Origin of the sequence: Bradyrhizobium sp. (genome assembly GCF_035570375.1) — a bacterium.
Classification (GTDB): Bacteria; Pseudomonadota; Alphaproteobacteria; order Rhizobiales; family Xanthobacteraceae; genus Bradyrhizobium.
In genome coordinates this window covers 1-42628 of sequence record NZ_DATMLW010000037.1, presented here as the reverse complement: position 1 = coordinate 42628, position 42628 = coordinate 1, and the positions used below count along the sequence as shown (strand labels likewise).

The 42628-nt window shown below is 63.4% G+C and carries 32 protein-coding genes, 1 other RNA gene and 1 pseudogene; 8 read left to right on the top strand and 26 right to left on the bottom strand.

Going from position 1 to position 42628, the window contains the following annotated elements; all coding sequences use genetic code 11:
• Positions 1-1209, bottom strand: a pseudogene (locus VNX23_RS04635) (class I SAM-dependent methyltransferase); the annotation flags it as partial.
• A gap of 423 nt (positions 1210-1632) precedes the next feature.
• Between VNX23_RS04635 and VNX23_RS04630 the strand changes: the two are divergent.
• Positions 1633-3234, top strand: a complete 1602-nt coding sequence (locus VNX23_RS04630) for an NAD(P)/FAD-dependent oxidoreductase (RefSeq protein WP_325628006.1) — start codon at positions 1633-1635, stop codon at positions 3232-3234.
• A gap of 249 nt (positions 3235-3483) precedes the next feature.
• Here VNX23_RS04630 and VNX23_RS04625 read toward each other — a convergent pair whose 3' ends face one another.
• Positions 3484-3831: a GrlR family regulatory protein gene (locus VNX23_RS04625; protein WP_325628005.1), complete on the bottom strand. Its 348-nt coding sequence runs from the start codon at positions 3829-3831 to the stop codon at positions 3484-3486.
• An 827-nt stretch (positions 3832-4658) separates the two neighbouring features.
• On the opposite strand from VNX23_RS04625, the gene VNX23_RS04620 reads away from it, so the two are divergent.
• Positions 4659-5555 (top strand): 50S ribosomal protein L11 methyltransferase, encoded by an 897-nt coding sequence (locus VNX23_RS04620; protein ID WP_325628004.1) that lies wholly within the window; start codon positions 4659-4661, stop codon positions 5553-5555.
• Positions 5556-5609: 54 nt separating this feature from the next.
• Here VNX23_RS04620 and VNX23_RS04615 read toward each other — a convergent pair whose 3' ends face one another.
• Positions 5610-5789: a hypothetical protein gene (locus VNX23_RS04615; protein ID WP_325628003.1), complete on the bottom strand. Its 180-nt coding sequence runs from the start codon at positions 5787-5789 to the stop codon at positions 5610-5612.
• Between the two features lie 206 nt (positions 5790-5995).
• Between VNX23_RS04615 and VNX23_RS04610 the strand changes: the two genes are divergently transcribed.
• On the top strand, positions 5996-7825 hold the full coding sequence (locus VNX23_RS04610) for an aminopeptidase P family protein (RefSeq protein ID WP_325628002.1): 1830 nt from the start codon (positions 5996-5998) through the stop codon (positions 7823-7825).
• 246 nt (positions 7826-8071) lie between these two features.
• Here VNX23_RS04610 and ligA read toward each other — a convergent pair whose 3' ends face one another.
• The 19 genes from ligA to rsmH form a co-directional block, all read right to left on the bottom strand.
• Positions 8072-10222: an NAD-dependent DNA ligase LigA gene (gene ligA / locus VNX23_RS04605; RefSeq protein WP_325628001.1), complete on the bottom strand. Its 2151-nt coding sequence runs from the start codon at positions 10220-10222 to the stop codon at positions 8072-8074.
• A gap of 164 nt (positions 10223-10386) precedes the next feature.
• On the bottom strand, positions 10387-12075 hold the full coding sequence (recN, locus tag VNX23_RS04600) for a DNA repair protein RecN (RefSeq protein WP_325628000.1): 1689 nt from the start codon (positions 12073-12075) through the stop codon (positions 10387-10389).
• Positions 12076-12422: 347 nt separating this feature from the next.
• Positions 12423-13355, bottom strand: coding sequence for an outer membrane protein assembly factor BamD (locus VNX23_RS04595; RefSeq protein WP_325627999.1), 933 nt, complete (start codon positions 13353-13355; stop codon positions 12423-12425).
• A 269-nt stretch (positions 13356-13624) separates the two neighbouring features.
• Complete coding sequence (lpxC, locus tag VNX23_RS04590; protein ID WP_325627998.1) at positions 13625-14584, bottom strand: UDP-3-O-acyl-N-acetylglucosamine deacetylase; 960 nt, start codon at positions 14582-14584, stop codon at positions 13625-13627.
• A gap of 349 nt (positions 14585-14933) precedes the next feature.
• Positions 14934-16700, bottom strand: a complete 1767-nt coding sequence (ftsZ, locus tag VNX23_RS04585) for a cell division protein FtsZ (RefSeq protein ID WP_325627997.1) — start codon at positions 16698-16700, stop codon at positions 14934-14936.
• An 88-nt stretch (positions 16701-16788) separates the two neighbouring features.
• Positions 16789-18111: a cell division protein FtsA gene (gene ftsA / locus VNX23_RS04580; protein ID WP_325627996.1), complete on the bottom strand. Its 1323-nt coding sequence runs from the start codon at positions 18109-18111 to the stop codon at positions 16789-16791.
• A complete protein-coding gene (locus VNX23_RS04575) occupies positions 18108-19097 on the bottom strand; it encodes a cell division protein FtsQ/DivIB (RefSeq protein ID WP_325627995.1) in 990 nt (329 codons plus the stop codon). The genes ftsA and VNX23_RS04575 overlap by 4 nt, the downstream gene beginning before the upstream one ends.
• A gap of 217 nt (positions 19098-19314) precedes the next feature.
• Entirely contained in the window at positions 19315-20304 is a 990-nt protein-coding gene (locus VNX23_RS04570) for a D-alanine--D-alanine ligase family protein (protein WP_325627994.1), read from the bottom strand.
• A 196-nt stretch (positions 20305-20500) separates the two neighbouring features.
• Complete coding sequence (gene murB, locus VNX23_RS04565) at positions 20501-21424, bottom strand: UDP-N-acetylmuramate dehydrogenase (protein WP_325627993.1); 924 nt, start codon at positions 21422-21424, stop codon at positions 20501-20503.
• A 181-nt stretch (positions 21425-21605) separates the two neighbouring features.
• Positions 21606-23009 carry a UDP-N-acetylmuramate--L-alanine ligase gene (murC, locus tag VNX23_RS04560; protein ID WP_325627992.1) on the bottom strand — a complete coding sequence of 468 codons (1404 nt, stop codon included), beginning with the start codon at positions 23007-23009 and terminating at the stop codon, positions 21606-21608.
• Positions 23010-23333: 324 nt separating this feature from the next.
• Positions 23334-24434, bottom strand: a complete 1101-nt coding sequence (gene murG / locus VNX23_RS04555; protein ID WP_325628007.1) for an undecaprenyldiphospho-muramoylpentapeptide beta-N-acetylglucosaminyltransferase — start codon at positions 24432-24434, stop codon at positions 23334-23336.
• Between the two features lie 143 nt (positions 24435-24577).
• Positions 24578-25726, bottom strand: coding sequence for a putative lipid II flippase FtsW (gene ftsW / locus VNX23_RS04550; protein WP_325627991.1), 1149 nt, complete (start codon positions 25724-25726; stop codon positions 24578-24580).
• 118 nt (positions 25727-25844) lie between these two features.
• A complete protein-coding gene (murD, locus tag VNX23_RS04545; RefSeq protein ID WP_325627990.1) occupies positions 25845-27242 on the bottom strand; it encodes a UDP-N-acetylmuramoyl-L-alanine--D-glutamate ligase in 1398 nt (465 codons plus the stop codon).
• A gap of 247 nt (positions 27243-27489) precedes the next feature.
• On the bottom strand, positions 27490-28596 hold the full coding sequence (gene mraY / locus VNX23_RS04540; RefSeq protein ID WP_325627989.1) for a phospho-N-acetylmuramoyl-pentapeptide-transferase: 1107 nt from the start codon (positions 28594-28596) through the stop codon (positions 27490-27492).
• Positions 28597-28606: 10 nt separating this feature from the next.
• Positions 28607-30061: a UDP-N-acetylmuramoylalanyl-D-glutamyl-2,6-diaminopimelate--D-alanyl-D-alanine ligase gene (locus tag VNX23_RS04535; protein ID WP_325627988.1), complete on the bottom strand. Its 1455-nt coding sequence runs from the start codon at positions 30059-30061 to the stop codon at positions 28607-28609.
• Entirely contained in the window at positions 30058-31518 is a 1461-nt protein-coding gene (locus VNX23_RS04530; protein ID WP_325627987.1) for a UDP-N-acetylmuramoyl-L-alanyl-D-glutamate--2,6-diaminopimelate ligase, read from the bottom strand. The genes VNX23_RS04535 and VNX23_RS04530 overlap by 4 nt, the downstream gene beginning before the upstream one ends.
• A 264-nt stretch (positions 31519-31782) precedes the next feature.
• Positions 31783-33528 (bottom strand): penicillin-binding protein 2, encoded by a 1746-nt coding sequence (locus VNX23_RS04525; protein WP_325627986.1) that lies wholly within the window; start codon positions 33526-33528, stop codon positions 31783-31785.
• Positions 33525-33923 carry a cell division protein FtsL gene (gene ftsL / locus VNX23_RS04520; protein WP_325627985.1) on the bottom strand — a complete coding sequence of 133 codons (399 nt, stop codon included), beginning with the start codon at positions 33921-33923 and terminating at the stop codon, positions 33525-33527. Before ftsL ends, VNX23_RS04525 begins: the two co-directional genes overlap by 4 nt.
• Positions 33924-33925: 2 nt before the next feature.
• Positions 33926-34936 carry a 16S rRNA (cytosine(1402)-N(4))-methyltransferase RsmH gene (rsmH, locus tag VNX23_RS04515; protein ID WP_325627984.1) on the bottom strand — a complete coding sequence of 337 codons (1011 nt, stop codon included), beginning with the start codon at positions 34934-34936 and terminating at the stop codon, positions 33926-33928.
• A 626-nt stretch (positions 34937-35562) separates the two neighbouring features.
• Here rsmH and VNX23_RS04510 point away from each other — a divergent pair.
• The gene (locus tag VNX23_RS04510) at positions 35563-36345 is read left to right on the top strand and encodes an N-acetylmuramoyl-L-alanine amidase (protein ID WP_325627983.1); all 783 of its coding nucleotides are present in this window, start codon (positions 35563-35565) and stop codon (positions 36343-36345) included.
• A 32-nt stretch (positions 36346-36377) separates the two neighbouring features.
• Here VNX23_RS04510 and VNX23_RS04505 read toward each other — a convergent pair whose 3' ends face one another.
• Together VNX23_RS04505 and VNX23_RS04500 are read right to left on the bottom strand one after the other, a co-directional pair.
• Positions 36378-37289 (bottom strand): NAD(P)H-binding protein, encoded by a 912-nt coding sequence (locus VNX23_RS04505; RefSeq protein WP_325627982.1) that lies wholly within the window; start codon positions 37287-37289, stop codon positions 36378-36380.
• A 314-nt stretch (positions 37290-37603) separates the two neighbouring features.
• Entirely contained in the window at positions 37604-38572 is a 969-nt protein-coding gene (locus VNX23_RS04500; protein ID WP_325627981.1) for a LysR substrate-binding domain-containing protein, read from the bottom strand.
• 134 nt (positions 38573-38706) lie between these two features.
• On the opposite strand from VNX23_RS04500, the gene VNX23_RS04495 reads away from it, so the two are divergent.
• Genes VNX23_RS04495 through VNX23_RS04485 form a run of 3 tightly spaced genes read left to right on the top strand, consistent with a single transcriptional unit; the run spans position 38707 to position 40261 of the window.
• The gene (locus VNX23_RS04495; protein WP_325627980.1) at positions 38707-39285 is read left to right on the top strand and encodes a cytochrome b; all 579 of its coding nucleotides are present in this window, start codon (positions 38707-38709) and stop codon (positions 39283-39285) included.
• On the top strand, positions 39282-39833 hold the full coding sequence (locus tag VNX23_RS04490; RefSeq protein WP_325627979.1) for a hypothetical protein: 552 nt from the start codon (positions 39282-39284) through the stop codon (positions 39831-39833). The genes VNX23_RS04495 and VNX23_RS04490 overlap by 4 nt, the downstream gene beginning before the upstream one ends.
• Positions 39834-39835: 2 nt before the next feature.
• Entirely contained in the window at positions 39836-40261 is a 426-nt protein-coding gene (locus VNX23_RS04485; protein ID WP_325627978.1) for a DUF4345 family protein, read from the top strand.
• On the opposite strand, the gene VNX23_RS04480 is transcribed toward VNX23_RS04485, so the two are convergent.
• On the bottom strand, positions 40210-41466 hold the full coding sequence (locus VNX23_RS04480; RefSeq protein ID WP_325627977.1) for an RNA polymerase sigma factor: 1257 nt from the start codon (positions 41464-41466) through the stop codon (positions 40210-40212). The two genes, VNX23_RS04485 and VNX23_RS04480, sit on opposite strands and share 52 nt — an antisense overlap.
• 70 nt (positions 41467-41536) lie before the next feature.
• Positions 41537-41890: a YciI family protein gene (locus VNX23_RS04475; protein WP_325627976.1), complete on the bottom strand. Its 354-nt coding sequence runs from the start codon at positions 41888-41890 to the stop codon at positions 41537-41539.
• Positions 41891-42038: 148 nt separating this feature from the next.
• Between VNX23_RS04475 and rnpB the strand changes: the two genes are divergently transcribed.
• Positions 42039-42472, top strand: an RNA gene (gene rnpB / locus VNX23_RS04470) — RNase P RNA component class A.
• Positions 42473-42628: the final 156 nt, after the last annotated feature.

The following is a 42628-nucleotide window of genomic DNA, read 5'->3' as shown; positions in this document are numbered from 1 at the left end:
CAGGCGCGGCCAGCGCTCGCTGGCGGGCGGGCGGCAGAGCGCGGCGAGCACCACCAGGATCGGATACTCCGCCACCCAGGAAAACACATTCGGCGCGATCAGCCCGGCAAAGAGTCCGCCGATCATGCCGCCGAACGACAGCGCCACGTAGAAGCCGGTGAGATATTTCGCAGGCGGCCGCGTCCGCGCGAGTTCGCCGTGGCACGCCATCGCAATGACGAAGAAGCAGAGTTGATGGCCGCCCAGGGTCAGTAGCAGGTTTTGTTCGCCGCCAACCGCCAGCAACACAATGACGCCCGCGATCGCGGCCGGCTGTGCCCACAGCACCCATTTGTGCGGCAGCAGCGGGCGCGACTGGAACACCAGCACCCAGGTCAGGAGATAAAGCGACAGCGGCAGAACCCAGAGCAGCGGCGCCGCGGCGACGTCGGCGGAAATATGCGCGGTCACCGCGATCAACAGCCCCGAGGGCACCGCGGCAAGCAGGATCCAGCGTGCGCGCAAGGCCCACACTGGTGGGCGGGCATCGCTGTCTGCGGCCAGCGTATCGACCGCGGCTGAGGCCGGCGCGCGCAACAGCAGGAGGCCGCAAGCGGCGATGAGCACGACCAGGAGTCCATAGCCGCCGGTCCAGATCAGGTTCTGCGTCCGCAACGTGAACATCGGCTCAAGCAGCACCGGATAGGACAAAAGCGCCAGGAAGCTGCCGATATTGGAAGAGGCATAGAGAAAATACGGATCGCCGCCCGAGGGGTGGCCGGTTCGGACGAACCAGGCCTGGAGCAGCGGGTTGTTCGCCGCGAGCGCGAAGAACGGCAGGCCGATCGAGGCCGCAAACAGGCCAAGCAGCCAGAGCGCGTAGCCGCTGGTCGGCGGGTCGCCCCAGGAGGCGGCGATCGACAAAGGCAGCGTGAATAGCGCGACCAGCAACAACACGAGGTGCGCCGTGACCGCGATCCGGCGGTTATTAAGCCGCATCAGGTAATGCGCGTAGGCGTAACCTGCGAGCAGGAGCGACTGAAAGAACACCATCGCCACCGACCACACGGCCGGCGATCCGCCGAGCCGCGGCAGGACCATTTTCGTAAACAGCGGCTGCACCGAGAACAGGAGTAGGGCGCTAACGAAAATGGCGGCGGTATAGACCAGAAGAACCAGCCGGTTTCGGCTCGCGGCTCCGTGAGCCGCGCTCGGTTCGGGATGCGTCATAAAAGCTCCGGCGAAGCGTTTTCCGGCGAGAACGCGAGACAAAGTCAGCCGGCGGGCGCCGGGGGCGGCAATGGAGCACAGGGCCGCAGCGCGGGCAATGCGCCTCGGGGCTGTGCCAATCTTCACATCTTCGCTAGACACGATCGGAAATCCGAGGGATCGCCGTTGCAGCGATATGAACATCAAGTCCGAAAACCCGCCAGTGTGGCGGTTCAGAAGTCCGTATCGTTGCATCTCGCGAGTTCGTCATACGGACTTCTGAACCAAAAGCCGCACTGGCCATAGATTTGCTAGTGTCCCTTCGATTCCGAAGTTCGTTAAACGAGTACGCCGCACAATGATACGAACTTCGGAATCGGGACACTAGGCGGGTCCGGCGAGTACAGGCGATCACGATCTGACAAGAGCGATCCTGAAGCAGGCATGAACGAGACGGATGTTGTCATTATCGGGGCCGGCCATAACGGCCTCACTTGCGCCGCATATCTGGCAGGTGCCGGCTTGCGCGTAGAAGTCGTTGAACGTCGCGACGTCGTGGGCGGCGCGGCGGTGACGGAGGAGTTTTATCCCGGTTTTTCCAATTCGGTCGCGGCCTACACGGTCAGCCTGCTCAATCCGAAAGTGATGGCGGACCTCAAGCTCGCCGAGCACGGATTGCGGATCGTCGAGCGGCGCGCGCAGAATTTTTTGCCTGCCCCTGACGGCAGCTGTCTTTTGACCGGCGAAGGCCGCACCCGGGCCTCGCTGGAAAGGCTGAGCCGGCGCGACGCCGCGAGCCTGCAAGGCTTCAACCGCCGGCTCGAAGAAATCGCCGACGTGTTGCGCGCGCTGGTGTTGCGCGCACCGCCCAACCTCGCGCAAGGTTTTGGCGCCAACGCGATCCGCGAAAGTTTCAATGCGGTTGGCACCGCCAACATCCTGCGAAAACTCTCGCTTGAACAGCAGCGCTCGCTGCTCGACCTGTTCACGCGCTCCGCCGGCGAGATGCTGGACGAGGTGTTCGAGAGCGATCTGGTGAAGGCGCTGTTCGGCTTCGATGCCATCGTCGGCAATTATGCAAGCCCTTATTCCGCAGGCTCCGCCTACGTGATGCTGCATCACGCGTTCGGGGAAGTGAACGGAAAGAAGGGCGTCTGGGGCCATGCCATCGGCGGGATGGGTGCGATCACGCAAGCCATGGCCCGCGCCGCGCGCGCGGCCGGCGCCGAGATCAGGCTCGATGCCGGCGTCCGCGAGGTGATCGTGGAGCGCGACCGCGCCGTCGGCGTGATCCTCGATGATGGCGACACCATCCGCGCCCGATACGTCGCCTCGAATGTCAATCCGAAGCTGCTCTATACGAGGCTCGTGCCTTCAGAGGCGCTGCCGGATGACTTCCTCGCGCGGATCAGGCATTGGCGGAACGCCTCCGGCACCTTCCGCATGAACGTCGCGCTGAGCGCCCTTCCCTCGTTCACCGCACTTCCCGGCGACGGCGATCATCTGACCGCCGGCATCATCATCGCGCCGAGCCTCGCCTACATGGATCGCGCCTGGCAGGACGCGCGCGATCACGGCTGGAGCCGCGAACCGGTGATGGAATTGCTGATCCCCTCCACGCTCGACGACACGCTTTGCCCGAAGGGGGCGCATGTCGCGAGCCTGTTTTGCCAGCATGTGGCGCCGCAGCTTCCCGAAGGACGGTCGTGGGACGATCATCGCGAGGAAGTCGCCGATCTCATGATCGCAACCGTCGACGGATACGCCCCCGGCTTTGCGGCAAGCGTGCTGGGGCGGCAGATTCTCTCCCCGCTCGACCTGGAGCGGCAGTTCGGACTGCTCGGCGGCGACATCTTTCATGGCGCGCTGACACTCAATCAGCTCTTCTCGGCCCGCCCGATGCTCGGCCACGCCGACTATCGCGGCCCCGTGAAGCGGCTTTACCATTGCGGCAGCGGCGCCCATCCCGGCGGTGGCGTCACCGGCGCGCCCGGCCACAACGCGGCGCGGGTAATCCTGGCCGATCACCGCGCGCTGTTCGGGTGAATAGCGCATGATCCGGAAAAGTGTGCAGCGGTTTTCCGAAAAGATCATGCGCAAACGATAAGCTAAAGCGCGATGGAGATTCGACGTAATGCCATCGCGCTTTAAGGACAGGTTTGGCGAGCGGCCCGCTCACAAGGCAAGCGGTCTCTTGCTTTCGGGCGTGCAGAGATCTGTGGATAAGCTGTGGAAAACCAGTGAGTGAGACGTGGAGAAGCCGGAGCAAGACTTTGTGGAGCGATCGCTCGCGCCTCACTCGTCCGCCAGAAACTTCAGCGTCGCGCGAAAGCTCATACTCTGTTTGCCCACCAGCGTGGTGCCGAACACCTCCGCCTCGTCGCCGGTAAAAGTCCCTGAAAAGCCGCTGGTGACTTCGTGGCCGCCGAACAGCGGACGGACGAGGGGATCGGGAAAGGGCGTGTGCTGGTTGGTGGTGATCTCCCCCTTCCAGGTCCCCTTGCCCACGGTGTAGGTGCCGATCGACCAGAAATAGGGACCGCCGCCGGCAAGTTTGCCGTCACGCAGGATGATCACCCCGCTGTCGCGGCCCCTGACGCCGTCGAGCATGTGAATATGGATGGAATAAAGCCCGTTTCGCATTGGACTTAGGCCCCCAGCAACCAACGATACAGAAAGCAGCGATGGGCGTCGAGAACCGGGAATCCCCACTACCTGTGCAAACGGGCGCTTAAAAACCGTCAAACTGGCACGGTATTCCCGGTGGACAAGCCTGTGAATGGCCGGTGGTGTCTCAGTTTGAAACTTCCGGCTGAACGGGAGCCGTTGGCACCAGGCTGGAGATGCCCACGCCCCCTCCAGCTGAAGCGAGAAAACGAAACGGCCCCGGGGCACGGGCGATCCGGGGCCGTCACGAGGCGTATCCGGGCGAAGGACACCGGATACGACGATCCAAATTGGTCAGTTTCAAGTCGCGGGCTGCTACCTTTAGCCGAGCAGCAGCAAGATGATCGCGGCGAGCATTACCAGAAAACCGGTTGCCGCAGTTGCGATCAAAGAGCGTTCAACTCCATCCATGTCCCCAGCCTCCATCCACCAGCTACATCTTAAGCGCGTGAACGAAGGCGCGCATTAGTGCATGTGAATCGGAAGCGATCTGGATGTCGCTGATGCGACGGCTGTGGACGGCCAAGCAAAGCCGTTCGGCCTTGCGCGACCATGCCGGAGTGGCGAGAGGCTCCGGTGCGATCCGGTTCCAGATTCAATCCGCTGCTTGATCTTCGTCATCAGGTTTGAAAGCCGCTGCCATGCCCTTGCGTCACATTTTGTTTTCCGCGATGTCTGGCGCACCGACTGACGACCAGCCCCTGTCGCGGGGCAGCGTGATCGCTTCAACCTGACGAAGGCAGGTTAGAGAAATCTCAGCGACGACCGCCCAAGTCCCACACCTTACGCATCCGAAGTTTTCGATGACCACGACGCTTACGCCCAGCACGCACCGCGCTACCTTCGCGATCGGCGACGAGCAAACGGCCAAACGTGTCGCCGATCTCCTGACCGAGAATTTTTTCGAAGGCGAGGCGGCAATTGCCGCATTCGAAGGGCCCGCCGGGTGTTGGGATATCACCCTGCACTTTGCGCAAGCGCCCGACGAGAATGCGATCCGCGAGCTCGTCACCGCGGCTGCCGGCGAGGAGGTGGCGCGCTCGATCAGCTTCGAGACCGTGGAAGCCAGAGACTGGGTCAAGGCGACGCTCGACGAGCTGATCCCGGTTCATGCGGGGCGGTTCGTCGTGCATGGCCGACATGACCGTGCCAAAGTGCCGCCCAACAAGGCCGGGATCGAGATCGAGGCGGCGCTCGCCTTCGGGACCGGCCACCACGGCACCACCCGCGGCTGCCTGTTGCTGCTGGACGAGGTCTTGAAGGCGAATCGGCCGAGGCGCGTGCTCGACCTCGGTACCGGAACCGGGGTGCTGGCGATCGCAGCAGCAAAGGCGCTGCGGGCCAGGATATTGGCCAGCGACATCGACCCGCTCTCGCTGCGCCTCGCGGCGGAGAACGCGCGCCTCAATGGCGTGGGGGAATTGGTGGAAACGGTCAGGGCAAGCGGTTTCTCAGCACCGCAATTTGAGCTGCGCGCGCCCTTTGACCTCGTGCTCGCAAATATTCTGGCCAATCCGCTGCGGCAAATGGCAACGCCGATGTCCCGCCATCTGGCGTCCGGCGCGCACGTCATCCTGTCCGGACTGTTGACTCCGCAGACAACCGCCGTCATCGCCTCCTATCGAGCGCGCGGACTGGTTCTGAAGCGGCATATCCGGATCGAGGGCTGGAGCAGCCTTTTGCTGGTCAGGGCGGGTTGAGGGGCTTGGTCATCCATCCCGGACGCGGGCGTAATGAGCGAATCCGGGATGACGTTATTCTGGGGATTTCTTCTGGCGCGCGTCCGCGCCCTCTTCGTCGGGCCTGCGCTTGAGGCGCGTCTCGACCAGGCGGTCGAGAATGCGAACCACGACGCCGCGCTGCGCCTTGGCGATCGGCGGAACCGGCCCGTCCGGAGCCGGCGGTTCGATCTTCTCAAACGTGAACGCCGGCATTTTGCGTCACCTCGTCCGTGAGTTGGAACACTCAGGGTTCAGAAGTTGCATTACGCCGCCGCGACATGCGGACTTCTGAACCGAGGCGGCAGAAAGGCATGAAAACCGCTTTACGCAGGTGCAGCAATTCAATCACAATAAAGCGCGAATCGAAAGCGATTTGCGTCGATTGCGGAGTTCTCCTCCTAATCCTAAAGTCGCGGCCCATGTTCGAAGCCCTCTTCCAGACCTTCGAAGAACCCGAAACCGGCGTGGCGCTGACGGCGCGACTATCCGCGTTTCGCGAGGAACTGGCGCGGCGCAACCTCACGGGGTTTGTTGTCCCGCGCGCCGATCAGCAGCAAAACGAATACGTGCCGCCATCGGAAGAACGCCTGGCCTGGTTGAGTGGTTTCACCGGTTCGGCGGGGATGGCGATCGTTCTTGCCACCGAGGCTGCCCTGTTCGTCGATGGCCGCTACACGCTGCAGGCGGGCAAGCAGGTCGACGTCAAGGCCTGGCGCATCGAACCCCTGGTGGATCCGCCGCCCGAGACTTGGCTCGCCAAGCATCTTTCAGCCGGCGACCGGCTCGGATTTGATCCGTGGTTGCATACCACCGCAGCCGCTGAGCGGCTCGCGGCCGCCTGCGCCAGGGCCGGCGCGCAGCTGATCGCGGTCGACAGCAATCCGCTAGATACGGTGTGGACCGAGCGCCCCGCCCCGCCACTGGCCCCGGTCACCCTTCATGGCCAGCAATTTTCGGGCGAGGCGGAAAGCGAGAAGCTGAAACGGATCGGCCTTGAGATCGAAAAACTCGGCGTCGACGCGCTGGTGCTGTCGGATTCGCACGCGGTGGCCTGGACCTTCAACATCCGCGGCGGCGACGTTTCGCACACGCCCCTGCCGTTGTCCTATGCGCTGGTGCCGAAAAGCGGCCGCCCGACCCTGTTCATCGATCACCGCAAGCTGTCCAACAGCGTCCGCGACCATCTCGAACGGACGGCCGAGGTCGCCGAACCGGCGATGTTGACGCCAAGGCTGACTGAACTCGCCAAGGGCGGCGCTTCGATCGCGCTCGACATCGCCACGGCAGCCGACGCCTTCAGCCGCCTGATAATGGCAGCCGGCGGCAAGCCGGTGCGCGGCAGCGATCCGGTCAGCCTGCTCAAGGCGGTGAAGAACCCAACCGAGATCGCGGGCGCAAGCGCCGCGCATCGCCGCGACGCGGTGGCGCTGACGCGCTTTCTGGCCTGGCTTGACCGCGAAGCACCTGCCGGCGCGCTGACGGAGATCGACGCGGTGGAAGCGCTCGAAACCTTCCGCCGCGACACCGGCGCGTTGAAGGATATTTCGTTTCCCACGATTTCCGGCACCGGGGCGAACGGCGCGATCGTGCATTACCGCGTCACCCGCAAGAGCAACCGCCGCATCGCGCCCGGCGATCTCTTGCTGGTCGATTCCGGCGCCCAATATGAGGACGGCACCACCGACGTCACCCGCACGATCGCGATCGGAGAGCCGACGGCGGAAATGGGTGACCGCTTTACCCGCGTCCTGCGCGGCCATATCGCGATCGCGCGCGCGCTGTTTCCCGACGGCACCACCGGCGCGCAGATCGACACGCTGGCGCGGCAATATCTGTGGCAGGGTGGCGTCGATTTCGAACACGGCACCGGCCACGGGGTCGGCAGCTATCTTTCCGTGCACGAGGGGCCGGCGCGAATTTCCAAACTCGGCACCACGCCGCTGAAGCGCGGCATGATCCTGTCCAACGAGCCGGGCTACTACAAGACCGATGCGTTCGGGATCAGGATCGAGAATCTGGTGCTGGTGGTCGGCGCGGACGTCCACGGCGCCGAAAAGCCGGTCAACACGTTCGAGACGCTGACACTGGCGCCGATCGACCGGCGCCTGATCGATCTCAACATGCTGAGCGGCGACGAACTGAGCTGGATCAACGAATACCACGAGCGCGTTCGCCTCGCGGTGCGTCCCCACGTCGATGAAGCCACCAAATTGTGGCTCGACGCCGCCACCGCGCCGCTGTCGCTTTAGGACGCAAAATTCTCATTCGTCATTGCGAGGAGTGAAACGACGAAGCAATCCAGCTTGCCGCCACACGACAACCGTCATGCCCGCGCAAAAGCGCGAAGCGCGTCTTCGCGCTCGAAGTCGCGGGCATCCACGTCTGGAATAGCGCAAACAAGAAAGCCGTGGATGGCCGGGTCATAGGCAAGCGGAAGCGACGCCGTTCTTCGAACGGCTATGCCCGGCCATGACGACAAGAGAGAGCGGACATCCTCACTCCCCGACCAGCCTCAGCCACTCATCCTCGGTCAAAACCGCAACGCCGTGCTTCTTGGCCTCAGCCAGTTTCGAGCCGGCGCCCGGACCCGCAACCACGTAATCGGTTTTCTTCGATACCGAGCCGGCGGCCTTCGCCCCCAGCCGTTCGGCCATCGCCTTGGCCTCGTCACGCGTCATCTTTTCCAGCGAGCCGGTGAAAACCACCGTCTTGCCGGCGATCGCCGAATTGCTCTTCGGCCTCTCGGCATTGAGGATCGTGACCTCCTTGGTCAGCCGCTCGACGATGCCGCGATTGTGGCTCTCGCCGAAATAGGCCTTGATGCTCATGATCACGCTGTCGCCGATCTGGTCGAGCGCATCCATCTCGGCGATTGCCTCCTCGTCGCCACAGGCGACCTCGAGACAGGCGTCGTGGAAGGCCTCCCACGAACCGTAGCCGCGGGCAAGCGCCAGCGCCGTGGTCTCGCCGACATGGCGCATGCCAAGTGCGTAGATGAAACGATCCAGCGAAATCCGCCGCCGCTGCTCGATCGCTCCGAAGAGATTGCGCACGGAAGTCTCACCGTAGCCTTCGATCTCTTCCAGCTTGATCTTCATGTTGCGTTTGGGCAGCGTGAAGATGTCGCCGGGCTCCTTCACCCAGCCCTGCTCGAAAAAATATTCGATCTGCTTCTCGCCCAGGCCCTCGATGTCGAAGGCACGGCGAGAGGCGAACAGTTTCAGGTGCTCGATCTTCTGGTACGGACAGGCGAACTCGCCGGTGCAGCGGGCGCGCGAACCCTCCTCGCCGGTCGCGGTCTCCTCGCGCACCACGTCAGTGTGCAGCGGGCACGGGCATTTCTTCGGAAAGTGATACGGCTTTGCCTCCTTCGGCCGCTTGTCGATCACGACGTCGACGACCTGCGGGATCACGTCGCCGGCGCGCTGGACCACGACGGTGTCGCCGATCCTGATATCTCGCCCCTCGCGCAGCTCCTCGCCCTTGTTGCCGATACCGGCGATGTAATCCTCGTTGTGCAGGGTGACGTTCTGCACGATGACCCCGCCGACGCCGACCGGCTCGAGCTTGCCGACCGGCGTAAACGAGCCGGTGCGTCCGACCTGGATTTCTATATCGCGGAGCACGGTCATTGCGCGCTCGGCGGGGAATTTGTGCGCGATTGCCCAGCGCGGCGTGCGCGAGACGAACCCGAGGCGCTCCTCCCAATCGATGCGATCGACCTTGTAGACGACGCCGTCGATATCGTAGTCGAGCTTGGCGCGCTGCTCCTCGATCTTGCGATGAAACGCGATCAACTCCTCGACCGAGTGGCAGATCCTGGTCAGCGGATTGGTCTTAAATCCGCAATGCTCGAACCAGGCGATCATGCCGGATTGCGTATCCGCCGGCATCGCGCTCATCTGCCCCCAGGCATAGGCAAAGAAGCCGAGCGGGCGCGAGGCGGTGATCGAGGGGTCTTTCTGGCGCAGCGAGCCCGCCGCCGAATTGCGCGGATTGGCGAAGATGGTGCCGCCTTCGGCCTTCTGCCGCTCGTTGAGCGCAAGAAAGGCCTTTTTTGTCATGTAGACTTCGCCGCGCACCTCGCAGATTTCAGGCACATGGCGGCCCTTGAGTTGCTTCGGCACATCCTCCAGCGTGCGGATATTGGCGGTGACGTCCTCGCCTTCCGCACCATCGCCGCGGGTAGCCGCCGTGACGAGCTCGCCGCCTTCGTAGCGCAGCGACATCGACAACCCGTCGATCTTCGGCTCGGCGGAAAAATCGATTCGGTCGTCCTCACCGAGTTTCAGGAAACGGCGGATGCGGCCGACGAAGTCGGTCACGTCTTCCTCGGCGAAGGCGTTGTCGAGCGAGAGCATCGGCACCGCATGCCGGACTTTTTTGAATTTGCCTGATGGCGCCGCGCCGACCCTCTGCGACGGCGATTGGCCGGTAACGAATTCCGGAAAGCGCGCCTCGAGGGCATTGAAGCGGCCGCGTAGCGCGTCGTATTCGGCGTCCGAAATCCTCGGCGCGTCTTCCTGATAATAGGCCTGGTCGTGGCGCTCGATCTCGAGCGCGAGCCGCTTGTGCTCGACCCTGGCCTGGGCCCTGGTAAGGACGGCGATGTCGGGCAGCGCGCTCTTCTTTGATGACTTAGCCATGATCGTTGAATACAGCGAAGATGGTTTGATGAAAAGCGATCCCAAGCGTGCCCTGGATGCTGCGCGCCACGCAAGTGATGCTGCTGATCCGGGGTCCAAAAAGTTGATTGGATCCCGGGTCCGCGGAGCAGCGCGAGCGCGCTGCGCCGCGCCCGGGACAAAAACTACGCCGTCGCTGACTTCAACAGCCGCTCGGCGGCCGCCCTCGCTTCCGCGGTGATCTCGGCGCCGGCGAGCATGCGGGCGATCTCCTCGCGGCGGTGATCGGAATGAAGCGCATTGACGCGGGTAGCGACGCGCTTGCCTTTGTCGAGCGCGTCCTTGGAAATCAAAAGATGCTGATCAGCGCGTGCCGCGACCTGCGGCGCATGTGTCACCGCCATGACCTGGACCTTGCCCGCAAGCCGTGCCAGCCGCGCACCGATCGCATCAGCCACCGCGCCGCCGACGCCGGTGTCGATTTCGTCGAACACGAGTGTCGGCGCCGAGCCCTTGTCGGACAGCACGACCTTCAAGGCCAAAAGGAATCGCGACAACTCGCCGCCGGAAGCGACTTTCATCAGCGGGCCGGGCCTGGTGCCGGGATTGGTCTGGACCCAGAACTCGACGCGGTCGTGGCCCTGTGGCCCCGGCGATGTCGCATCGGAATCGATTTGCGTGGAAAACTTCGCGCGTTCGAGTTTCAAGGGCGCAAGTTCGGCATTGACCGCTTTGTCGAGCTTTTCGGCGGATTTGACCCGCGCGGCGGAGAGTTTTGCCGCGGCCGCGCTGTAGCGCTTGTCGGCGTCACTGGCTAGTTCCTCGAGTTTCCTGAGCTGATCGGCACCGGCGTCGATCAGGGCCACATCGGCGGCGTATTTTGTGGCAAGCGCCGCGAGGCCATCCACCGGCGTCGAATATTTGCGCGAGGCACCGCGCAGCGCAAACAGCCGCTCCTCGATGCGTTCAAGCTCCGTGGGGTCGAAATCGGCCGCACGCAGCGCGGCATTGAGATGTTGATCGGCCTCTTCCAGCGCGTTGATCGCCGCGTCGATCGCCCTTACCGCGGGCTCGACCAGGGCCTGCAGATTAGCCGCCCGCCGCTCCAGCCGGCGCACCGCCGCCGAAAGTGCCGGCACCGGCGAATGATCGCCGCTGACGGCCTCCTGGGCCTCGCGCAGATCAGCCGCGATCTTCTCGCCCTGCATCATGGTCGCGCGGCGTTCGGCGAGCGCGGTTTCTTCGCCGTCCTTCGGCGCGAGCTTCTTCAATTCGTCGGAAGCATGCCTCAGATAGTCCGCTTCGCGCGCGGCGCGCTCCATGCCGGCGCGGTGCTCCTCGAGCACTTGATTGGCCGCACGTCTTGCGTTCCAAAGCTGTTCGAGCGCGGTGACTTCCTTCTCAAGGCCTGCAAAGGCATCGAGCAGGCGGCGGTGGGTCGAGGCGTCGACCAGCGCGCGTTCGTCGTGCTGGCCGTGGATTTCGACCAGCGCCGAGCCGACCGCTTTCAGGGTCTGTACGCTGATCGCCTGATCGTTGATGAAGGCGCGGGTGCGGCCGTCGGCCAGTTGCACGCGGCGCAGGATCATTTCGCCCGATTCCTGCAAGCTTGCGTCGTCGAGCCCGTTGTCGGAAAGGATCACCGAAGCCGGATGATCCTTGCGAACATCGAACACCGCGGTCACCTGGCCCTGCTCCGCGCCGTGCCGGACAAGAGTAGCATCGCCGCGGCCGCCGAGCGTAAGCGCGAAGGCATCGAGCAGGATCGATTTGCCCGCGCCGGTCTCGCCGGTCAGCACCGCGAGCCCTCGGGAAAACTCGATATCGAGCCGTTCGATCAGGACGATGTCACGGATCGACAGACGCGCCAGCATGCGAAGAAGATTCCTGGTGTCCCGATTGCGAAGTTCGTAACAAGTTGCGGCCCTTCGCTTACGAACTTCGCAATCGAAAGGACACTAGCAAATTTTATTGACCTAGTGGTCCGATTCTAACATTCGCTTCCCGCCTCAGCAGCCACTCTTGCCAATGTTGGAATCAAAGGACCCTAGCAAGTAAATGTTTCTAGTGCAGCCTTGGATTTGCCATTCGCATTGCGCGTTTGTGGCCGGGTGGGTAGCGAATGTCAAATCCGCTCCACCAAGTGTGGCTTTGATCCAGAAGTCCGCATGACGAACGTGCGGCGGCAATTGTGGCGGACCTCTGGACCGCCACATTAGTCCTAGCCGAGACCCAGCTTCTTGAAGGCCTTGGAGATATAAGAGCCCTGATTCTCACTCGGCTCCAGCCCGCCGGATTTTACTAGATTATAGGCGTCCTTGTACCAGGGGCTGTCGGGGAAATTATGCCCGAGCACAGCGGCGGCGGTTTGCGCCTCGCTGACGATGCCGATCGCCATGTAGGCCTCGGTCAACCGCGCCAGCGCCTCCTCGACATGCCGCGTGGTCTGGTACTGGGTGACAACCGTCTTGAAGCGGTTGATGGCGCCGGTGAAGTTGCGCTTCTGCATGTTATAGCGGCCGACATTCATCTCGCGCCCCGCCAGTTGGTCGCGCGCGGCCTCCAGCTTCTGCTTGGCGCTCACCGCATATTCCGAGGTCGGGTACTTGCGGACCACTTCCTCAAGCGCGGCGATCGCCTTTTCGGTGCGGGTCTGGTCGCGGGTGATGTCGGGAATCTGGTCGTAATGCGAAGCCGCGATCAGGAACTGCGCATAGGCCGCGTCCTGGCTTCCCGGATGCAGGGTCACGTAACGGGTCGCGGCACCGATGCAGCTGTCGTAGTCATTGGCCTTGTAGAAAGCATAGGCCGACATCAACAGCGATTTGCGCGCCAGGTCGGAATACGGATGCTGGCGATCCACCTCCTCGAACTTCTTCGAGGCGCCCTTCGGGTCGCTCTTCTCGTTCATCAGGAACAAGCCCTGATTGTAGAGCTTTTCCGCAGGCTCTTCGACGAAGGTGTCGTCCTTGGAAAAAACCTTGCTGATCGATTCCTTGGTCGAATCCCACGTTTCGGTAGCGGTGCTGCATCCGCTCAAGGTAACGGCGAGAAGCATGAGCCCGAAAGCCAGGCGGAACGGCTGTGCCCGCCGACCAAAGGCCGACCCGCCGGAAGGCTGATGTGATGCGAGCGTCATGCGCTTTGTCGCCATAAATCTAAGAACCTGACGCCTGTCGTCGTGGGATGCCCGCGCGATCGAGGCTGGCGGCCCGCCTCCCGGCGCCGGATCCAGCCCTGCTTATCCAAAATAAGTCGCTCAACCAACCGAATAGGGAGGCATTTCGCCCGGATTAAGGCGGGTCAAGCGGTGGCCCGCCGAGACAGATACCTCTTGCACAGGCGCGAATTGTGCGCCCGAAAAGACCAAAATTTGCACCCGAGAGCAGCGCCGGCATTCAGGGAGCGGAAAACCGGTCTGTTTCAGGAGATTTCGGGGCCGTAGGCGGGAGCAACCAGACCACCCAGGATGCCACTGCCGACCTCGGCGTGGGTCCGCGGACGGCGGACGGTTTCGGCCTCGACCACGCGATAGGCGCTGCGGTCGGCCATCAGGGCCGTCAGCACGGCATGGTTGAGCTTGTGGCCACCGCGGATCGAGCGGAAAGCTCCCAGCAGCGGCAGCCCGGCGAGTGCGAGATCACCGATCACGTCCAGTACCTTGTGGCGGGCAGGTTCGTCGCTGTAGCGAAGGCCCTCGGTGTTGAGCAGGCTTTCCTCATCAAACACTATCGAATTCTCAAAGGAGGCGCCGAGCGCAAAACCCGCGATCCATAGCCGGGCTACCTCATTCATGAATCCAAAGGTCCGCGCACGGCAAATATCGCGGCGGAATCTCTCGGGGCTGAGATCGAGTGCGTATTTCTGGCGACCGATCACGGGGTTCGTGAAGTCGATCTCGATCTCGGCGCGGAACCCCGCCGCGTAGGGCCGCAGCTCGCCGAACGAATCGCCGATTGCGACCGGTACCGGCTTCACCACCTGGATGAAACGGCGCGCGGCCGATTGCGCGACAATCCCGGCCTGATCGATCGCGGCGACAAAGGATGCGGCGCTGCCATCCATGATCGGAACTTCCGGGCCATCGATCTCGATCGTGGCATTGTCGACGCCCATGCCGCGGAGCGCTGCCAGCACATGTTCCGCAGTTGAAACCAGCGGGCCATGGCGGTCGCCCAGAACAGTTGCGAATTCGGTGGCGATCACTGATTCGGCGGTGGCCTGAACCTCGCGGTCGCAGCTATCGAGGCCCGTGCGCACAAAAATAAAACCCGCATCGACAGATGCAGGTCCTATGGTCAGATTGACGGGTAAACCGGAATGCACGCCCACGCCCATGACGGTGGCTTGCGACCGAAGCGTTGTCTGCCGGCTAAATTTCATTCGAGACTGCCCACACCGACTTACCAAGAGATTGCATCGACACGTTTTTTGTGCCGACTCACCTCAAAGGTTCCCCAAGTCGCGGATGACAATAGCACCGCCCCAAAACGCGCCAACTCACGCTTTTTTACCGATTGTTACCCTATCTCCGCCGTATTCGCGCCAGCGGCCAACCAAATTCGCCCCTGGAAAAGCCGGTCCGCCTAAAAACCACCGAATCTCCAAATAAATGGTTAATCGTTTAAAATCAGTTACTTGAGAAGAGATCCCTGGCTCGGGCGGGGCGAAAAAGGAAAGGTCCCGGCTGGCGGAGCCGGGACCTTTTCGCGGGTCAGCCTTGTAACAAAAGTCAGTTCACCTGCCGGCGCAGGAAAGCGGGGATATCAAGATGGTCGTCTCCCTGTGGCGCCGGCGCAACAGGCGCCGGGCGGCCGTGAGCGTCGAGTCCCTGCGGCGCGGGGCGTGGAGCATATTCAGATACCGGCGGCTGATGCGTCCGCTGCGGCTTGCGCTCCGGCAGCGGCGGCATGGCCGGGCCTGAGGAGCGCGCCGCAACCGGCGGTTCGCTCTCCTCGTCGCGACGGCCCAGGCCGACATTGGCCAGACGCTGCAACAGTGACATCCGGTTCTTCTGTGGATGATCCTCCTCGACTTCCCCGCGGGCCTGCCGGATCTCGTTCTGGGCGGGCATCGGCAGATCCTCGAATTTCGGCATCCGCGGCGCACGCGCGGGCGCGCGCTCGGCCGCTTGCGGAATGAAGGTTTCGGGCGGCGGTTCGTGGATCGGGGCGGGTTTGGCCTCAGGGTCCGGGAACAGCGACGGCTTCTGCGCGATCGGACGAACGGTAACGTCGCCATACGAGGCGGGATGGATCGCCGCCTGTGCCGGTGCCGTTTTCGGCGTATCCGGGGCAACCGCTGCGGCAATCGCCGCAAGTGCTGCTCGTTCCACGCTGTTGGAGGCGCGCGGCGCCGGCGCCGGCTTTGCCGCAGTTGTGCTCTCCATTTTCTGGGCACGCTCGGCAAGCCGCGCATTGTCGGCGCGCAGCCGCGCGGTGAGTTCGGCGAGACGGGAGTCCGGCGCCGGGCTCGCCGTCGCGGCAGGGGTCGCCGTGGCTGCCGGCGCGCCGGAAACGCTGCGGGCAATCTGCGCCTGCTCGATGCCGGTGGCGACCACGGAGACGCGAATCAGACCGTCGAGCGCTTCGTCGAACGTGGCGCCGACGATGATGTTGGCGTCCTGGTCGACTTCCTCGCGAATCCTGGTGGCGGCCTCGTCGACCTCGAACAGCGTCAGGTCCTTGCCGCCGGTGATCGAGATCAGAAGGCCGCGCGCGCCCTTCATCGAGGAATCGTCGATCAAGGGATTGGCGATCGCGGCCTCCGCTGCGGTCAATGCGCGCTTGTCGCCGGAAGCCTCGCCGGTGCCCATCATCGCCTTGCCCATTTCGCGCATCACGGCGCGGACGTCGGCGAAGTCGAGGTTGATCAGGCCTTCCTTGACCATCAGGTCGGTGATGCAGGCAACGCCGGAATAGAGCACCTGGTCCGCCATCGCGAAGGCGTCGGCAAAGGTGGTCTTCTCGTTGGCGACCCGGAACAGGTTCTGGTTCGGAATGATCAGCAGCGTATCGACCACCTTGTGGAGCTCGTTGATTCCGGCTTCCGCCGTGCGCATGCGGCGCTGGCCCTCGAAGTGGAACGGCTTGGTGACGACGCCGACCGTAAGGATACCCATCTCGCGTGCGGTCTTGGCAATCACGGGTGCTGCGCCAGTGCCGGTGCCGCCGCCCATGCCGGCGGTGACGAACACCATGTTGGCGCCGGAAAGATGGTCGCGGATCTCGTCGATGACCTCCTGCGCCGCGGCGGCGCCGACGTCGGGCTGGGAACCTGCGCCGAGCCCCTGGGTGACCTGGGTGCCCATCTGGATGATGCGCTGCGCCTTCGACATCGTCAGCGCCTGCGCGTCCGTGTTGGCGACGACGAAATCGACGCCCTGCAGTCCGGCGGTGATCATGTTGTTGACGGCGTTGCCGCCGGCCCCGCCTACGCCGAATACCGTGATCCGCGGCCTCAGCTCGCGAATGTCAGGGACATTGAGATTGATAGTCATGGTTGCCTCTCGATTGCGCGAGCGTTGGTTCGCCGGGGCCGATCGGCCGCGGGAGTTTGTGAAAGTCGAATGGGCCGGAAAAGATTCATCAGAAGCCCTCACGCAGCCATCGTCCGACTTTTCCGAAATAGCCGTCGGTCCCTGTCATCAGCTGCCGCGTATGCCGCGGTTCGACATGTTCGAGGTGCGCGTATTGCGGATAGACGAGCAGGCCAGAGGGAACCGCAAACGATGCGCTCTTCGCCTCGTTGGGGAGCCGCGAGAATCCGAGCGGCCGGCCGACCCGCACCGGCCGGTTGAGGACCCGCGTCGCAAGCTCGAGGGTGCCGGTGAGCTGGGATGCACCGCCGCTTAACACAACTCGCGCCTTCGGTTCTGCCGCAAAGGGAGAATCCGCGAGCCGGTCCCTGACCATTTCAAAAATCTCCTCGGCCCGGTGCCGGACGATGTTGGCGATCGTGGCCCGTGACACGATCTGCGGAACGTCCAGCCCGTCGTCGCCGGCAGACGGCACCGACATCAACTCGCGCGTGTCGGACCCGCCGGTCAGCACCGTGCCATATAACGTCTTGATTCGCTCGGCATCTGCAATGCATGCGCTCAGGCCCCGGGCGAGATCCATGGTGATGTGGTGTCCGCCGAGCGCAAATCCGGTGGCATGGACGAAGCGGCCGCCGGAATAGGTCGCGATCGTGGTGGTGCCGGCCCCCATCTCCACCACCGCCGCGCCCAGGTCGGCCTCGTCGTCGGTGAGGACCGAAAGGCCAGCGACGTAGGGGCTGGCCGCCATCGCCTCGACATTGAGGTGGCAGCGCTCGACCACCAGCATCAGGTTCTTGGCAACAGTGGCGTCCGCCGTGACGACGTTCATGTCGACGCCGAATTGCCGCGCGACCATGCCCTTCGGATCGCGAATGCCCTTGACGCCGTCGATCGAATAGCCGACCGGCAGCGCGTGCAGCACGGTGCGGCCCTCGCCCGTGGCGTGGTGCATGCCGGCGGAGGTGATGCGCGCGACGTCGCTGGGTGCAACCGTAGCGCCCCTGATGTCGGCCGCGGCCTCGACCAACTGACCCTGCAACCGCCCGGCTGAGACCGACAGCAGGACCGACTCGACCCGCACCCGGGCCATTTCCTCGGCGAGCGCAACGGCCTGGCGCACCTGCTGTTCGCATCCGGCAAGATCGACCACGGCGCCGGCCTTGACGCCGCGCGACTGAATCTGGCTGTAGCCGATCAGCTCGACGGCATGGCTGCGGCCGCGCAGGGCTTCGCTCGGCGGGCAAGGTTTTAGCCGCGCGATCATGCACGCGATCTTGCTGGTGCCGATGTCGAGGCAGGCCACCAGCGCGGTGCGCTTTTGCGGCATCGGGCGCGTCTTCGGCGTCTGTTTGCGATCGAAGCCGCTCATGCGTCGCCGACCTTCTTCTTCGGCTTCTTTTCCTTGAACGATTCTTCGCGCGCCTTGGCCGCGTCTTCCGACAATTGCACGATCAAGCGGTCCGGCAGGCGCATGTCGACCGCGACGATGTCGCGGGAGAACAGGCGGTCTTCCTTGTCGAGCGTGCTCAAGGTCGCAAGCGCCTCGCCGACGTCGTTTTCCGGAAGGCGGATGTCGAGACCATCCTTCAGTCTCAGGTTCCATCGCCGTTCGCCGACGAAGATCGCCGCCTTGGTCACCGAATGAACGCGCGGATAACGCGCAAGCAGTGCCAGAAAATCGCGCGCACGAGTCTCGGCGCCCTTGCCCACCACCAGCGGCAACGAGATGAAGCGGTACGACACATAGGGCTCGAGCACCGCACCGTCATCGGATATCACCGAGAGGCGGCCGTGGCGCTGCCAGAGCGCAAACGCCGAACGTTCGACGATGTCGATCTTAAGCTGATCCGGATAAAGCTTCAGCACGGTCGCTTCGCTGATCCAGGGATTGGCCTTGAGCTTTTCGCGGACCGAGGCCGCGTCGAGAAACAACAGCGACGAGCGGCCACTGACGCCGCCGATCGCGAGCACCTCGTCCTGGGAGAGCTGCTTGCGGCCGCCGATCGCAACCGTGGTGATCCGGAAGCCGGCCGAGTTTGCCAGCGCATTGCGCGCCTCGCCAAGGCTCGTGAAAAACTTCTCGACGTGGCCGCCCTTCACGATCCCAAGGCCGGCGGCGGAAACGAACAGCGCCAGTGTCGCCATCATGCCGGCCCGGCGCGGAAGGTGTCGCTCGAGAAACGAGACCAGACGCGGCGGCTGTTCCGTTCGCTCGATACGCCGCGCGCTCGAAGTGACGCGCTTGCCGGCCAGCCATTCGCGCAGCAGAACGCCCGCACCAATGGCGGCCGCTTTCAGATCAGTCCGGGGCCCCGGCGATCTGTTCGACCGAACGAGACGTCCTCCACGATCCATGAGTACGAGCCTGTCCAAGTGTTGTGCCCGCAAAAGCCTGCGAGAGCTGCGCAAGTGCGACGCTTTCCGGGCAGCCAAGCGCTGCTGGCACCGCTGGCGTTAACCTTCGGACTTCCTGGTAAACAAAGGGTAAATTCGGCCCGATCAGGAGCCGTTTTGGCGTGCGGTTTTAAGGCTTTGACCGGTAACGTTAGTATTTCGGTAACACTTGATAGCCCTACTTCCGGCTGCGCCTTTCAGCGATCACAATCTGGTCTTTCAGGAAATCGACAAAATCGATTCCTTGCGCCTTCAGCGCCTTCGGATAAAGCGAAGCCTTTGTCAGTCCCGGCAGGGTGTTGGTTTCAAGAAAAATCGGCCCATGCTCGGACACGATGAAGTCGGTCCGCGAATAACCGGAGCATGACAGCGCCCGGTGGGCGCGCAGCGCCAGGTCCATGAGCTTTGCGGTCACCTCAGGCGAAAAGCGTCCCGGACAAATCTCCTGGGTCGATTTGAGCAGGTATTTGGCCGTGTAGTCGAAGCTTCCCTCTGCCGGGATGATCTCGATCGGCGGCAGCGAAAAAACCTTGCCGTCCGGCTGCTCCAGCACGCCACAGGTCGCTTCCACGCCAGCAATGAACGGCTCGATGAGATATTCCTCCAATTTCGCCGCGTTGCGTACGGCGACAATGTCCTGCTTGGAATTGACGAAAATCAGGCCGTAGCTCGAGCCGTCGCGCGCGGGTTTTGCGACCAGCCGGCCATATCGGGCGAACGCCGGCTCGATGTCATCCAGGCCTACGCCCGATGGCGCCTTCACGCCTGCAATTTCCACGAAGCGCTTTGCCGCGACCTTGTCGAAGGCAAGGTTCGAGGACGCCGAGCCGGAACCGGTGAACGGTACGCGGCGCACTTCACACATCACTTGAAGTTCGCCGTTCTCGGCCGAGCCGCCATGCAAGGCCAGCACCAGAAGACGTTTCCCGGCGCTCGCTTTGTCGAGCGCCTGTTCGATCCGCCCAAGGCTTGGGGTGCCCGGCTTGAACTCCTTTTCGAACGGACGTGAATGTTTCAGCAGAATTTCCGACCGCGTTTCATGCACGGTGTCGTCGACATCCCAGAACCACAGGTCGGCCTCGGGCAATGCCGAACACAGCGCCTGGGCGGAGGCCACCGACACCAGGCGCTCCTTGTTCGTGCCTCCGAAGAGAATGGTGACCCGCATTAGATGATCCGCTGATGCTGTCATTCCGGGGCGATGCGATAGCATCGAATCCGGAATCTCGAGATTGATCTAGTTTATCCGTCATTCCGGGATGGCGCGGAGCGCCAGACCCGGAATCCATCGCTCAACAACTTCGAGATTCTCCGATGTGCAAGTGCACATCGTAGTTCGCAGCTCACGCTGCGTCCCGGAATGACTACGGTGTCAAAACCCCGATCCGCTTGATTTCCCAGTGTAGCTCGATTCCGCTGTTTTCCTTCACCCTCGCGCGAACGGTTTCACCAATAGTTTCGATATCGTGGCCGGACGCCTCGCCCGTGTTGATCAGGAAATTGCAGTGCATTTCCGACACCTGCGCCCCGCCGACGCGCAAGCCACGGCATCCGGCGGCATCGATCAGCTTCCAGGCGCTTTGGCCCGGCGGGTTCTTGAAGGTCGATCCCCCGGTCTTTTCACGGATCGGCTGCGCGGTCTCGCGATGGCTCTGCACCTCGTTCATCCGCCTCCGGATCGCCTCTGGCGCGGCGATTTTGCCGCGAAAGCGCGCCGAGGTGAAAATCACGGAGGGATCGACGCCGCAATTGCGGTAGACGAAATTCATATCGGCATTGGTGAAGGCGAGTTTGCTTCCGTCGCGGGAAAGGCCCGCGGCCTCAACCAGGACATCCCTGGTCTCGGCGCCGTTGGCGCCGGCATTCATGCGCAACGCCCCGCCAATGGTGCCGGGTATGCCAAAGAAGAATTCGAGCCCGCTGACATTGGCGGCTGCCGCCGTCTCGGCCACGCGTTTGTCGAGCGCAGCCGCACCGGCAGAGACGATTTCGCCTTGCACGCTCGTCTCGCCGAAGCCGCGCGGCGATAGCCTGATCACAACGCCGGGCATGCCGCCGTCGCGTACGATCAGGTTGGAGCCGACGCCGACGACGTAAAGCGGAAGGTCGGCCGGCAAGTGTTTGAGGAAATAGGCGAGATCGCCTTCGTCCGCGGGCGTGAACAGCACCTGCGCGGGGCCGCCGGCGCGAAACCAGGTCAGCGGCGCGAGGCTTTCATTGGCAAGCAAGCGCCCACGCAATTTTGGCATCGCGGCTTTGAGGTCGAGCGTGATATCGGGAAAGCTCATGTGATGATGGGCAACGGCGAGGCCGCAAGGCGCGGTCGGCCCTCTCCCCCCCTGCGGGGGAGAGTTGGAGAGGGGGGTACAACGAACTCCGGCGTCTGCGGCTTACCCCCCACCCTGACCCTCCCCCGCAAGGGGGGAGGGAATCGCAAAAGCGCTTGTGGAGCACTCGGCATCATCGCCTTCACCCCAGCGCCTTCAATTCGTCCGGCAGCGCGTAGGCCCATTGCGTGATGTTGCCGGCACCGAGACAAACGACGAGGTCGCCGCGGCCGGCGAGGCCGTGAATCACCTTCGCGAGTTCGCCAGAATTTTGCAGCGGGATGACCTCGCGATGGCCGTGCGCGCGAAGACCGAGAACGAAATGATCGCGATCGATGCCCTCAATCGGCGCCTCCCCGGCCGGATAAACCTCGGCCACGACGACAGTGTCGGCGTCGTTGAAGCAGGTGCAGAATTCCTCGAACAGCGACTGCAGGCGGGTATAACGATGCGGCTGCACCACCGCGATGATCTTTCCGTTAGTGGACTCGCGCGCTGCTCTGAGCACCGCTGCAATTTCGACGGGGTGATGGCCGTAGTCGTCGATGATGGTGACGCCGTTCCACTCGCCGGTCCTGGTGAAACGCCGCTTGACGCCGCCGAAGCCCGCGATCGCCTTGCGGATGGCCTCGTCGGAGAGCTTGAGCTGATGCGCAACCGCGATCGCCGCCGTGGCGTTGAGCGCATTGTGCCGGCCCGGCATCGGCAGGCGAATGTCCCTGATCTCGTGCAATGCGTCCGTCTTGCGGTCGCGGAATGCGACGGTGAATTGCGAGCCGCCGCCCGATGAAGCGAGATCGACAAGCCGCGCATCGGCCTGCGGGTTTTCGCCGTAGGTGATGATGCGGCGATCCTCGATCTTGCCGACAAGGCTCTGCACGACCGGGTGGTCGATGCACATCACCGCGAAACCGTAGAACGGCACGTTCTCGACGAAATTGCGGAACGCCTCCTGCACCGCATCGAAGGTCTTGAAATGATCGAGATGCTCGGGGTCCACATTGGTGACGATGGCGATGTCGGCCGGCAGCTTGAGGAAGGTGCCGTCGCTTTCGTCCGCTTCCACCACCATCCACTCGCCCGCCCCCAGCCGCGCATTGGTGCCGTAGGCGTTGATGATGCCGCCATTGATCACGGTCGGATCGAGATCGCCGGCGTCGAGCAAGGCTGCAACCATCGAGGTCGTCGTGGTCTTGCCATGGGTGCCCGCAATCGCCACGCAGCTTTTCAGCCGCATCAGTTCGGCGAGCATCTCGGCGCGGCGCACCACCGGGATGCGCTGGGCGCGCGCGGCCGTCAGTTCGGGATTGTCGCGCTTGATCGCGGTCGAGACCACGACGACGTCGGCACCATTGACGTTTTCGGCCTTGTGGCCGATCGCGATCTTGATGCCCTTGTCGCGCAGGCGCGCGACATTGGCGCTCTCGGAGGCGTCCGACCCCTGCACGATATAGCCGAGATTGCACAACACCTCGGCGATGCCGCTCATGCCGATACCGCCGATCCCGACGAAGTGAATGGGTCCGATTTCCCGCGGAAGTCTCATTGTGGTCTTACCTTCGTCATGCCCGCGCAAAAAGCGCAAAGCGCGTCTTCGAACTGGTCGTCCGCGGGCATCCACGTCTTTGTTCAGCAATTTAGGAAAGACGTCATGGCCGGGACAAGCCCGGCCATGACATCAGAATTTCATTAATTCACTGCTTTCGTCTAGTGGAGTGGATTTGACATTCGCTACCCATCTAGCTGCGGACTCGCAACGCGAATGTCAAATCCAAAACTCCACTAGAAACTAATATTTGCTAGTGGTCCTTGATTCTAACATTGGCAAAAGTGCCTGCCAAAACGAGATGCGAATGTTAGAATCGGACCACTAAATTCCCGCCACTTTCATCACCAGATCGGCCATCCGCTGGGCGGCGTCCAACCGGCCGACGCTGCGCGCGGCTTTCGCCATCGCGGTCAATTTCTTGGGCTCGGCGGCAAGCGCGGAGATTTCCGACGCCAAGCGGTCGGAACTGAGTTCGCTTTGCGGAATCCGTAAAGCGCCCCCCACCTGCGCCAGAACGCCGGCATTGGCGAACTGATCCTGGTCGATCGAGCCCGGCAGCGGCACCAGGATCGACGGGCGGCCGATGGCGGAGAGTTCGGCTACGGTGCCGGCGCCGGAGCGCGAAACCACCAGATGGTGGGATGCGAGCTTCGCCGGCAGATCGGTGAAGAACGGCGCCAGCTCGCATTTGATCTTGAGCCGGTCGTAGTGCCCGCGCACGCGCATCATGTCTTCCTCGCGAACCTGTTGCGTGAGGACCAGCCTGTTCCACAGCGAAGGTTCCAGCCGTTCGATCGCGCCGGGCACGATGTCGGCCATCACCCGCGCGCCCTGGCTGCCGCCGATCACCAGCAAGCGAAACGGCCCGCCGGAATCGGGAGCGACATATTCGACGGCCGCCGCGGCAAGTATCGCAGGCCGCATCGGCGTGCCGACGGTGGTGGTCTTCGGAGAGAGCCCGGGATCGCGGTCGAGAACGCCGGGGAGCGAGGTTGCGATCGCGTCGACCCGGCTCGAGAGGAAGCGGTTGGCGCGGCCGAGCACCGCGTTGGCGTCGTGAATGACGCGGGGAATGCGAAGCAGGCGCGCCGCCAGAAGCGGCGGCAAGGTCGGATAGCCGCCGAAACCCACGACGGCCGCCGGCTCAAGCCTGCGCAACAGGTTGAGCGCCACTACAAAGCCAGCGCCCAGCGTCAGGGAGGTCAAGGCGAGCGACCATGGCGCGCGGCTGCGCACGGTCTCGCTCGGTACCACGTCGATCATGTCCTTGGAGAACAGGCCCGAGTAACGCAGCGCTCGGGAATCGGTCGCAAGGCGCACGCGCAAGCCGCGCTTCATCAGTTCGACGCCGAGCGCTTCCGCCGGAAAAAGATGCCCGCCGGTGCCGCCCGCGGCGAGCAGGATGAGAGGATCTTGTTTCATGATCAGATAGTCGCAAATTTCGACCGTCATTGCGAGCCACCGGGTCGCGCGAATGCGCGCCCGATAACGAAGCAATCCAGCCGCACCACGGACGGATTCCGGATTGCTTTGTCGCTTGCCTCCTCGCAATGACAGGGAAAAATCTAGGCGTAGCTCGGCGCGGCGCTCGCGTTCAGCGATTCCAGTTCGGTGCGCGGCCGCTGCCGCGTCAAGGCCAGCATCATGCCGACGCCATAGGCGAGGGAGACCATCGACGAACCGCCATAGGAGATGAACGGTAAGGTCATGCCTTTGGCCGGGATCAGTTGCAGATTGACCGACATGTTGATCGCGGCCTGCACGCCGAACAGAATCGCAAGGCCGGAAGCCGCAAAACGCGCGAATATGTCCTCGGTGGCATAAGCGCGCGAAAGCGCGCGGATCACCACGAAGGCGAACAACGCGAGCAGCACGAGGCAAAGGATGATTCCGAACTCCTCTGCCGCCACCGCGAACACGAAATCGGTGTGGCTGTCCGGCAGACTGCGCTTGGCGATGCCTTCGCCGGGCCCGAGCCCGAGCCAGCCGCCATTGCCGAAGGCCTCCATCGCGGTATCGACCTGAAAGGTGTCGCCGGAAGCGGGATTCATGAAGCGTTTGATGCGCCCCGCCACGTGCGGCACGAACAGATAGGCGCCGAACAGTCCGGCGCTTGCGGCGCCCGCAAGCCCCAGCACCCAGATCATTCGCATGCCGGCGATAAAGAACAATGCGCCCCACACCATCAGGATCAGCATGGTCTGGCCGAAGTCCGGTTCCATCACCAAGAGCGAAACCAGCATCAGCAGAAGCACCAGCGCCATCGAGGTCGCCGGCATCTCTGGGCGCCGCGCCGATTCCGCAAACAACCATGCCGCCAGCACCACGAAAGCGGGTTTTGCGGATTCGGAGGCCTGGATGTTCACGCCGACGAGCGTGATCCAGCGCCGCGAGCCCTTGACCTCGGGACCGAACAGCAGCGTCGCCACGATCAGCACCATCGACACCAGGAACACGATCAGCGCGGCGCGCCGGATCTGGTGCGGCGACAGGAACGACACACCCAACAGCACGATGAAGGACGGCAGCAGAAACAGGACGTGGCGGTTGAAGAAATGAAAGGAGTCAAGGCCAATCCGGGTCGCCACCGGTGGGCTGGCCGCAAGCGACAGGATGATGCCGGCGAGAATCAGCGCGAAGATCGCCGCCAACTGCAGGCGGTCGACCGTCCACCACCAGTCGCTTAGCGGATTTCGCTGTTCACGGGAAAGCATGGACTTTCGCCTTGAGGGCCGTCATCCCTCATTGGTCGCCCATGATGGTTTCGAAGGGGTTAATGGAATGCGGTTCTTCCTGATCCCTCCCCCTTGCGGGGAGGGATGAAGGCGCGGCTCACACCACCGGTTTCACGCCGGGCAGCGCGGTGACCAGATCGCGGAAGCGTGTGCCGCGAATCTCGAAATTGCGGTACTGGTCGAACGAGGCGCAGGCGGGCGACAGCAGCACCACCGGATCGGCGAGCCCTGAGGCTTCCGCATCGCGCGAGGCGTGTTCCACCGCAACCTCAAGCGTCTGCGAGATCTCATGCGGGACGCTGCCGAGTGTGGCAGCAAATTCCTGCGCGGCCTCGCCGATCAGGTAAGCTTTGCGAATGCGCGGAAAATATTCGGCAAGGCCCGTGATGCCGCCGAGCTTCGGCTTTCCGCCCGCGATCCAGAAAATGTCGGAAAAAGACGACAGGGCGCGTGCGGCTGCATCTGCATTGGTGCCCTTGGAATCGTTGACGAACAGCACGTTGCCGCGACGGCCGACCTGCTCCATGCGGTGCGCAAGGCCGGGAAAACTTCGCAGGGCTTTCTGCAAGACCTCACCGGAAATCCCGAGTGCGATCGCGCAGGCGGCGGCGCAGGCCGCATTCTGCGCGTTATGCAAGCCGCGTAGCGAGCCGATGCCGCCGATCCGCGCCACCTCGCTGCGCGCCCCGCCGGATGCGTGCCAGATGGTTTCGTGATCGACGTAGATGCCGTCGGGAAGCGGATTTCTCACCGAGACGCGAACCACGCGCTTTCCCCCCTGCTCGATGCGGTCGGCGGCGGCACGGCTCCACCCGTCATCGACGCCGATGATCGCGGTACCCTGCGTTTGGACGCCTGCGACCAGGCGTTCCTTCACTTCCGCATAGTGAGCGAGCGTGCCGTGACGATCGATATGGTCTTCGCTGATATTGAGCAGGATGCCGACGGTCGGATCGAGGCTCGCCGTGAGATCGATCTGGTACGAGGACATCTCGATGACATGCACCCGCCCCTTGCGCGGCGGCTCCAGCGACAGAATCGCGGTGCCGATATTGCCACCCATCTGGGTGTCGTAACCGGCAACGCGCGTCAGATGCGCGATCAACGCGGTGGTGGTGGATTTGCCGTTGGTGCCGGTAATCGCGACGAAAGGCGCGTCCGGTGCGTGACGCTGCCGCTCGCGACAGAACAGCTCGATATCTCCGATCACCTCGACGCCGGCTTCTCTTGCCAGGAACACCGTCCAGTGCGGCGCGGGATGGGTGAGTGGCGCGCCAGGGGTGAGCACCAGCGCTGCGAAGCGCGACCAGGATTCGTTGCGCAGATCCGCGGTGACAAACCCTGCCTTGGCGGCTTCCGCGAGCCTGTCGGCGCCATCGTCGCCGGCGATCACTTCGGCGCCGCCGGCCTTCAGGGCGTGACAGCTCGCAAGGCCCGATCCGCCGAGGCCGAACACCGCGACCGTCTTGCCTGCGAAAGAAGTGACGGGGATCATGTGCGGATGCCACCTTGCCCTCTCCCCTTGCGGGAGAGGCTGCGTAGGCGGCCTTCGGCCGCTGTCCTATGGAACAAAAACGCCGATGCTTTGCATCGGCCACGGCGAAGCGAAGGCGGGTGAGGGGTTGAACCAACAAGGCGAAGCGCCCCCTCACCCGGTTTCTCACTTCGTTCGAAACCACCCTCTCCCGCGAGGGGAGAGGGGAAGAAAGGCATCGAAGCCAGCATCGATTTCGTCACCACGATCACCGCAGCTTCAGCGTGGAGAGGCCGGCCAGCGCCAACATCACCGAGATGATCCAGAACCGGATCACGATTTGCGGTTCGGTCCAGCCAAGTTGCTCGAAATGGTGATGGATCGGCGCCATCCTGAAAATTCGTTTCCCGGTGAGCTTGAACGACATCACCTGCACGATCACGGAAACCGCCTCCAGCACGAACAGCCCGCCGATCACGGCGAGCACGATCTCGTGCTTGACCGCGACCGCAATCGAACCGAGCATGCCGCCGAGCGCGAGCGAACCGGTATCGCCCATGAAGATCGACGCCGGCGGCGCGTTGAACCACAGAAAACCGAGGCCCGCTCCGAGCACCGCGCCGCAGATCACCGCGAGCTCGCCGGTGCCGGGAACGTAATTGATCTGCAAATAATCCGAGAACACGGCGTTGCCGGTGAGATAGGAGATCATGCCGAAGCTCGCGGCCGCGATCATCACGGGCACGATGGCCAGGCCATCGAGACCGTCGGTCAAATTGACCGCGTTGCCGGCGCCGACGATGATGAAGGCGCCGAAGACGGTGAAGAACAGTCCGAGGTTCAGCGCGATGTCCTTGAAGAACGGGATCACGAGCGAGGTCGAGAATGGCTCCCGCCCAAGCCGGACCAGCGCGTAACACGCCGCAAGCGCAATCAAGGCCTCGATCAGGAGGCGAAGCCGGCCGGCAAAACCGCTATGGCTTTGCTTCGTCACCTTCAGATAGTCGTCATAAAAACCGACGAAGCCGAAGCCGAGCGTGACCGCCAGCACGATCCAGACATAAGGGTTGAGTGGATTGGCCCACAGCACGGTTGAAACCACGAGCCCCGAAAGGATCATCAGGCCGCCCATGGTCGGAGTGCCCTTCTTGGTCACCAGATGCGACTGCGGGCCGTCGGAGCGGATCGGCTGTCCCTTGCCCTGGCGAAGCCGCAAGTGATCGATGATCCAGGGGCCGAACAGGAACACGAAAAGCGCGCCGGTCACCATCGCTCCGCCGGTGCGGAACGTGATGTAGCGAAACACGTTCAGGAAGGTGTGCAAGAAGGCGAGGCCAGGCACGGTATTGGAGAGATCGATCAGCCAGTAGAACATTCAACCTGCCCTATACCGCGGCTTCGTCGAGCGCAGTCCTGCCGGGAAAGCGCCTTTCGAGCGCGTTGACTATCGTTTTCATCTTCGAGCCGAACGAGCCCTTGACCATGATGGCGTCGCCGGCCCGGATGGCGGCGACGATCTGCGGTTCCAGATTCGCTGCGCTATCGGCATAGCCGCCCCGCTTGCCCGTGGAAAGGGCGTCCCACAGGTTCTTCATCAGCGGACCACAACAATACACGAGGTCGATGTGATGGGCCTTGATGGCGTCATTGAGACCGCGATGCAATTCGGCGCTGGAAGCGCCAAGTTCCAGCATGTCGCCGAGCACCGCGATACGCCTTCCATGCGGGCCGATCCTGGCCTGGCCGAGCACGCCCAGTGCGGCCGACATCGATGCCGGGTTGGCGTTGTAGCTTTCGTCGATCAGGGTCGCCTCGCCGACCGCCATTTCGAGCACGCGACGGACGCCGCGGCCCGCTGCCGGCTCGATATGCGACAGCGCCAGCGAAGCCAGCGCAAGATCGGCACCTGCAAGCGAAGCCGCCGCAAGCACCGCAAGCGAGTTCATCGCCATGTGGCGGCCAGGCATGCCGACCTTGTAGGTGACGTCGTGCCCAAGAATATTGGCGTGCACCGCCGAGCAGGCCGCATGCAGCGCCACGTCGATGAGCCGCGCGTCGGATTTCTCGTCCGCGCCGAACGTGACGATGCGCGAGATGCCGAGCTGTTTCGCGCGGCGCTCAAGTCGCGCAAATTGCGAATTGTCGCGGTTGAGCACCACGGCGCCACCCGGCTCGAGACCGGCAAAGATCTCCGCCTTGGCATCGGCGATGCCCTCCAGCCCGTCGAAGAATTCCAGATGCACCGGCTCGACCGTGGTGATGACAGCCACATGCGGGCGAACCGGCCTCGCCAGCGGTTCGATCTCGCCGGCGTGATTCATGCCGATTTCGAACACCGCAAAGCGCGCATCCGCCGGGCAGCGCGCCAGCGACAGCGGCACGCCCCAGTGGTTGTTGAAGGAAGCAGCCGAAACATGGGTTTGCCCTTGCGCACCGAGCACGCGGTGCAACGCCTCCTTGGTGGAAGTCTTGCCGACCGAACCCGTCACCGCGATGACCTGCGCCTGAAGGCGCGCGCGCGCCGCACGCGCAAGATCAACAAGCCCTTCCAGCACATTGTCAACGACCAGGAGCGGCGCGTCGGAGGCAAATCTGGCGCGCTTTGCCTTCTCGACCACCGCAAGCGCGGCACCCGAGCGCACGGCCGCTTCGACGAAATCGTGACCGTCATGCACCGCGCCCAGAATCGCGAAATAGGCCTCGCCGGCTTTCAACGTGCGGCTGTCGATGGAAATGCCGGAGATGTCCTGGGGCAGCGTGCCGTTGCTCGCAGCGTGCATCGCCGCCGCCATCGCATCCGAAGTCCACAATGCGGCCGTAGCGTTCGGCGTCGTGCTCATGCGACCCTCTCCGAAAGCGCTGACGCAACGGCGTCGTGATCGCTGAACGGCAGGACGCGATCGCCGATGATTTGCCCGGTTTCATGGCCTTTGCCCGCGATCAGGAGCAGATCGCCCTTCTCAAGGCCTGCGATCGCAGTGCGGATCGCCTGGTTGCGGTCTGGAATTTCGATCGCGCCCTTTGCAGCGGCGAGGATCGCGGCGCGGATCGTGGCCGGATTTTCGCTGCGCGGATTGTCGTCGGTGACGATGACATGATCGGCATTTTCAGCGGCGATCGCGCCCATCAGCGGCCGTTTTCCCGCATCGCGGTTGCCGCCGGCGCCGATCACCACGACCAGTTTTCGTTCCGCGTAGGGCCGCAATGCCTGCAGCGCCTTGGCCAGCGCATCCGGCTTGTGCGCGTAATCGACAAAGATCGGCGCGCCGTTGTGTTCCCCGACACGTTCCAGCCGGCCCCTGGCACCCTCTAGATGTTCGAGTGCGGCAAACACCTCGCCGGGGTCGCTGCCGGTGCCGATCGCAAGGCCCGCCGCGACGACCGCGTTCTCGATCTGGAATTCACCGACCAGCGGCAGGCGAACGGAATATTTGCGCCCGAGATGGTCGAGCTCGAGCTTTTGTGCGAAGCCGTCGATCGCGGAGGCGACCACGCGTATCCCCTCGCCCGTGCCATCGCCTTTCTGCCCGACAGTGATGAGGCGCAACGGTCGCTCCTGCGCGGCATCGATCACGGCTTGCGAGCATTCATGATCGGCGGAAATCACCGCCGCGCTGCCTTCCGGCAAGAGATCGCGGAACAGCCGGAGCTTGGCGGCAAGATAGTGCGCAACATCGGGATGGTAATCCAGATGATCGCGCGACAGGTTGGTGAAGCCCCCGGCCGAAATGCGTACGCCGTCAAGCCGATACTGATCGAGCCCGTGCGAGGACGCCTCGAAGGCGAGATTGGTGACGCCATCGCGTGCGATTTCGTCGAGCTGCCGATGCAGCGCGATCGGATCGGGCGTCGTCAGCGACCCGTAAACCGTTCGCTTGGGCGACACCAGTCCGATGGTCCCGATGCTGGCCGCTTCATCGCCGAGCCGCTGCCAGATTTGCCGCGTAAAAGCAGCGACTGACGTCTTGCCGCTGGTTCCGGTCACCGCCGCGATCGTCGACGGCTGCCGCGGATAAAAATGCGCCGCCGCAATCGCGAGCGCGCGCCGCGGGTTCGAAGTTGCGATGAACGGAACGCGGCAGCCGCCCGGCGGCGGATGGTCGCCCGCTACCGCGACGGCGCCCGAGACAATCGCCTGTTCGATGAAGCGCGCGCCATCGGTCTTGAAACCCGCGAGTGCAAAGAACAGATCGCCCGGCTTGACGCTGCGGCTGTCCGAAGACAGGCCCGTAACCTCCGCATCTTGCGCCTGCGGGTCCATCCTGGCGTCTTCATGGAAGAGGTCGCGGAGTTTCATGGTGTTCCAGCGTCCGGTTCTGACATTCGTATCATGTCTCTGAGGGTTCGTTTACGAATGTCCGAACCAAAGGACACTGGCAAATACAAGATTCTGGTGCCGTTTTGGATTTGACATTCGCTTTGGAACCTCGCGGCAATACTGAAGCGAATGTCAAATCCACCGCACCAGTCGGCCGGCGCGGGTGCCCCATTGTCCAGCTATCCCCTTCGCGGCACCAGGCTTAAGCTACACCTTAAAAAAACAGGTCCTGAAAGCTACGCCTTATTGGCTTGTTCTTGATGCCGCAAGAATGAGGCGGTCGGACGGCGGCAGGTCAAAACGCGGTTCAATGCCCAGAAGGGGCGCGATGCGGGTGATCACATTGCCGCCGGTCGGCACCGCGTTCCATCCTGAGGTGATGAAACCGAAGGTTTCCTTCAGCGGCTGCGGCTCATCAAGCATGATCAGGAGCTGGTAGCGCGGATTGTCGGCGGGCAGGATCGCGGTGAAGGCGTTGAGCACGTGCTTCTTGGCGTAATGGCCATTGATCACCTTTTCCGCGGTGCCGGTCTTGCCGCCGATGTAATAGCCCTTGACATCGGCCTTCTTGGCGGTTCCGACCTCGGCATTGAGCCGCATCAAAAACCGCATCTTCTCCGATGTTTCCGCCTTGATCACTCGTTTGGCCAGCGCCATCGCTTCCTCCTCGCTGCGCTTGAGGAAGGTGGGCGGGATCAGATAGCCGCCGTTGACGAGCGCATCGATGCCCATCACCGCCTGCAGCGGCGCCACCGCGATGCCGTGCCCGAAGGCGATCGTCACCGTGTTCAGCTCGGCCCAGTGTTTCGGCACGATCGGCGAGGCGCTCTCCGGCAATTCGGTGCGCAGCCGCTCGAGCTGGCCGAGCTTGCGCAGGAAAGCCCGGTGCGCCTCGACCCCCTGCGACAGCGCAATCCGCGCCGCACCGACATTGGAAGAATAATAAAACACTTCCTTCATGTTGATCATGCGCCCGAGCGGGTGATCGTCGTGTATGGCGAACTTGCCGTAATGCAGCGGGGCGCGCGCATCCCACATCGAGTTGAGATCGACCTTGCCCGAATCGAGCGCCATCGCCAGCGTGAAGGCCTTGAAGGTCGAACCCATCTCATAGACGCCGGTGGTCAGGCGGTTGATGCGGTCGGGATCATGCGCTTCCTTGGGATTGTTCGGATCGAAGTCCGGCACCGAAACCATGGCCACGATCTCGCCGGTGCGGACATTGGAGACGAGCCCGGAAGCAGCCTTGGCGTGGTATTTTTCCTTGGCCTTGAGCAGTTCGTCGCGCAGCGCGTGTTCGACACGCAAATCGACCGACAATTCGACCGGGCGCTGCAGGCGATCGGTGGCAAATCCCGCGCGATGCAGATCGGCAAGCCCGTTGCTGTCGAGCCACTTCTCCATGCCGGCGATGCCCTGATTGTCGATGTTGACGAGGCCGATCAGGTGCGCGACCTCGTTGCCGGTGGGATAGACGCGCTTGTTTTCCCGCAGGAAGCCGATGCCGGGAATGCCGAGCCGGTGGATTTCCTGCTGCTGGACCGGCGTGATTTCGCGCTTGAGCCAGACAAAGCCCTTGCGGCTGGACAGGCGCTGCCGCGCCTCGCCGATGTCGAGGTCCGGCATTGTGGCGGTGAGAAGCTCGATCGCCTCGTCCTTGTCGATGATGCGGCGCGGCTCGCCGAACAGGCTGGGGGCCTTGACATCGGTCGCAAGAATTTCGCCGTTGCGGTCGACGATGTCCGGCCGGGCGGTCGCAATCGCGTCCTGACCGGCGGCGCGGCGCGCGCCATGACCGTCGCTGCCGGCGGCGAACATCACTAGCCTGCCGCCGATCACGGCATAGGCTGCGACGAACGCCAGGATCGCAAAGCCGACGCGCGCGCGAGCCTTGGCGGCGCGGTCGACGTTGCGGCCGTACAAGAGGCTGCGGACCAGGCGCTGCCGCCACGGTTCCGTCGGCCTTTCCCTGCGCGTGCGCCCGGTCATCGCTTTTTCTCCGGCGCTTTTGCCGGCAGCGAACCCGTCACCGTGGCGGCATCGCTCGATGGCGCGACGGTATTGATCATGGCGCCGATCGGATCAGGGCTGTCCGGCTTGACCGGGCTGGGCGGCCGCTCGGGCAAATTCTTCAGCGAATCATATTGCGCGGCGTTGAGCGGCTTGAGCTGCAGGTGGCGTTCGGCAAGACCCTGCAGCCGTAATGGCGCATCAAGCCTGGCCCATTCGGCGCGCAGCACCGCAATCGCATCGCGCTGCTCGCGGATTTCCGCATGCAGCCGCAGCACCCGCTCGGTGCGTTCGGTCGATTCCATCTTGATCCGGTAGACATAGGCGGCCGCGAAGACGAGCCCGCCGATCACAAGGAGATGGATGATCCGCATCGTCAGCCTCCCCTCATCACGTCGTCGAGGGTGGGCCAGTCCGGCAGTGGCGAGGCAGTCCGCGCAGGCGCATCGGTGCGCGCGGCGGCGCGCAATTTGGCAGAGCGCGCACGCGGATTGGCCTTGATCTCATCCTCGTCCGGGGCGACCGGCCGCCTGGTCAGGACGATGAAGCTCGGCGGGAGCCGCGCGATCTCCGGCTGGTGCCGCGATCCGCCGCCGCTTTTGGCGCGCTCGACGAGGAAATTCTTGGCAATGCGGTCTTCCAGCGAATGAAACGACACCACAACGAGCCGACCGCCGGGTTTGAGCACGCGCTCGGCCGCGGCGAGCGCCAGATGCAGCTCCTCGAGCTCCTGGTTGACGAAAACCCGCAAGGCCTGGAACGTGCGCGTGGCGGGGTGAATTTCCCCCGGCTTTCCGCGCACCACCCTGGCGACGATCTCCGAAAGCGCCCGGGTGGTCGCGACCGGGGCTTGCCGGCGCGCGGCGACGATGGCGCGGGCAACGGCGCGCGCATGCCGCTCTTCGCCGAAGATATGGATGATATCGGCAAGCTCGGTCTCGGAAGCCTTCGCGATCACATCCGCCGCGGTCGCCCCCTCGTGCCCCATCCGCATGTCGAGCGGGCCGTCGTTGCGGAACGAAAATCCGCGAGCCGCCTCATCGAGTTGCATCGAGGACACGCCGACGTCCATGACGACGCCGTCGACCCGCGGCGCGCCTTGCGAATCGCAGATGCGGGCGAGGTTGGAAAACCGGTCCTCGACCAGCGTCAGCCGGCCGGCCGATTGGTCGACCAGGGCAAAACCGCCCATAATCGCCGAGCGATCGCGGTCGATACCGATCACCCGGGTCCCTTGGGTGTCCAGGATGGCCCGGCTGTAGCCGCCAGCCCCGAAGGTGGCGTCGACATAGATCCCGCCTTCGCGCGGGTTGAGAAACTCAGCCGCCTTTTGGCCGAGGACGGGCATGTGTCTTGATTCGGACGCATCGGGAGCAGACGGATTCATGGCGCCAATTCCTGCGAGCTGCGGGCCGGAATGCGAAAAACGGACGCGAAAGGGCCCATTGCGCCTCAAAAGTCCATGTTTCTTACGCCTTTCCGATCGAATTTGCTGGCCGGCCTTGGGGGTGCGGAATCCGACGTTCGCCACACCTTGGGGCCCCCCTTCTTGCGAACCTCGGATTCGAAAGGACACTGGAAACCTATGATCCGGACCGGGGCCATCCTCCGGGCAGGAACTTCAATCGGCGGCTGCTTAGCCGTTTCCCGAAACCGAAAGAGCGGCACTTCAGCTCTCAGTAACGTCAGTTAGCATTAAGAAAGCGTTGACGGTCGAAAGGCGCGTTTCCCCGCGCTTTCCGGTTCCACCGTTTCGAACCGAAAGTCGTCATCCACAGGCGCAGCCCAAGAAGTGATGCGCTGTGCACACACTCCGGCAAAATGCATCGCAACGCACGGTTCTTCAATTGCGCAAGGCGGACCTTGCGGGAATAGTCAAGAGGATCATTTTGAAAACTTTTTTATTGCCGTTGTGCTGCCCGGTTTGAGTATTCATATGGCGACTGGTTCGTTCGCATCTGCTGGTTTTGATTCGAAGCGGCGCACCGTCCCGCTCCCCGGCTACTGACGAACATGAAGACGTTCACCCCCGATTCCTCGATTGCTTCTGATGTCATCCCCTCGCCGAATTTCGGCGAGCGGAACGAGGGCCGCGTGCCCGACATGATCCTGTTGCATTACACCGGAATGCCCGATGTGGAAGGAGCGATCGCCCAGCTCTGTACCGCGGGCACCGACGTTTCGGCGCATTACATCGTTCTGGAAGACGGCCGCATCGTGCAATGCGTCCCGGAATCGCGGCGCGCCTGGCATGCCGGCATCGCATCCTGGGCCGGCGAGAACGACATCAATTCCTGCTCTATCGGGGTCGAGATCGTCAACCGCGGCCATGACTGGGGCTATCCGGACTTTCCGCTGCGCCAGATCGCCGCCGTGATCGCGCTGTGCCGGGGCATCATGCTCCGCCGCAACGTGCCTTCGCACCGCGTGCTGGCGCATTCGGACGTCGCGCCCCACCGCAAGAAGGATCCCGGCGAGAAGTTTCCCTGGCATTCGCTCGCCAATTCAGGCGTCGGCCACTGGGTAACCCCGGCGCCGATCGTGCGCGGTGAAGGCCTCAAGCTCGGCGTGATCAGCGACAGCGTTCGCGATCTGCAACAGGCGCTCGCCAGATATGGCTACGGCATTCCGATCAGCGGAAAATTTGACGCCGCGACAGCGGAAGTGGTCACTGCTTTCCAGCGCCACTTCCGCCCCGCACGGGTCGACGGCGTCGCCGACCATTCGACACTGGTCACGCTGCAATCGCTGCTCGCGTCACTGCCGGTCGAAACCGCGGCAGTCGCGGCCACATAGTGCGACTGTTCCCGACGCGAACCGGATGGTGCTCATGACGACGCTGCAGCGTTCGGAGCAAGGCTCGTTGCGCGTGCCAGCAATTCCGGCAAGACTTCGCTGACGCGGCGCAAGGGGCGACCGAGCAGCCGCTGCAACGCCGGGTCGCTCTCGGCCAACTCGCCGGCGGCACGCGAGGCAAAGCCTGTCGTCAGCGATTGTGCCAACGGCGGCGGAAGTCCTCGCCGGACCAGCATCGCGGCGAACTCGTGGCCCGGAATCGTCCGCCGCACGATCCGGCGCCCTATTGCACGCCCGGCGATGGTGGCGATCGCCGCAAAGTCGAGTGCTTCCGGACCGGTCAGCAAGATAGTTTTGGGTAAATCGCCCTTTGACAGCAGCAGCCGCGCGATGCCTTCGGCGAGATCGACCCGCGACACCCACGCGGTGGACCCGTCCTGAGGCAGGGCTAGATCGCCGGTGAAAACGCTCTGGCCCAAAAACATCGGCAGGTTTTCGATGTACTGGCCGTTCCTCAATATCGTGCAGGCCGCGCCACAGGTCGCAAGATACTTCTCAGTATCGTGATGCCCCTGCGCCACGTCGAACACCGAACCCGGCCTCTGCACGATCGACGTGTAGAAGATGTGCTCGACGCCGCAGCGGATCGCCGCATCGATCGCATTGCACTGCTCCTTGAACCGCGCTGCGTTTCCCGGCGTGCGGGTGGAAATCAGAAGCACCCGCCGCGCGCCGGCAAAGGCCAGATCAAGTGACGCCGGTTCGCTGAAATCACCGCGCCGCACCCGGATGCCGGCCTTATAAAGCGCGCTTGCCTTCTCGGGGTTGCGCACGCTCACGCCGAGTTCGGTCGGTGGCGCCAGTCGTTGCAATTGCGCGATGACGTCGGAGCCCAATCCTCCGGTCGCTCCGGTAATGATCACTTCGCGAAAATCTTTTGACATGACACGACCCTCTCGCTGCGACCAGTGGTCCGATTCTAACATTCGCATTCCATCCCGGCAGACACCGTCGCGAATGCTAGAATCAAAGGACCACTAGCAAATGGAAGATTCTGGTGGAGTTCTGGATTTGACATTCGCATTGCGAGCTTGCGGCTGGATGAGTAGCGAATGTCAAATCCACTCCTAGCGAGAGATGGCGCGCGGAGCGGAAAGATCGCAATCCGGTTTCGGGCGATTGGCACATTCGGAAAAGCCGACCAATGGGCGGAGGACGCTTCGCCTCCCCGAACATTCCTCTTAGTCACGAGGCAGCCTTATCGCGAAGCTGCGCGTGTGGCGGCGGTCGGCCTGGGTGCCAGTCGAGGCTCGGAAGCATCATCGGTTCGCCGTCCGGACGCCTCGGCCTTCAACATGGCAATGAGGGCCTGCAGCGCCGCCGGCATCTGCCGGCGGCTCGGATAATAGAGATAGAAGCCGACCGAACGCGGCTTCCAGTCCTCCAGCACCTCAACCAGCGTCTTCCTGGCGAGATGAGCTTGCACGGCGTGCAGCGGAACGCGGGCAATCGCGACGCCGTCGAGCGCCAGCCGGATCGCGAGGTCGCTTTCGCCGGCGATCAGGGATCCCGTCACGTCGACCTCGACGGTCTTGCCGCGCTTTTCGAAGATCCAGCGTTGCGGCGCATTGCTTGCGAACCGCATTCGCGTGCAGTTGTGCGCGCGAAGATCGCTCGGCTCTTCCGGCGTTCCATGACGGCGAAGATAGTCTGGCGAGGCCACCACGGTGGGCCTGGCATCCTCGCCGACACGAACCGCGATCATGTCCTGCTCGACGCGGTGGCCGGGCCGAATGCCGGCGTCGAAGCGATCGCGCACGATGTCGGTCAGCGTACTGTCGATCACGACCTCGAGTGTCACGGCGGGGTAAGCCGCAAGGAAGCGCGAGAGCACCGGCTCGATGACGGTGCGCGCCGCCGGCCGCGGCACGGTGATCCGAAGGTGACCCGCCGGACTGTCGCGGAATGCATTCACCGATTCCAGCACCGCGTCGAAATTGTCGAGCAGCGGGCGCAGTTGCACCAGCAGCCGCTCGCCGGCTTCGGTCACGGCGACGCTGCGGGTGGTCCGGTTGATCAACCGGACGCCGAGGCGTTCCTCCAGCGAGCGCAGGCTCTCGCTGAGCGAGGAACGCGACACGCCGAGCTGCTTGGCGGCCTTGGCGAAGCTCGCGCGCTCGGCGATGGCCACGAAGGCGCTCATTTCGGCAATGCTGGCCTTTTTCATTGTTCGCAATCTCCGACTGAGGCGTTTGGATAATGCCGGATTGTCGAACAGACATCAACGGCGCAACTTGCACGGGAGTTGCCGCCCTCATTGGGGCTGAAGCGCGGCGTGGTTTTCTTTGAGGAGGAATGACCGTGAGCAAGGTTTCCCGATATCATCCCGCGCTCGTCGTGCTGCATTGGGCGCTGGCACTGCTCATCATCGCCGCGCTCGCGCTCGGCGCGCTCGTGATGGTGAAAATTCCGAACACCGATCCAATGAAATTTGAGGCGTTGCGCAGCCACATGGGAGGCGGCATGGCGATCCTCGTTCTGATGCTGGTTCGCCTCGTGATCCGGTCGCGCAGCGCACATCCTGACCCTGCGACCGCCGGACATCCGTTGCTCGACCGGCTGGCATGGCTATCGCACCGGATGTTCTATGGCACCGTGTTCGCGATGGCTGGAAGCGGCATTATCATGGCGCTGCAGACCGGATTGTTCGAGACCGTTTTCTTGGGGCACGGCAATCTGCCCGCTGATCTCTGGGTCTTTCCTATTCGCAGCGTTCACTACGCCATATCCCGGGTCCTGATGGCGTTGATCGCGATCCACATCGTCGCCGCGTTCTATCACGCGCTTGTGCTGCGCGACGGACTGCTCAGCCGCATGTTCTTCGGCCGCCGCAAGATCGAGACCGCTCAATCCTCCCATATCGCACAGGTGCAGTCATGAATCATCTCGTACCGGCGCAGGCCGGAGCACAACTCATCACCCTTGTCATTTTCATCACACTGTCGCGCTGGTACGTCGCGCCCTGGCTTGCCAGGCGTGGCCGCGTGGACGCGTTGATTGCGCTACTCTGGGTCAACGTCTTTCGTTACGTCGCCTTGCAGGTCTTCGTCGCCCAGCGCGACGGTTTTCCGATCTCCTCGCACGGTGCCATGGAGATCGTGATCGGCGACGTACTTGGTGCCATCATCGCGTTCGCCGCCATCGTGCTGTTGCGCCAGAGGGCCTTTGCCGGCGTGATACTGAGCTGGGTTCTCGTGGTCGAAACCACGGTCGACACCTTTCTCAATATCCGCGGCGGGGTTGAAGAGCATCTCATGGGTGCGGCGAGCGGCGTTACCTGGATGATCCTGGCGTTCTTTGTCCCGGCGGTCGTGGTCAGCATCGGACTATTGGCCTGGCAACTCGTTTCACGACGGCACGAGCCGCTCTCGGAAAGCGCGCAGCGCAACAGCGCGCCGCTCGCAACCGGTCGCCTGCAGGAGCAATGAAAATGTCGTATCGAATCGCACCCTGGATCAGCCGTGTCGTATTGGTGTTCGCGCTCACGGTGCTCGCGCTGATCAGCCGCAAATTCATCAGCAGCCCTGTGGACGCGGCGGCCGCTTCCGACATGACGCTCGGTTCTCCGCTGGCGATCACCAACATGCGGGCAAGTTTTGGCGCGTTTCCGCTCGGCTGTGCGTTGTTCGTGGCTGTCTGCCTCTTCACTTCCAGCCTGCGCAAGACCGGCCTCGTATTTGTCGCACTGATCGTCGGCACGGCCCTTGCGGTCCGCGTTTTCGGCGTCGTTGCCGACGGCACGTTCGCCGAAAGCCTGCGGGTTCTGATCGCCGAAACCGTGCTGCTTGGCCTTTCTCTCGCCGCCTATGTCGGCGAGCGGCTGGCGTCTGCGAGTTCGGCGAGCCTGCGAGTGTAAAGCCGCCGCAGCGGCTCCAGCTGGGTGGCGGCGCTGGCGGCAAGATAAGCCTCTCGTGCCGCCTCACGGCGGCCGAGCCGGCGCAACAGATCGGCGCGGACGGCGGGAATAAGCTCATAGCCGTCCAGACCCCCGCGCGCGCAGAGCGCGTCGACAAGATCGAGCGCCCGCGCCGGGCCATCCACCATGGAAATTGCGGCCGCGTGATTGAGCTCGATCACCGGCGACGGGCTGATCCGCAACAGCACTTCGTAGAGGCCTGCGATCTGTTTCCAGTCGGTATCTTCATAATTCGGCGCGCGCGCATGCAACGCGGCGATCGCCGCCTGCACCGCATAAGCCTGCGGCCGGCCCGGCAGGCGCAACGCCTCTTCCACGAGTCTGAGCCCTTCGGCGATCTGACTTTGATCCCAAAGGCTGCGATCCTGTTCCTCTAGAAGCACGATATCGCCGCCGGCGGTCTGGCGCCCGGCGCGGCGCGCATCGTGCAACAGCATCAGCGCCAAAAGTCCCTTGACCTCGCCGCGTTGGGCCATCAGCGCATCGAGCAGACGGCCGAGCCGGATCGCCTCGCGTGCAAGATCGGGACGCATCAGCTCTTCGCCCGAGGTGGCGACATAGCCTTCGGTGAAGACGAGATAGATCACGGCCAGTACCCCGCGCAGCCGTGGCTCCAGCGCGTCGCGCTCGGGCACTTCATAGGGAATGCCGGCGAGCCGGATCTTCTGCTTGGCGCGGACCAGTCGCTGGCCCATCGCCTCCTCGCTCACCAGAAAGGCGCGCGCGACTTGCACGGTGGTCAGTCCGCAAACCGTGCGCAACGTCAGCGCGACCTGGACTTCGGCGGCGAAGGAAGGATGGCAGCAGGTGAAAATCAGCCGCAACATGTCGTCGTCAAGCGCAAAGTCGCTGTCTTCGTGGGAAGATACAGCGTTGAGCAAGGCCTCATGCGTCAGCGCGGCCTCCTTGTCCCGAAAGGAGATTTGCCGGCGAATGCGGTCGATCGCCTTGTTGCGCGCGACATTGACCAGCCAGGCCCGCGGATTGGATGGCGGCTCGGCCGCCGGCCAGCGTTCCAGCGCAACCGCAAAGGCCTCCTGCAGAACGTCTTCGGCGAGATCGAAATCGCCGACGAGGCGGATCAGCGTGGCTAGCGCCCTTCCTGCCTCGTCGCGAAAGATTTTTTCGATCTCACTAGATTGCATTTTTTGCCGTCATTCCGGGTGCCTAATTCCGGTTTCGTCCTTCGAACGCTCCGGAATGAGGGCTTCGCCGCTAGTTGTCGTAGATCATGACAGGCCGAACCTCGATCGAACCGGTCTTGGCGCCGGGAATTCGCGCCGCGATGCCAATCGCGGTGTCGAGATCCTTGGCCTCGACCAAATAATAACCACCGAGCTGTTCGCGCGTTTCCGCAAATGGGCCATCGGTCGTGAGGATCTTGCCGTCGCGTACGCGCACGCTTGTTGCGGTCGTCGACGGCTGCAATCCGTCGCCCGCCTTGAAGTGGCCGCTCTGGATGATGGACTGGGTGAACGCACCATAATCCGCCATCATTTGCTTGCGGTCCGCCTGGCTCAGTTTGCCGAGTTCCGCTTCGCTTCGATAGATCGCCAACAGGTATTGCATCGCTTTACTCCTTGTGATCGGCATCATTGCCGACATCCAGTCGAAGGGGACGACCGCAGAACGACATCTTCAGGATAATTTATTTAAGCCGCGCGCCGCGGCGAGTTCCGGCTTGACGCCGACCGGCGGAACCCCCATGCCTTGAGAGTCAGTCGGCCGGACGGCCGCTCACGCGGGGCCGAAAGGTCCTCGGGAGAGGAAAGTCCGGGCTCCATCGACATACGGTGCCGGATAACTTCCGGCGGGGGCAACCCCAGGGACAGTGCCACAGAGAATGAACCGCCCGGCGGAGCTCCGAACGGAGCAAAGCGGGGCAAGGGTGAAAAGGTGCGGTAAGAGCGCACCGCGGGTCCGGCAACGGATCCGGCATGGCAAACCACACCGGGAGCAAGACCGAATAGGGACGGCAACGCGGGCAGTTCGCGAAAGCGATAACGCCGCAAGAGCGATGTCAGGCTCGTCGTCCGGGTAGGTTGCTCGAGGCAACGTGCAAACGTTGTCCCAGAGGAATGGCCGTCACGTATCGTCCGCAAGCCCGCGGGCGGTGCCCTACAGAACCCGGCTTACAGGCTGGCTGATGTCTTTAGAATGAGGGGTTCGGCGCAACACGCCGAACCCCTCGCCATTTTGCAGGCCGTTCCAGCGATTCGGCGCCGCCCATTTGCCTTGCGGGCGCCATATCCTGCCAGTAATGGTAGCAAACTCGTCCGGGGGTACAGGGGAATCGTCTTGAGCCGC

Bases quoted from the DNA above. Each gene is read 5' to 3' on its own strand.
- VNX23_RS04630 (WP_325628006.1), top strand. From the start codon at position 1,633: ATGAACGAGACGGATGTTGTCATTATCGGGGCCGGCCATAACGGCCTC.
- VNX23_RS04625 (WP_325628005.1), bottom strand. From the start codon at position 3,831: ATGCGAAACGGGCTTTATTCCATCCATATTCACATGCTCGACGGCGTC.
- VNX23_RS04620 (WP_325628004.1), top strand. From the start codon at position 4,659: ATGACCACGACGCTTACGCCCAGCACGCACCGCGCTACCTTCGCGATC.
- VNX23_RS04615 (WP_325628003.1), bottom strand. From the start codon at position 5,789: ATGCCGGCGTTCACGTTTGAGAAGATCGAACCGCCGGCTCCGGACGGG.
- VNX23_RS04610 (WP_325628002.1), top strand. From the start codon at position 5,996: ATGTTCGAAGCCCTCTTCCAGACCTTCGAAGAACCCGAAACCGGCGTG.
- ligA (WP_325628001.1), bottom strand. From the start codon at position 10,222: ATGGCTAAGTCATCAAAGAAGAGCGCGCTGCCCGACATCGCCGTCCTT.
- recN (WP_325628000.1), bottom strand. From the start codon at position 12,075: ATGCTGGCGCGTCTGTCGATCCGTGACATCGTCCTGATCGAACGGCTC.
- VNX23_RS04595 (WP_325627999.1), bottom strand. From the start codon at position 13,355: ATGGCGACAAAGCGCATGACGCTCGCATCACATCAGCCTTCCGGCGGG.
- lpxC (WP_325627998.1), bottom strand. From the start codon at position 14,584: ATGAAATTTAGCCGGCAGACAACGCTTCGGTCGCAAGCCACCGTCATG.
- ftsZ (WP_325627997.1), bottom strand. From the start codon at position 16,700: ATGACTATCAATCTCAATGTCCCTGACATTCGCGAGCTGAGGCCGCGG.
- ftsA (WP_325627996.1), bottom strand. From the start codon at position 18,111: ATGAGCGGCTTCGATCGCAAACAGACGCCGAAGACGCGCCCGATGCCG.
- VNX23_RS04575 (WP_325627995.1), bottom strand. From the start codon at position 19,097: ATGGATCGTGGAGGACGTCTCGTTCGGTCGAACAGATCGCCGGGGCCC.
- VNX23_RS04570 (WP_325627994.1), bottom strand. From the start codon at position 20,304: ATGCGGGTCACCATTCTCTTCGGAGGCACGAACAAGGAGCGCCTGGTG.
- murB (WP_325627993.1), bottom strand. From the start codon at position 21,424: ATGAGCTTTCCCGATATCACGCTCGACCTCAAAGCCGCGATGCCAAAA.
- murC (WP_325627992.1), bottom strand. From the start codon at position 23,009: ATGAGACTTCCGCGGGAAATCGGACCCATTCACTTCGTCGGGATCGGC.
- murG (WP_325628007.1), bottom strand. From the start codon at position 24,434: ATGAAACAAGATCCTCTCATCCTGCTCGCCGCGGGCGGCACCGGCGGG.
- ftsW (WP_325627991.1), bottom strand. From the start codon at position 25,726: ATGCTTTCCCGTGAACAGCGAAATCCGCTAAGCGACTGGTGGTGGACG.
- murD (WP_325627990.1), bottom strand. From the start codon at position 27,242: ATGATCCCCGTCACTTCTTTCGCAGGCAAGACGGTCGCGGTGTTCGGC.
- mraY (WP_325627989.1), bottom strand. From the start codon at position 28,596: ATGTTCTACTGGCTGATCGATCTCTCCAATACCGTGCCTGGCCTCGCC.
- VNX23_RS04535 (WP_325627988.1), bottom strand. From the start codon at position 30,061: ATGAGCACGACGCCGAACGCTACGGCCGCATTGTGGACTTCGGATGCG.
- VNX23_RS04530 (WP_325627987.1), bottom strand. From the start codon at position 31,518: ATGAAACTCCGCGACCTCTTCCATGAAGACGCCAGGATGGACCCGCAG.
- VNX23_RS04525 (WP_325627986.1), bottom strand. From the start codon at position 33,528: ATGACCGGGCGCACGCGCAGGGAAAGGCCGACGGAACCGTGGCGGCAG.
- ftsL (WP_325627985.1), bottom strand. From the start codon at position 33,923: ATGCGGATCATCCATCTCCTTGTGATCGGCGGGCTCGTCTTCGCGGCC.
- rsmH (WP_325627984.1), bottom strand. From the start codon at position 34,936: ATGAATCCGTCTGCTCCCGATGCGTCCGAATCAAGACACATGCCCGTC.
- VNX23_RS04510 (WP_325627983.1), top strand. From the start codon at position 35,563: ATGAAGACGTTCACCCCCGATTCCTCGATTGCTTCTGATGTCATCCCC.
- VNX23_RS04505 (WP_325627982.1), bottom strand. From the start codon at position 37,289: ATGTCAAAAGATTTTCGCGAAGTGATCATTACCGGAGCGACCGGAGGA.
- VNX23_RS04500 (WP_325627981.1), bottom strand. From the start codon at position 38,572: ATGAAAAAGGCCAGCATTGCCGAAATGAGCGCCTTCGTGGCCATCGCC.
- VNX23_RS04490 (WP_325627979.1), top strand. From the start codon at position 39,282: ATGAATCATCTCGTACCGGCGCAGGCCGGAGCACAACTCATCACCCTT.
- VNX23_RS04485 (WP_325627978.1), top strand. From the start codon at position 39,836: ATGTCGTATCGAATCGCACCCTGGATCAGCCGTGTCGTATTGGTGTTC.
- VNX23_RS04480 (WP_325627977.1), bottom strand. From the start codon at position 41,466: ATGCAATCTAGTGAGATCGAAAAAATCTTTCGCGACGAGGCAGGAAGG.
- VNX23_RS04475 (WP_325627976.1), bottom strand. From the start codon at position 41,890: ATGCAATACCTGTTGGCGATCTATCGAAGCGAAGCGGAACTCGGCAAA.